General features: G+C 72.6%; 49 protein-coding genes and 1 riboswitch (2 of these 50 running past the window's edge). Of the genes, 36 read left to right on the top strand and 13 right to left on the bottom strand.

Annotation, left to right across the window (positions count from 1 at the left end; translation table 11 throughout):
* The 5 genes from arc to prcA all read left to right on the top strand — a co-directional run.
* A protein-coding gene (arc, locus tag ABZ822_RS11985; protein ID WP_360850897.1) for a proteasome ATPase crosses the window boundary here: on the top strand, window positions 1–1,057 show its 3' portion. The gene continues 710 nt to the left of window position 1, outside the view; 1,057 of the gene's 1,767 nt are visible here — the last part of the coding sequence; its start codon lies beyond the left edge, outside the window; it ends in the stop codon at window positions 1,055–1,057.
* Between the two features lie 217 nt (window positions 1,058–1,274).
* Window positions 1,275–2,786: a depupylase/deamidase Dop gene (gene dop, locus ABZ822_RS11990; protein ID WP_360850900.1), complete on the top strand. Its 1,512-nt coding sequence runs from the start codon at window positions 1,275–1,277 to the stop codon at window positions 2,784–2,786.
* A 145-nt stretch (window positions 2,787–2,931) separates the two neighbouring features.
* Window positions 2,932–3,150, top strand: a complete 219-nt coding sequence (locus ABZ822_RS11995) for a ubiquitin-like protein Pup (RefSeq protein ID WP_251411117.1) — start codon at window positions 2,932–2,934, stop codon at window positions 3,148–3,150.
* 110 nt (window positions 3,151–3,260) lie between these two features.
* On the top strand, window positions 3,261–4,106 hold the full coding sequence (gene prcB, locus ABZ822_RS12000; RefSeq protein ID WP_360850905.1) for a proteasome subunit beta: 846 nt from the start codon (window positions 3,261–3,263) through the stop codon (window positions 4,104–4,106).
* 55 nt (window positions 4,107–4,161) lie between these two features.
* Entirely contained in the window at window positions 4,162–4,950 is a 789-nt protein-coding gene (gene prcA, locus ABZ822_RS12005; RefSeq protein WP_360850908.1) for a proteasome subunit alpha, read from the top strand.
* A 159-nt stretch (window positions 4,951–5,109) separates the two neighbouring features.
* Here prcA and ABZ822_RS12010 read toward each other — a convergent pair whose 3' ends face one another.
* Window positions 5,110–6,228 (bottom strand): LacI family DNA-binding transcriptional regulator, encoded by a 1,119-nt coding sequence (locus ABZ822_RS12010; protein ID WP_360850911.1) that lies wholly within the window; start codon window positions 6,226–6,228, stop codon window positions 5,110–5,112.
* Window positions 6,229–6,392: 164 nt separating this feature from the next.
* Between ABZ822_RS12010 and ABZ822_RS12015 the strand changes: the two genes are divergently transcribed.
* The 12 genes from ABZ822_RS12015 (at window position 6,393) to ABZ822_RS12070 (ending at window position 18,746) form a co-directional block, all read left to right on the top strand.
* A complete protein-coding gene (locus ABZ822_RS12015) occupies window positions 6,393–7,652 on the top strand; it encodes an MFS transporter (RefSeq protein WP_360850914.1) in 1,260 nt (419 codons plus the stop codon).
* Window positions 7,653–7,661: 9 nt separating this feature from the next.
* Window positions 7,662–9,023, top strand: coding sequence for a Pup--protein ligase (gene pafA, locus ABZ822_RS12020; protein WP_360850917.1), 1,362 nt, complete (start codon window positions 7,662–7,664; stop codon window positions 9,021–9,023).
* Window positions 9,024–9,183: 160 nt separating this feature from the next.
* Window positions 9,184–10,161, top strand: a complete 978-nt coding sequence (locus tag ABZ822_RS12025; protein ID WP_360850920.1) for an FKBP-type peptidyl-prolyl cis-trans isomerase — start codon at window positions 9,184–9,186, stop codon at window positions 10,159–10,161.
* A 66-nt stretch (window positions 10,162–10,227) separates the two neighbouring features.
* Window positions 10,228–10,599: an FKBP-type peptidyl-prolyl cis-trans isomerase gene (locus ABZ822_RS12030; RefSeq protein WP_360850923.1), complete on the top strand. Its 372-nt coding sequence runs from the start codon at window positions 10,228–10,230 to the stop codon at window positions 10,597–10,599.
* A gap of 157 nt (window positions 10,600–10,756) precedes the next feature.
* A complete protein-coding gene (locus ABZ822_RS12035) occupies window positions 10,757–11,737 on the top strand; it encodes a WYL domain-containing protein (protein WP_360850926.1) in 981 nt (326 codons plus the stop codon).
* Window positions 11,738–11,753: 16 nt separating this feature from the next.
* On the top strand, window positions 11,754–12,704 hold the full coding sequence (locus ABZ822_RS12040) for a WYL domain-containing protein (protein WP_360850929.1): 951 nt from the start codon (window positions 11,754–11,756) through the stop codon (window positions 12,702–12,704).
* 19 nt (window positions 12,705–12,723) lie between these two features.
* On the top strand, window positions 12,724–12,951 hold the full coding sequence (locus ABZ822_RS12045; RefSeq protein ID WP_360850932.1) for a hypothetical protein: 228 nt from the start codon (window positions 12,724–12,726) through the stop codon (window positions 12,949–12,951).
* Between the two features lie 151 nt (window positions 12,952–13,102).
* Window positions 13,103–13,324 carry a hypothetical protein gene (locus ABZ822_RS12050; protein WP_360850934.1) on the top strand — a complete coding sequence of 74 codons (222 nt, stop codon included), beginning with the start codon at window positions 13,103–13,105 and terminating at the stop codon, window positions 13,322–13,324.
* A 219-nt stretch (window positions 13,325–13,543) separates the two neighbouring features.
* Window positions 13,544–13,834 carry a Sec-independent protein translocase subunit TatA gene (gene tatA / locus ABZ822_RS12055; protein ID WP_360850937.1) on the top strand — a complete coding sequence of 97 codons (291 nt, stop codon included), beginning with the start codon at window positions 13,544–13,546 and terminating at the stop codon, window positions 13,832–13,834.
* Between the two features lie 53 nt (window positions 13,835–13,887).
* Window positions 13,888–14,844, top strand: coding sequence for a twin-arginine translocase subunit TatC (gene tatC / locus ABZ822_RS12060; protein WP_360850940.1), 957 nt, complete (start codon window positions 13,888–13,890; stop codon window positions 14,842–14,844).
* Window positions 14,845–14,948: 104 nt separating this feature from the next.
* Window positions 14,949–15,845 carry a diacylglycerol kinase gene (locus tag ABZ822_RS12065; RefSeq protein WP_360850943.1) on the top strand — a complete coding sequence of 299 codons (897 nt, stop codon included), beginning with the start codon at window positions 14,949–14,951 and terminating at the stop codon, window positions 15,843–15,845.
* Window positions 15,846–15,890: 45 nt separating this feature from the next.
* Window positions 15,891–18,746: a DEAD/DEAH box helicase gene (locus tag ABZ822_RS12070; protein ID WP_360850946.1), complete on the top strand. Its 2,856-nt coding sequence runs from the start codon at window positions 15,891–15,893 to the stop codon at window positions 18,744–18,746.
* Window positions 18,747–19,017: 271 nt separating this feature from the next.
* On the opposite strand, the gene ABZ822_RS12075 is transcribed toward ABZ822_RS12070, so the two are convergent.
* The 3 genes from ABZ822_RS12075 to metE form a co-directional block, all read right to left on the bottom strand.
* On the bottom strand, window positions 19,018–19,872 hold the full coding sequence (locus tag ABZ822_RS12075) for a siderophore-interacting protein (RefSeq protein WP_360850949.1): 855 nt from the start codon (window positions 19,870–19,872) through the stop codon (window positions 19,018–19,020).
* A gap of 81 nt (window positions 19,873–19,953) precedes the next feature.
* Entirely contained in the window at window positions 19,954–20,859 is a 906-nt protein-coding gene (locus tag ABZ822_RS12080; RefSeq protein ID WP_360851442.1) for a 5'-3' exonuclease, read from the bottom strand.
* Window positions 20,860–21,379: 520 nt separating this feature from the next.
* Window positions 21,380–23,683 (bottom strand): 5-methyltetrahydropteroyltriglutamate--homocysteine S-methyltransferase, encoded by a 2,304-nt coding sequence (gene metE / locus ABZ822_RS12085; protein ID WP_360850952.1) that lies wholly within the window; start codon window positions 23,681–23,683, stop codon window positions 21,380–21,382.
* A gap of 151 nt (window positions 23,684–23,834) precedes the next feature.
* A riboswitch (cobalamin riboswitch) is annotated at window positions 23,835–23,994 on the bottom strand.
* A gap of 143 nt (window positions 23,995–24,137) precedes the next feature.
* On the opposite strand from metE, the gene ABZ822_RS12090 reads away from it, so the two are divergent.
* Window positions 24,138–24,857, top strand: coding sequence for a helical backbone metal receptor (locus tag ABZ822_RS12090; protein ID WP_360850955.1), 720 nt, complete (start codon window positions 24,138–24,140; stop codon window positions 24,855–24,857).
* Here ABZ822_RS12090 and ABZ822_RS12095 read toward each other — a convergent pair.
* Window positions 24,784–25,962 (bottom strand): TDT family transporter, encoded by a 1,179-nt coding sequence (locus ABZ822_RS12095; protein ID WP_360850958.1) that lies wholly within the window; start codon window positions 25,960–25,962, stop codon window positions 24,784–24,786. The two genes, ABZ822_RS12090 and ABZ822_RS12095, sit on opposite strands and share 74 nt — an antisense overlap.
* A 232-nt stretch (window positions 25,963–26,194) precedes the next feature.
* Between ABZ822_RS12095 and ABZ822_RS12100 the strand changes: the two genes are divergently transcribed.
* The gene (locus ABZ822_RS12100; RefSeq protein ID WP_360851445.1) at window positions 26,195–27,130 is read left to right on the top strand and encodes a LysR family transcriptional regulator; all 936 of its coding nucleotides are present in this window, start codon (window positions 26,195–26,197) and stop codon (window positions 27,128–27,130) included.
* Window positions 27,131–27,286: 156 nt separating this feature from the next.
* On the opposite strand, the gene ABZ822_RS12105 is transcribed toward ABZ822_RS12100, so the two are convergent.
* The 3 genes from ABZ822_RS12105 to ABZ822_RS12115 all read right to left on the bottom strand — a co-directional run bounded on the left by ABZ822_RS12105 (window position 27,287) and on the right by ABZ822_RS12115 (window position 30,611).
* Window positions 27,287–27,994, bottom strand: a complete 708-nt coding sequence (locus ABZ822_RS12105; RefSeq protein ID WP_360850961.1) for a gamma-glutamyl-gamma-aminobutyrate hydrolase family protein — start codon at window positions 27,992–27,994, stop codon at window positions 27,287–27,289.
* Between the two features lie 60 nt (window positions 27,995–28,054).
* Window positions 28,055–29,530 carry an ethanolamine permease gene (gene eat, locus ABZ822_RS12110; RefSeq protein ID WP_360850964.1) on the bottom strand — a complete coding sequence of 492 codons (1,476 nt, stop codon included), beginning with the start codon at window positions 29,528–29,530 and terminating at the stop codon, window positions 28,055–28,057.
* Between the two features lie 337 nt (window positions 29,531–29,867).
* On the bottom strand, window positions 29,868–30,611 hold the full coding sequence (locus tag ABZ822_RS12115; RefSeq protein WP_360850966.1) for an FCD domain-containing protein: 744 nt from the start codon (window positions 30,609–30,611) through the stop codon (window positions 29,868–29,870).
* A 74-nt stretch (window positions 30,612–30,685) separates the two neighbouring features.
* On the opposite strand from ABZ822_RS12115, the gene ABZ822_RS12120 reads away from it, so the two are divergent.
* The 4 genes from ABZ822_RS12120 (at window position 30,686) to ABZ822_RS12135 (ending at window position 35,588) form a co-directional block, all read left to right on the top strand.
* Window positions 30,686–32,053 carry a glutamine synthetase family protein gene (locus ABZ822_RS12120; protein WP_360850969.1) on the top strand — a complete coding sequence of 456 codons (1,368 nt, stop codon included), beginning with the start codon at window positions 30,686–30,688 and terminating at the stop codon, window positions 32,051–32,053.
* 186 nt (window positions 32,054–32,239) lie between these two features.
* Window positions 32,240–33,610: an aldehyde dehydrogenase family protein gene (locus ABZ822_RS12125; protein WP_360850972.1), complete on the top strand. Its 1,371-nt coding sequence runs from the start codon at window positions 32,240–32,242 to the stop codon at window positions 33,608–33,610.
* Window positions 33,607–34,398: a 3-oxoacyl-ACP reductase gene (locus ABZ822_RS12130; RefSeq protein ID WP_360850975.1), complete on the top strand. Its 792-nt coding sequence runs from the start codon at window positions 33,607–33,609 to the stop codon at window positions 34,396–34,398. The genes ABZ822_RS12125 and ABZ822_RS12130 overlap by 4 nt, the downstream gene beginning before the upstream one ends.
* Before the next feature lie 167 nt (window positions 34,399–34,565).
* A complete protein-coding gene (locus ABZ822_RS12135; RefSeq protein ID WP_360850978.1) occupies window positions 34,566–35,588 on the top strand; it encodes a DUF2510 domain-containing protein in 1,023 nt (340 codons plus the stop codon).
* Window positions 35,589–35,807: 219 nt separating this feature from the next.
* On the opposite strand, the gene ABZ822_RS12140 is transcribed toward ABZ822_RS12135, so the two are convergent.
* A complete protein-coding gene (locus ABZ822_RS12140; RefSeq protein WP_360850980.1) occupies window positions 35,808–37,028 on the bottom strand; it encodes an alanine racemase in 1,221 nt (406 codons plus the stop codon).
* Window positions 37,029–38,004: 976 nt separating this feature from the next.
* Here ABZ822_RS12140 and ABZ822_RS12145 point away from each other — a divergent pair.
* From ABZ822_RS12145 to ABZ822_RS12160, 4 genes are all read left to right on the top strand, one after another.
* Window positions 38,005–39,150: a hypothetical protein gene (locus ABZ822_RS12145; protein WP_360850983.1), complete on the top strand. Its 1,146-nt coding sequence runs from the start codon at window positions 38,005–38,007 to the stop codon at window positions 39,148–39,150.
* A gap of 197 nt (window positions 39,151–39,347) precedes the next feature.
* Entirely contained in the window at window positions 39,348–40,481 is a 1,134-nt protein-coding gene (gene mycP, locus ABZ822_RS12150) for a type VII secretion-associated serine protease mycosin (RefSeq protein WP_360851448.1), read from the top strand.
* 172 nt (window positions 40,482–40,653) lie between these two features.
* Window positions 40,654–41,412 carry an SseB family protein gene (locus ABZ822_RS12155; RefSeq protein ID WP_360850986.1) on the top strand — a complete coding sequence of 253 codons (759 nt, stop codon included), beginning with the start codon at window positions 40,654–40,656 and terminating at the stop codon, window positions 41,410–41,412.
* A gap of 96 nt (window positions 41,413–41,508) precedes the next feature.
* Entirely contained in the window at window positions 41,509–42,324 is an 816-nt protein-coding gene (locus ABZ822_RS12160; protein WP_360851451.1) for an MIP family channel protein, read from the top strand.
* A 99-nt stretch (window positions 42,325–42,423) separates the two neighbouring features.
* Here the strand turns inward: ABZ822_RS12160 and ABZ822_RS12165 are convergent, their stop codons facing one another.
* Window positions 42,424–42,741, bottom strand: a complete 318-nt coding sequence (locus ABZ822_RS12165) for a DUF1844 domain-containing protein (protein ID WP_360851454.1) — start codon at window positions 42,739–42,741, stop codon at window positions 42,424–42,426.
* A gap of 447 nt (window positions 42,742–43,188) precedes the next feature.
* Between ABZ822_RS12165 and infC the strand changes: the two genes are divergently transcribed.
* The 8 genes from infC (at window position 43,189) to ABZ822_RS12205 (ending at window position 51,560) form a co-directional block, all read left to right on the top strand.
* Window positions 43,189–43,827, top strand: coding sequence for a translation initiation factor IF-3 (gene infC, locus ABZ822_RS12170; protein ID WP_360851457.1), 639 nt, complete (start codon window positions 43,189–43,191; stop codon window positions 43,825–43,827).
* A 124-nt stretch (window positions 43,828–43,951) separates the two neighbouring features.
* The gene (gene rpmI / locus ABZ822_RS12175) at window positions 43,952–44,146 is read left to right on the top strand and encodes a 50S ribosomal protein L35 (RefSeq protein WP_360850989.1); all 195 of its coding nucleotides are present in this window, start codon (window positions 43,952–43,954) and stop codon (window positions 44,144–44,146) included.
* Between the two features lie 98 nt (window positions 44,147–44,244).
* On the top strand, window positions 44,245–44,628 hold the full coding sequence (gene rplT, locus ABZ822_RS12180; RefSeq protein ID WP_055470307.1) for a 50S ribosomal protein L20: 384 nt from the start codon (window positions 44,245–44,247) through the stop codon (window positions 44,626–44,628).
* 157 nt (window positions 44,629–44,785) lie between these two features.
* On the top strand, window positions 44,786–45,640 hold the full coding sequence (locus ABZ822_RS12185) for an RNA methyltransferase (protein WP_360850992.1): 855 nt from the start codon (window positions 44,786–44,788) through the stop codon (window positions 45,638–45,640).
* Window positions 45,641–45,680: 40 nt separating this feature from the next.
* Complete coding sequence (locus ABZ822_RS12190) at window positions 45,681–46,829, top strand: ATP-binding protein (protein ID WP_360850995.1); 1,149 nt, start codon at window positions 45,681–45,683, stop codon at window positions 46,827–46,829.
* Between the two features lie 124 nt (window positions 46,830–46,953).
* Complete coding sequence (gene pheS / locus ABZ822_RS12195) at window positions 46,954–48,075, top strand: phenylalanine--tRNA ligase subunit alpha (RefSeq protein WP_360850998.1); 1,122 nt, start codon at window positions 46,954–46,956, stop codon at window positions 48,073–48,075.
* Complete coding sequence (pheT, locus tag ABZ822_RS12200; RefSeq protein WP_360851001.1) at window positions 48,075–50,633, top strand: phenylalanine--tRNA ligase subunit beta; 2,559 nt, start codon at window positions 48,075–48,077, stop codon at window positions 50,631–50,633. Before pheS ends, pheT begins: the two co-directional genes overlap by 1 nt.
* Window positions 50,634–50,885: 252 nt before the next feature.
* Window positions 50,886–51,560: a hypothetical protein gene (locus ABZ822_RS12205; RefSeq protein ID WP_360851004.1), complete on the top strand. Its 675-nt coding sequence runs from the start codon at window positions 50,886–50,888 to the stop codon at window positions 51,558–51,560.
* Window positions 51,561–51,871: 311 nt separating this feature from the next.
* Here ABZ822_RS12205 and ABZ822_RS12210 read toward each other — a convergent pair whose 3' ends face one another.
* Both ABZ822_RS12210 and ABZ822_RS12215 read right to left on the bottom strand, forming a co-directional pair.
* Window positions 51,872–54,943 (bottom strand): AAA family ATPase, encoded by a 3,072-nt coding sequence (locus ABZ822_RS12210; protein WP_360851007.1) that lies wholly within the window; start codon window positions 54,941–54,943, stop codon window positions 51,872–51,874.
* A 333-nt stretch (window positions 54,944–55,276) separates the two neighbouring features.
* Window positions 55,277–56,137 (bottom strand): 3-hydroxybutyryl-CoA dehydrogenase, encoded by an 861-nt coding sequence (locus ABZ822_RS12215; RefSeq protein ID WP_360851010.1) that lies wholly within the window; start codon window positions 56,135–56,137, stop codon window positions 55,277–55,279.
* Window positions 56,138–56,266: 129 nt separating this feature from the next.
* Between ABZ822_RS12215 and ABZ822_RS12220 the strand changes: the two genes are divergently transcribed.
* A complete protein-coding gene (locus ABZ822_RS12220) occupies window positions 56,267–57,517 on the top strand; it encodes a family 10 glycosylhydrolase (RefSeq protein WP_360851013.1) in 1,251 nt (416 codons plus the stop codon).
* Window positions 57,518–57,641: 124 nt separating this feature from the next.
* Here the strand turns inward: ABZ822_RS12220 and ABZ822_RS12225 are convergent, their stop codons facing one another.
* Window positions 57,642–57,671 carry the 3' end of a DUF1918 domain-containing protein gene (locus ABZ822_RS12225; protein ID WP_360851016.1) on the bottom strand. It continues 177 nt past the right edge of the window, so only the last 30 of its 207 coding nucleotides appear in the window; its start codon lies beyond the right edge, outside the window — the gene reads right to left on this strand; its stop codon occupies window positions 57,642–57,644.

Consider the following 57,671-nt stretch of genomic DNA (forward strand, 5'->3'; position numbering starts at 1 on the left):
GGGGAACCAGATCGAACTGATCCGGGACGCGGTCGAGCTGCCGTACCTCTACCCGGACCTCTTCAAGGAGCACGAACTGCGCCCGCCCAAGGGCGTGCTGCTCTACGGTCCGCCCGGCTGCGGCAAGACGCTGATCGCGAAGGCCGTCGCCAACTCCCTTGCCAAGAAGGTCGCCGAGGTGACCGGGCAGCCCGCCGGCAAGAGCTACTTCCTGAACATCAAGGGCCCCGAGCTCCTCAACAAGTACGTGGGCGAGACCGAGCGCCACATCCGCCTGGTCTTCCAGCGTGCTCGTGAGAAGGCGAGCGAGGGCACCCCCGTGATCGTCTTCTTCGACGAGATGGAGTCGCTCTTCCGCACCCGTGGCTCCGGCGTCAGCTCGGACGTGGAGAACACCATCGTTCCCCAGCTCCTCGCCGAGATCGACGGTGTCGAAGGCCTGGAGAACGTGATCGTCATCGGTGCCTCGAACCGCGAGGACATGATCGACCCGGCGATCCTGCGCCCCGGCCGTCTCGACGTGAAGATCAAGATCGAGCGTCCGGACGCCGAGGCGGCCAAGGACATCTTCGCGAAGTACCTGGTCCCGAAGCTGCCGCTGCATGCCGACGACCTGTCGGAGCACAACGGCTCCAAGGAAGCCGCGGTCGACGGCATGATCCAGTCGGTCGTCGAGCAGATGTACGCGGAATCCGAGGAGAACCGCTTCCTGGAGGTCACGTACGCGAATGGCGACAAGGAAGTCCTGTATTTCAAGGACTTCAATTCCGGCGCCATGATCCAGAACATTGTGGACCGCGCGAAGAAGATGGCCATCAAGGCATTCCTGGACCACAACCAAAAGGGTCTGCGGGTCTCCCATCTGCTCGCCGCTTGCGTGGACGAGTTCAAGGAGAACGAGGACCTGCCGAACACCACCAACCCGGACGACTGGGCCCGGATCTCCGGAAAGAAGGGCGAGCGGATCGTCTTCATCCGCACCCTTGTCACCGGAAAGCAGGGCGCGGACACCGGTCGGTCCATCGACACGGTGGCGAACACCGGCCAGTACCTGTAAATGGCAGTCCGGCTGTGGACGTCCCAGGCTGGGGGCGTCCGCAGCCGGGTGCGTTTTCGGTGAGAATGATCTCCCAGCCACCGCATTGCCGTTCTAGGCTCTTCGGTACCGCCGAGTCTCGGCGCATGCGGGGTCGGGCGCACCGCACACGCATCGAGAAGAGCGGTACTTGAGCGCTCACCCCATCCGGGGGGCGGCGCCGGGCAAGGAGGGCCGCATGACCGTACGGCGAGTAATGGGTATCGAGACGGAGTACGGGATCTCCGTCCCCGGTCACCCGAACGCCAATGCCATGCTCACCTCGTCCCAGGTCGTCAACGCTTATGCGGCGGCGATGCACCGGGCGCGCCGCGCCCGCTGGGATTTCGAGGAGGAGAATCCGCTGCGGGACGCCCGCGGCTTCGACCTCGCCCGCGAGTCCGCGGACGCCAGCCAGCTCACCGACGAGGACATCGGTCTGGCGAATGTGATTCTCACGAATGGCGCCCGGCTGTACGTCGACCACGCCCATCCGGAGTACAGCGCCCCCGAGGTGACCAATCCGCGCGACGCCGTGCTCTGGGACAAGGCGGGCGAGCGCATCATGGCCGAGGCCGCCGACCGGGCCGGCCAGCTCCCCGGTGCCCAGCCGATCCACCTCTACAAGAACAACACCGACAACAAGGGCGCCTCCTACGGCACGCACGAGAACTACCTGATGAAGCGGGAGACGCCGTTCTCCGACATCGTGCGGCACCTGACCCCGTTCTTCGTCTCCCGCCAGGTCGTCACGGGCGCCGGCCGGGTCGGTATCGGCCAGGACGGCCACGACCACGGCTTCCAGCTCAGTCAGCGCGCCGACTACTTCGAGGTGGAGGTGGGCCTGGAGACGACGCTCAAGCGGCCCATCATCAACACCCGGGACGAGCCGCACGCGGACGCCGAGAAGTACCGCAGGCTGCACGTGATCATCGGGGACGCCAACCTCTCCGAGATCTCGACGTACCTCAAGCTCGGGACCACATCCCTGGTCCTCTCCATGATCGAGGACGGCTTCATCGCCGTCGACCTGGCCGTCGACCAGCCCGTCCGCACGCTGCACCAGGTCTCGCACGACCCGTCGCTCGGCTCCCTGATCACGCTCCGCAGCGGCCGGACACTCACCGCGGTACAACTCCAGATGGAGTACTACGAGCTGGCCCGCAAGTACATCGAGGACCGGTACGGGGCCGACGCCGACGAGCAGACCGTGGACGTGCTCACCCGGTGGGAGGACGTGCTCAACCGCCTGGAGCGGGATCCCATGAGCCTGGCGAAGGAGCTGGACTGGGTCGCCAAGCGGGAGCTGCTCGAGGGCTACCGGCGGCGTGACGGCCTGGACTGGGACGCGGCCCGGCTGCACCTGGTCGACCTGCAGTACGCGGACGTGCGCGCCGACAAGGGCCTGTACAACCGTCTGGTGGCCCGCGGCAGGATGAAGCGGCTCCTGGACGAGGACACGGTCGAGAAGGCCCGTACGAACCCGCCGGAGGACACCCGCGCCTACTTCCGCGGCCGGTGCCTGGAGCAGTACGCGGACGATGTCGCGGCCGCCTCCTGGGACTCGGTCATCTTCGACCTGCCGGGCCGCGACTCCCTGCAGCGGGTTCCCACGCTGGAACCGCTGCGCGGCACCCGCAACCACGTCAAGGAGCTCCTCGACCGCTGCCGCACCGCAGAAGAGCTGGTACGCGTGCTGTCCGGTGGCTGATCCGCGGCTGAAACGGCACCGATGCGGGAATCATCGGGGTGACTCCCGGACGTTGTAGCAACTACAGGGCGGGTGTCGGACCCCGGTTGTAGGGTCTGATCTTGACCGAACGATCTGTGTCGGCGAACCGAGCGGGGTGAGGGATATGGCGACCAAGGACACCGGCGGAGGCCAGCAGAAGGCGACGCGCTCCACGGAGGAGGTCGAGGAGACCGCACAGGACGCACAGGCCTCCGAGGACCTCAAGGAGCGGCAGGAGAAGCTGTCGGACGACGTGGACTCCGTCCTCGACGAGATCGACGACGTCCTCGAGGAGAACGCAGAGGACTTCGTTCGGTCTTTCGTACAGAAGGGCGGTCAGTAGGACCGTTGGCATCCGTCCCGCGTCCTCTCGGAGGGGGCGCGGGACGGATGACATTCACGGCCCTGGGTAAGGTCCCGTTCAGGATTCCAAGATCTCGTGGAAGGAACCGCGTGGAAGCCAACACTCGTAGTACAGGGCGTCTGCCGAATGCCTTCCTGACGCCCGGCTCTTCTTCGTTCATGGACTTCCTTGCCGACCACGCCCCGGAAATCCTCCCGGGGAACCGGCCCCTGCCGCCGGTTCAGGGCGCGATCGAGGCGCCGCACGGCACGACGATCGTCGCCACGACGTTCCCGGGCGGCGTGGTCCTGGCCGGTGACCGGCGGGCCACGATGGGCAACATCATCGCGCAGCGCGACATCGAGAAGGTCTTCCCCGCCGACGAGTACTCGGCGGTGGGCATCGCCGGAACGGCCGGACTCGCGGTCGAGATGGTGAAGCTCTTCCAGCTGGAACTCGAGCACTTCGAGAAGGTCGAGGGCGCCCAGCTCTCGCTGGAGGGCAAGGCGAACCGGCTGTCGACCATGATCCGGGGCAACCTGGGCATGGCACTGCAGGGCCTCGCCATCGTGCCGCTCTTCGCCGGCTGGGACGTCGACCGCGAGAAGGGCCGGATCTTCTCGTACGACGTGACCGGCGGGCGCAGCGAGGAGCACGGATTCGCCGCGACCGGCTCCGGCTCGGTCTTCGCCCGCGGATCGTTGAAGAAGCTCTACCGCGAGGACCTGACGGAGGAGCAGGCCACCACCCTGGTCGTCCAGGCGCTGTACGACGCGGCCGACGACGACTCGGCGACCGGCGGTCCCGACATGGCCCGCCGTATCTACCCGCTCGTCACGGTCATCACCGACGAGGGCTACCGCAGGCTCACGGAGGCCGAGGCCTCCGAGATCGCCCGCGCCATCCACGAGCGCCGCCTCGAGGAGCCGGACGGCCCTCGGGCCGCGCTGCTCTGAGGCGACGGCGGACCGCGGAATGACCTTGTCACTGACAGAAAGGGACGGATAGCCGGTGTCGACGCCGTTCTATGTCTCACCCCAGCAGGCCATGGCCGACCGCGCCGAGTACGCCCGCAAGGGCATCGCGCGCGGACGGAGCCTCGTCGTACTGCAGTTCACCGACGGCATCGTGTTCGTCGGTGAGAACCCGTCCCGCGCGCTGCACAAGTTCAGCGAGATCTACGACCGCATCGCCTTCGCGGCGGCCGGCAAGTACAACGAGTACGAGAACCTGCGCATCGGCGGTGTCCGCTACGCCGACCTGCGGGGCTACACCTATGACCGCGAGGACGTCACCGCCCGCGGTCTGGCGAACGTCTACGCGCAGACGCTGGGCACCATCTTCTCCAGCGCCGGCGAGAAGCCGTACGAGGTCGAGCTGGTCGTGGCCGAGGTGGGCGAGTCCCCCGAGGGCGACCAGATCTACCGCCTTCCGCACGACGGGTCGATCGTCGACGAGCACGGCTCCGTCGCGGTCGGCGGCAACGCGGAACAGATCAGCAGCTTCCTCGGGCAGCGTCATCGCGAGGGCATGACGCTCTCCGAGGCGATCAAGCTCGCCGTCCAGGCCCTCTCCCGCGACAGCAACGGCGGGGAGCGGCAGTTGACGGCGGATCAGCTCGAGGTCGCGGTCCTGGACCGTACGCGGCCGCAGAAGCGGAAGTTCCGCCGCGTCGTGGGGAGCCGGCTCGCGCGGCTCCTGGAGGACTCGGAGCGCAGCGGCAGCGAGGAGTCCACGCCGACGGATGCCGTCGAGGACGTCGAGCTCGACGGCGACACGGGTACGGACACGGAGCAGTAGCCCCGCCCGCACCCCCTTGGTCCGTGGTCCCGTGCCCCGGCCGGCAGCAGCCGGCCGGGGCACGGGGCGTTCCGCGACGTCCAGGGCCCCGTACGGCGAGGCCGCCGGTGAGCGCTCGGCGTGGCGCGGTCCCGTCGCTCGGTGCGGTGCGGGCCTGACTCAGGACGGGGGCGGCGCCGCCGAGCGGCGGCGCATCAACTCCACCGGTACGGCGGCACTCCCGGCCTCGCGCCCCTCCAGCACCGCCAGCAGCGCGGCCATGCCCCGCTCGCCCACTTCCTCGGCGGGCAGCCGCACCGTGGTGAGTTCCGGTTCCACCGCCGTCGCCAGCGCGAGGTCGTCGAAGCCCGTGACGGAGACGTCCTCCGGCACGCGCAGACCCAGCCGCCGTACCGCCTTGCAGGCCCCGGCCGCCAGGATGTCGTCGTCGCACACCAGGGCCGTGGGCCGCGGGCCGGGCCGGGTGAGGGCGCGCTCGGCCGCCAGCCGGCCCGCGTCCACGTCCAGTTCGGCGGGTTCGCGGCGCACGACCGCGTCCGGGGCGGCCCGCAATGCCTCGTCCAGCGCGGCATGCCGTACCCGGAAGGTCCAGGAGTCCACGGCCGAGGCGATGTGGACGAAGCGGCGGTGGCCGAGGCCCAGCAGGTGCTCCGTCATGAGCCGCATGCCGCTCGCGATGTCGAGGTTGACGGTGGCCGCGGCCGCGGTGTCGGCCGGGTCGCTGTCCAGCATCACCAGGGGCAGCCCCCCCCCGCCGCGCATGGCGGCGAGCGCGTCGGCGGCCATCGAGGAGGCGATCACGCCGTCCAGCGCGGCGCTGGCGGAGTCGAAGGGGTCCCGTGCCGGGCCGACGCCTTCGGGGGAGGGGTAGAGCACCACGCCGAAGCCGTGGTCGGCGGCCACGCGGGCGGCGCCGGTGTAGACGCGGGCGAAGAACTCGTTCGTCAGGGCCGGGACGACCAGCAGCGCCGTCCTGGTCCTGCCGAGCCGCAGACTGCGGGCGGCGAGGTTGGGGCGGTAGCCGAGCCGGCCGGCGGCCGCGCGCACGGCATCGGCCGTCCGCTCCGAGACCCGGCCGCGCCATTTCTCCCCGAGCACCAGGGACACCGTGGCCTGCGAGACGCCGGCGGCGCGGGCCACGTCCCGGCTCGTCGCGCGGGCGCCCGCGACCGCCTCCTCGCCGCGTCCAGATGCCGCGCCGCCGTGGGGGCTCTGGTCGCGGGCAGCACCGGGCGAGAGCCGCGTCGCCCGTCCGGGTGACGGTTCGTCCTGCTTCACGTCGCGCCTCCGCCGCATCTCGTGATCCGCCGTCTCCGCCGTCTCCGCCGGATCGTCTCGGTTTTCCGGTGGACCCGGGGACAGCGCCATGGTACGTATAACGGGTCGACGTTATACGTAAAACCCGGCGCCGTACGGTGGCAGCCGGAGGAAGGGGCGGGCGCATGGCTTCCGGCTACGCGGAGCTGCTTCGGGCGCGGCATGCGGCGAGACTGCTCGCCGGAACCCTGGTCGGGCGGCTGCCGAACGCCACCGGCCACATCGCCATCGTGCTCTTCACCCGCGCGGAGGGCGGCAGTTACAGCCTCGCCGGAGTGCTGGCCGCCGTGTACGGCCTCGCCACCGCCGCCGGCCAGCCGCTGCTCGGGCGGGCCGTCGATCTCCGCGGACAGCCCCGGGTCATGCTCCCCGCCGCCGTGCTCTCCGCACTCGGTATGGCGCTCTTCGCGGTCGTGGGCCTCGACCCGCTCCCGGTGGCGTACGCTGGTGTGCTCGTCGCCGGCCTTTTCACCCCGCCACTCGAAGGCGGCCTGCGGGCCCTGTGGCCGAGCGTGCTGAAGCGGGATGACCGCATCCACACCGCGTACGCGCTCGACGCCGTGGCGCAGGAAGTGATGTTCACCGTCGGGCCGCTGCTGGTGACGCTGCTCGTCGCCGCCTGGTCCGAGGCCGCCGCCCTGCTGGTGATCAATGCCGTGGGCGTGCTCGGCGCGCTCTCCGTGGTCGTCTCGCCGCCCTCACGGGCCTGGCGCTCGGCGCCCCGAGAGGCCCACTGGCTCGGCGCGCTCCGCTCACCCGGTCTGCTCGCACTCCTCGGCGCGTTCCTCTTCGTCGGCATGGCGCTCGGCTCGATCACCGTCGCCGCCCTCGCGTATGCCGACGATCACGGCGGGGACACCGTCTACGGCGTGCTCCTCGCCGGCCTCGGCCTCGGCGCGCTGATCGGCGGGGTGGCGTACGGCGCACGGCAGTGGCCCGGCGCCCCCGAGCGGCGACTGCGCATCCTCGTCGGCCTGCTCGCGCTCGGCTATCTGCCGCTCACGCTGACCCCGGGCACCATCCCGATGACCGCGCTGAGCGTGCTCTCCGGACTGTTCCTTGCACCCTCCCTCGCCTGCGCGTTCGTCGTCGTCGACCGGCACGCGCCGAGCGGCACGGTCACGGAGGCGTTCTCCTGGCTGGTCACGACGTTCACCGTGGGCGCCTCCCTCGGAACGGCCGTTGCCGGGCCCGCCGTCGAGCTCGTCGGTACGGGCGCGGGCTTCGGCGTCGCGGGTGCCGGCGGGCTCGCCGCGATGCTGGTGCTTGTCGCCACCCGCCGGGTCCTGGCGGTTCCCGCACCCGCGACCGGTGCCGGGGCGGCGGCGGAAAATGATCGAAACGCTGCTCGGGAACCCGGTTTGGGAGCAGGCCATCAGGCGTAATGTTCAGTCATGGACCGCCGCATCTTCGGGCTGGAGAACGAGTACGGCGTCACGTGCACGTTCAGGGGACAGCGCCGACTGTCACCTGACGAAGTGGCGCGCTACCTCTTCCGCCGAGTCGTCTCCTGGGGCCGCAGCAGCAACGTCTTCCTGCGCAACGGCGCCCGCCTCTACCTCGACGTGGGCTCGCACCCGGAATACGCAACCCCCGAGTGCGACAACGTGGTCGAACTGGTCACCCACGACAAGGCGGGCGAGCGCATCCTCGAAGGTCTGCTCGTCGACGCCGAACGCCGCCTGCACGAGGAGGGGATCGCGGGCGACGTCTATCTCTTCAAGAACAACACCGACTCGGCGGGCAACTCCTACGGCTGCCACGAGAACTACCTCGTGGCCCGGCACGGCGAGTTCTCCCGGCTCGCGGACATTCTCATTCCGTTCCTGGTCACCCGCCAGCTCCTGTGCGGCGCGGGCAAGGTGCTGCAGACGCCGCGCGGCGCCGTCTACTGCGTCAGCCAGCGGGCGGAGCACATCTGGGAGGGCGTCAGCTCCGCCACGACCCGTTCCCGTCCCATCATCAACACCCGCGACGAGCCGCACGCCGACGCCGAGCGCTACCGCAGGCTCCACGTCATCGTGGGCGACTCCAACATGTCCGAGACGACCATGCTGCTCAAGGTCGGCGCCACCGACCTCGTCCTGCGCATGATCGAGGCGGGCACCGTGATGCGCGACCTCACCCTGGAGAACCCGATCCGGGCCATCCGCGAGGTCAGCCACGACATCACGGGCCAGCGCAAGGTGCGCCTGGCCAGCGGCCGCGAGGCCTCGGCGCTCGAGGTGCAGCAGGAGTACTACGAGAAGGCCGTCGACTTCTGCGAGCGGCGCGGCATCGTCAGCGGCATGGTCGAGCGGGTCCTGGAGCTCTGGGGCCGCACGCTGGAGGCCATCCGCACCCAGGACCTGGACCGGATCGACACCGAGATCGACTGGGTCATGAAGTACAAGCTGCTCGAGCGGTACCGGGCCAAGAACAACATCACGATGTCCCACCCGCGAGTGGCGCAGATAGACCTCGCGTACCACGACATCCACCGCCGCCGCGGCCTGTACTACCTCCTGGAGCGGAAGGGCCAAGCGGCAAGGGTCTGCAACGACTTGAAGATCTTCGAGGGCAAGTCGGTGCCGCCGCAGACCACGCGTGCGCGGCTGCGCGGGGACTTCATCCGCCGCGCCCAGGAGCAGCGCCGCGACTTCACGGTCGACTGGGTCCATCTGAAGCTCAATGATCAGGCGCAGCGCACCGTGCTGTGCAAGGACCCGTTCCGCTCCGTCGACGACCGAGTGGAGAAGCTGATCGCCGGAATGTGATCCATCAGGTGTGATTGGCTGTGACGCAGCACACACCAGCGTCTGTGCGCCGGAGTCCGCGGGGTTCCGGCGCACAGCCGTGTCAGACGCCCGTGCACTCCCGGCCACAGGTCGTACAGTGGCGGGAATGCCCGCTGACCCCCCTAGCCGAGTTGGACTGATGAAGCACACCAGGAACATCCGCCGCCTCGTCGCGGCGCTGGCCGTACCCTCCCTTCTGTTCACCGCCGCCGCGTGCGGGTCCGACGACGGTTCGTCGGACGCCGGAGTCGTCTCGGTGGAGGGCAAGGCCGGGGAGAAGCCCAAGATCTCCGTGCCCAAGGACGCCAAGGCCTCCGACAAGCTCGTGAGCAAGACGGTCTCCGAGGGATCCGGCGCCGAGGTGAAGAAGGGCGACCTGGTCCGTCTGGACTTCGCCGGCGAGACCATGAAGGGCGGCAAGACCCTCGGCAGCACCTGGGTCAAGCAGCCCGGCGCGGACCCGAAGGCCCCGCGCACGCAGGTCGTCCAGGAGCTCGGCCAGCAGAGCCAGTCGCTTCCCGGCCCGGTGCTCGACGCGCTCGTCGGCAAGAAGGTCGGCAGCCGCGTCGTCGTCGAGGGCACCGCGAAGGCCCTGATCGGCAAGCAGCTCAACCCGCAGTCGGGCATCAAGCCGACCGACGGGCTGGTCTGGGCCGTCGACATCGCCGCCGCGAAGAAGCCGGACAAGAAGGCCGAGGCCAAGGGCGAGCAGGCCGCGCCGAAGGCGGGGCTGCCCACGGTGAAGGCACAGTCGCAGAAGGCTGCCACGATCACGATCCCGAAGGTCGCCAAGCCCAAGGACCTGCAGCAGCAGGTGCTGATCAAGGGCAAGGGCCCGAAGGTGAAGGCCGGTGACGGCCTGATCGTGCAGTACACCGGCGTAAAGTGGGAGGACGGCAAGAAGTTCGACGCCTCCTGGGACCACGGCGGCGCCACCGCGTTCCAGATCGGCACCGGCTCGGTCGTCCAGGGCTGGGACAAGGCGCTGGTCGGCAAGAACGTCGGTGACCGCGTGCTCATGGTCATCCCGCCGAAGCTCGCGTACGGCGCCACGCCGCAGAGCCCGCTCGCCAAGAACACCCTGGTCTTCGCGGTCGACATCGTCGGCACCGTGTGAACCGAGTGATCGACGTCTGCAAGACTGGCACCGTTTCCGACCAGATCCGTGTCTAGGAGCATCGCAGTGAGCATCGAGAAGCCCGAGATCGACTTCCCGGGCGGAGAGCCCCCCGCCGAACTCGAGATCAAGGACCTCTGGGAGGGCGAGGGGCCGGTGGCCAAGGCCGGCGACAACGTCTCCGTCCACTACGTCGGCGTTGCCTTCAGCTCCGGTGAAGAGTTCGACGCGAGCTGGAACCGTGGCACCCCGCTCCGCTTCCAGCTCGGTGTCGGCCAGGTCATCCCCGGCTGGGACACGGGCGTGCAGGGTATGAAGGTCGGCGGTCGCCGCCAGCTCGTCATCCCGCCGCACCTGGCCTACGGCGACCGCGGTGCCGGCGGCCGTATCAAGCCGGGCGAGACGCTGATCTTCGTCTGCGACCTCGTCTCGGTCTGAGCCCACCCGGGGCGGCCGCCGTGCCACCCCGGACCGACGCGACACGCGTCAACTGCGCGAGTGCCCATGCCCCCTGTGGCGTGGGCATTCCGCTTTTGCCGCCCGTCCCGCGACCGGTACGGTCATCGGTGCGGGACCACAACGAGAAAGGGCGTCGATGGCCATTGCCAAGGCCGAGCGGCTGATGAATCTGGCCCTGTGCCTGCTCGGGACCAGACGCCCGCTCAGCAAGCGTGAGCTGCGCGCCTCGATCGAGGCCTACGTCGAGGCCTTCGGACCGGGGAACGGCGGCGCGGCCGCGAGCGACGACGCCTTCAACCGCATGTTCGAGCGCGACAAGGACGACCTGCGGGAGCTGGGCCTCGTCATCGAGACCGTCGAAGGCGTCGACGGCGACACCGGCTATCTCGCCCGCCGCGACAGCAACCGCCTCCCGCCCGTCGCCCTCGACGCCGAGGAGGCCGCCGCGCTCGGCCTCGCCGCCAAGGTCTGGCAGCAGGCCAGGCTCGCGGGAGCGGCCAGCGGAGCCCTGCAGAAGCTGCGCGCCGCCGGAATGCCGCTGGCCGACGACCCGTACGAGACCCACAGCGCCCTCGAGCCCCGCATCCCCGTGCACGAGAGCGCCTTCGAACCGCTCATGGTCGCCTGCCGCGACCGCCGCCCCGTCACCTTCGACTACCGCAAGGCCAGCGCCGCCCGCCCCGAGGCCCGGCACGTGGAGCCCTGGACGCTGGAGTGCTGGCGCGGGCACTGGTATCTCGCGGGCTGGGACCGCGACCGGCAGGCCGAGCGCGTCTTCCGGCTCTCCCGGATCACCGGACGCGTACGCTCCCGGGCCGCCGCCTTCACCGCCCCGGTGCCCGACCACGTCACTGTCCGCGAGACCGTCGAGTCCTGGGCGGGCGAGACCGCGACCCGCACCGCCCGCATCCGGCTGCGCGCCGGATCCGGCTATCCGCTGCGCGCGCGGGCGCTGGGCACCCGGTCCGCCGGACACGGCTGGGACGAGCTGGAGATCCCGTACGGGCACGGACTCGACGCCTGGCTCGTGGAGTTCGGCGCCGATGTGGTCGTGCTCGAACCGGCGGAACTGCGGGCCGATGTCGTGGAGCGGCTGCGCGCCGTGGCCAAGGGCTGAGAGGATCGGGCCACTCATGGCGACGAACGCGATCGACCAGACCCGCCGGATGCTGTCCCTGGTGACGTACCTGCGCGAGCGCCCCGGCGCGCGCGTGAGCGACGTCGCCCGCGCCTTCGGCATCACCGAGGACGAGCTGATCTCCGATCTCGACGTCCTGCCCATGTGCGGTACGAGCTTCCGCGGCGGCGATCTGCTCGACATCGACACCGACGGCGACCGCATCTGGTGGCACAACCCCGACGACGTGGCCGCGCCGCTCCGGCTCGCCGCCGACGAGGCGACCGCCCTGCTCGTGGCCGCCCGAGCCGTCGCGACCCTGCCCGGACTCCGCGAGGGCGACCGGCAGGCGCTGCTGCGGGCCACCGCCAAGCTGGAGGCGGCGGCCGGCGAGGCCGCGGGCGCCAGCTCCCGGCTCTCGGTCACCTTCGAATCCGAGGGCGGGGTCTTCGCGGACGTCGACCGGGCCATCTCCGAGCGACGGAGGCTGTGGCTGCGCTACTACTCGCCGGCCCGCGACGAGCTGACCGAGCGGGAGGTGGACCCGATCCGGCTCTTCGCCGTGGGCCACACCTATATGGAGGCCTGGTGCCGCCTGTCCGAGGCGCGCCGGACCTTCCGTCTCGACCGCGTCGCCGAGATCAGGCTGCTGGACGCGCCCGCCGATCCTCCGCCCGTCGAGCTGCGCGATCTCTCCGAGGGGCTGGTGCAGCCCTCCGACGAGGACCCCGAGGTCGTCGTCGAGACCGGCCCCGCGGGCCGCTGGGTCGCCGAGTACTACCCGCACGACAGCGCCGAGGAACTGCCCGACGGCGGACTGCGGGTCACCCTGCGCACCCCTGACCCGACCTCCCTGCGCCGCCTGGCGCTGCGGCTCGGCCAGGACGGGCACATCGCCTCACCGCGAGATCTTGCGGAGAGTGCACGGCAGGTTGCCTGCGACGCCCTCGCGGCGTACGGCGAGTGAAGGGACTCAACGCGACGCCATGCCGCCCACCGCAGTGATCTTCAAGGCCGCCTGCCCGGACTGCCGCGGCAGCTTCGAGCTGGCCTCCGACGCGCTCCGGCTGGTCATCGGCGCCAGCAGCCGTACGACGTTCTACTCCTTCACGTGCCCGGACTGCGGGGCCTCGGTGCGGAAGCCGGCGGGCGAGCGGATCGTGGAGCTGCTCACGGGCGGCGGCGTGCGTACGCTGCGTCTGCACCACCCCTGACCGCTCCCGGCGCGGAGGGGCCCCACGCCTCACGACCGACGCACGCGCCACAACACACCCCGGGGCGTGACCGGGAGGCCGGCCCGCCGTGCGCGTACGTGCCCGCCCGTGCGCGTACGTGACCGGGCCGCGCGGCCACTAGGCTCCCCCCATGCTCTGGCCCATGCTCGCCATCGCCCTTGGCTTCTGCGGAATCGCCGTGCTCGGAGTCCTCGCGATCCGGGTCTTCGTCGAAGTGCGGAGACTCGCCCGGCAGGTGGCGGAGAGTTCCGAGCGCATCACCCGCGCGGCAGAGGATCTCGAGCGGTCGGCGGTCCCGCTGGCGTCCACGGCCCGGGATTCGGCCGCCGCCCGGGTCGCACACGAGTCCTGACGAGACCTGATGCGGTCTCCAGCCGAGCGGACCTGGACGGTACGCTGCGGAGGAGCGGTCCGAAGAGCGAGGCGAGGGGCCGCAATCGACCGTATGCACGGGCATTGCCGATCGTTTACCCCTGCGGGTTACGATCGCTGCCAGCGCGGGCAGTCGGACACAAATCCGGCCGGTCGGGCAGGCCCACCCCAAATCGCCTCGGTGAGAAGGTAAACGCTTATGTTCGGAAGGCTCGGACCGACCGAGATCATTCTCATCCTCGTGGTCATCATCCTGCTCTTCGGTGCGAAGAAGCTTCCCGACATGGCTCGCTCCCTGGGCAAGTCCGCCCGCATCCTCAAGAGCGAGGCCAAGGCGATGAAGTCGGAGGGCGGCCAGTCGTCCTCAGCGCCCGCGGACCCGCCCGCCGACCAGGCGCAGAACCCGCACCGTACGATCCAGGCCGCTCCGGGCGACGTGACCAGTTCGCGTCCGGTGAACGAGCCGTCCGACCGTACGACCAAGCGCTGACCGGAGCCGATCTGGGCGGGCCCGCGGTCCGCTGCACGAGATGAGGACGTGGGTTGCTCAAGTCCGCCCGCAAACAGGAGAGGGACCCCGAGGGGCGGATGCCCCTTGTGGAGCATCTGCGTGAGCTGCGCAACCGGCTGGTGAGGGCCCTGCTGGCCGTCACGGTGGCCGCGGTCGTGGCCGCCTTCTTCTACGAGAGCATCATCGACTTCATCACCAAGCCGGTGCTGGAGGCGGTCGGTTGTGATCTGAGCTTCACCAAGCTCGCGAAGGCGGACGAGGGCACGACCTGTGCCCGCATCGTGATGATGGACCTGCTCGGTCCCTTCACGCTGGCGCTGAAGGTCTCGCTGATGGCCGGTGTGATCTTCGCGTCCCCGGTCTGGCTGTACCAGCTCTGGGCCTTCCTCGCGCCCGGCCTGCACCGCAGCGAGAAGAAGTACGCGCTGAGCTTCGTCGGCGCCGGTTTCCCGCTGTTCGTCATCGGCGGCTACTTCGCCTACCGGGTGCTGCCGACCACCGCGAAAGTCCTCATCGAGTTCACTCCGGTCGGTGTCGACAACCTGCTGCCGCTGGACAAGCTGCTCGACCTCGTGACGCGCATGGTCCTGGTCTTCGGCCTCTCCTTCGAGCTGCCGCTGCTCCTGGTGCTGCTGAACTTCGGCGGGGTCGTCACCGGCAAGCGCATGCTCGGCTGGTGGCGCGGCATGGTCATGGGCATCACCGTCTTCTCCGCCGTCATCACGCCCAGCACCGACCCGCTGACGATGATCGCGCTCGCCGCCCCCATCGTCGTCCTCTACTTCGGGGCGGTCGGGGTCTCCCTGCTCCACGATCTGCGCGCGGCCCGGGTCGCGGCGGCCGGACCGTCCGACGACGAGGCCTCGGAGCTGGACCTCACCCCCGAAGGCGTCGGGGAGATCGAGCCGGTGACGGCCGCGGCCGCGCTGCCCGAGCAGGCGACGGGCCGGGAGGTCGACCGCCGTGGGGACCTGGACGACGTGACCTGAGGGGCGTCCCCGGCGCCGTCCGGTGAGGATGCGAGGTGAAAGCCGTGCGAGGAAGCGCGTCCAGGGTCTTCTTCGAAAGCTGACTCGCCAGTAGGGTCCCGTTCGTGACCAGCGAGATCACTCTCTTCGTCAATCCCGCCGCCGGCCGTGGCCGCGCGGGACAGGCGGCCCTGCCGGCCGCGGAGGCCCTGCAGGCCGCCGGATTCACCGTGCGGACCGTGGTGGGCTCCGACGCACAGGACGGCCTCGAACAGGCCCGCAAGGCGGTCGGCGAGGGGACCCGGGCCCTCATAGCCGTCGGTGGCGACGGCATGGTCTCCCTGGCGCTCCAGGCCGTCGGGGGGACGGACGTGCCGCTCGGCGTCGTCGCCGCCGGCACCGGCAACGACTTCGCCCGCGCCGCCGGTCTTCCCGTACGGGACCCCGCGGCGGGCGCCCGGATCGCCGCTGAGGCGCTGACGGCGGGCCGGACCCGGGCGATAGACCTGGGGCAGGCTGGCGACCGGTGGTTCGGGACCGTCCTCGCCTCCGGGTTCGACTCCCGTGTCAACGACCGCGGCAACCGTATGAAGTGGCCCGCGGGACGCTTCAAGTACGACGTGGCGATGGTCGCCGAACTGGCCGCCTTCCGCCCCATCCCGTACCGCCTGCGGCTCGACGGCGGTGCCGTGCAGGAGGTCGAGGCGACGCTCGTCGCGGTCGGCAACGGGAGCTCGTACGGCGGTGGCATGCGCATCTGCGCCGACGCCGCGATGGACGACGGGCTCTTCGACGTCACGGTGGTCGGCGAGTGCAGCCGGACCGAGCTGCTGAAGGTCTTCCCCAAGGTCTACAAGGGCACCCACCTCGGCCATCCGGCCGTGACCGTGCACCGGGTCTCCGAGATCACCCTGGAGGCCCCCGGCATCACCGGATACGCGGACGGCGAGCCGCTCGGCCCGCTCCCCCTGACCGCGCGTGTCGTCCCAGGAGCCGTACGCATCCTCTCGCCGTCGCCGTAATGATCGAGACCACTGTCCGAGGTGGCCGGTAGTCTCGTAGGCACGATGACCGAGGACCTCTCACCTGCCGAGCGCTACGCCAAGGCCCGGGTTCGCGCCGCCGAGCAGGCCACGGCGCTCGCCCCGTTCCGCGAGATGTACGACTTCGATCTCGATCCGTTCCAGATCGAGGCGTGCCAGGCCCTGGAGGCCGGGAAGGGTGTGCTGGTCGCCGCCCCCACCGGCTCAGGCAAGACGATCGTCGGCGAGTTCGCCGTCCATCTGGCGCTCACCCAGAACCGTAAGTGCTTCTACACCACGCCCATCAAGGCCCTGTCGAACCAGAAGTACAACGACCTCGTCAGGCGCTACGGGCCGGAGAAGGTCGGCCTGCTGACGGGGGACAACAGCGTCAACTCCGACGCCCCGGTGATCGTGATGACCACCGAGGTCCTGCGGAACATGCTGTACGCCGGATCCCAGGCCCTGATCGGCCTCGGACATGTGGTCATGGACGAGGTCCACTACCTCTCCGACCGTTTCCGCGGCGCCGTCTGGGAGGAGGTCATCATCCACCTCCCGGAGTCGGTGACCCTGGTCTCCCTGTCCGCCACGGTCTCCAACGCCGAGGAGTTCGGCGACTGGCTGGACACCGTCCGCGGCGACACCGAGGTGATCGTCTCCGAGCACCGGCCCGTGCCGCTCTGGCAGCACGTGCTCGCCGGCCGCCGGATGTACGACCTCTTCGAGGAGAAGGACTCCTCCAGGCCCGCGCGCGGACAGAGCGTCAACGCGGCCCCGTCGGGCGGCGGCAGACGCGAGGTCAACCCCGATCTCGTACGGCTCGCGCGGATGGAGAACAGCCGCCCGACGGGCGGCCGGGACCGGCGCCGCGGGCGGAACCTGCGGGAGGCGGACCGCGAGCGCGAGCGCCGCCAGCGCAGCAGGATCTGGACGCCCAGCCGGGTCGAGGTCATCGACCGGCTCGACGCCGAGGGACTGCTGCCCGCGATCACCTTCATCTTCAGCCGGGCGGGGTGCGAGGCGGCCGTCCAGCAGTGCCTGCACGCGGGTCTGCGGCTGAACGGGCCTGAGGAGCGGTCGAAGGTCCGGGCGCTGGTCGAGGAGCGCACCGCCGCCATCCCGGACGAAGACCTGCATGTGCTGGGCTACTTCGAGTGGCTGGAGGGCCTGGAGCGCGGCATCGCCGCCCACCACGCAGGGATGCTGCCGACGTTCAAGGAGATCGTCGAGGAGCTGTTCGTCCGCGGGCTGGTGAAGGCCGTCTTCGCCACCGAGACGCTCGCCCTGGGCATCAACATGCCTGCCAGGTCCGTGGTGTTGGAGAAGCTCGTGAAGTGGAACGGCGAGCAGCACGCCGACATCACGCCGGGCGAGTTCACCCAGCTCACCGGGCGGGCCGGGCGTCGCGGCATCGACGTCGAGGGGCACGCGGTGGTGCTGTGGCAGCGCGCCATGGACCCGATCGCGCTCGGCGGCCTCGCGGGCACCCGCACCTATCCGCTGCGCTCCTCGTTCAAGCCCTCCTACAACATGGCGGTCAACCTGGTCTCGCAGTTCGGGCGTCACCGCTCGCGCGAGCTGCTGGAGACGTCCTTCGCGCAGTTCCAGGCGGACCGCTCGGTGGTCGGCATCTCCCGCCAGGTGCAGAAGAACGAGGAGGGACTGGAGGGCTACCGCTCGTCCATGACCTGCCACCTGGGCGACTTCGCGGAGTACGCCCGGCTGCGCCGCAGGCTCAAGGACCGCGAGACCGAGCTGGCCAAGCAGGGCGCGGTGCAGCGTCGCGCGGCCGCCGCCGTCGCGCTGGAGAAGCTGAAGCCGGGCGACGTGATCCACGTGCCCACGGGCAAGTACGCGGGGCTGGCGCTGGTGCTGGACCCGGGGCTGCCCGCGGGCCGCGCCAACGGCCACCGCGGTTTCGAGCACCACGACGGCCCGCGGCCGCTCGTCCTCACCGCCGAGCGGCAGGTCAAGCGGCTGGCGGCGATGGACTTCCCCATCCCCGTCGAGGCGCTGGAGCGGATGAGGGTCCCGAAGTCCTTCAACCCGCGCAGCCCGCAGTCCCGCCGCGACCTGGCCTCCGCGCTGCGCACCAAGGCCGGGCACATCGTCCCCGAGCGGCACCGCAAGCAGCGGTCCGCCGCGGCCGACGACCGGGAGATCGCCGAGCTGCGCGCCGAGATACGGGCCCACCCCTGCCACGGGTGCGACGACCGTGAGGACCACGCCCGCTGGGGCGAGCGCTACGAGCGGCTGCGGCGCGACACGCGGCAGCTCGAGCGGCGCATCGAGGGCCGCACGAACACCATCGCCCGTACCTTCGACCGGGTCTACGCCCTCCTCTCCGACCTCGGGTATCTCCACGGCGACGAGGTCACCGACGACGGACGCCGGCTGGCGCGGCTCTACGGCGAGCTGGACCTGCTCGCCTCGGAGTGCCTGCGCGAGGGGGTCTGGGAGGAGCTGAAGCCGGCCGAGCTGGCGGCGTGCGCGTCGGCGCTGGTCTACGAGGCCAGGGCCGCGGACGACGCGCTGCCGCCGAAGCTGCCGACCGGCAACGCGAAGCAGGCGCTGGGCGAGATGGTCCGCATCTGGGGGCGGCTGGACGCCAAGGAGGAGGAGCACCGCATCAGCGAGTCCGAGGGAGTGGGCCAGCGCGAGCCCGATCTCGGCTTCGCCTGGGCGGCGTACCGCTGGGCCTCGGGGCACGGCCTGGACGCGGTGCTCACCGAGACCGACATGCCGGCGGGCGACTTCGTGCGCTGGTGCAAGCAGGTCATCGACGTGCTCGGGCAGATCGCCGAAGCCGCCCCGGACGGCAGCCCGGTGCGCCGGAATGCGCGACGGGCGGTCGACGGATTGCTGCGCGGCGTGGTCGCCTACTCCTCGGTGGGCTGAGACGCGACACGGCCCCCTGATGTCCGCTTCGATGACGGGATGTCAGGGGGCCGTCGGCGTGGGGGAGTAGGCGCGCGTGCGCCGGTTCCGCCCGAACAGCGCGGTGAGGTAAGGGGGTTGGGGGCGCCGGCGTTCGGACGTCCGGCCCTGCGTGCGGCCGGAGGCCGGTTGTCCCGGGTGGCGGCCCGCCGCGCTCGGTGCGCGAGGTGCGTGCGCCGGGTTCCTGCCGAAGCGCGCTCAGGACATGAACGGGGCCACCGCAGCCCCGTGTTCAGGGCGCGGAGGCCGACGCGGGCTCCTGCTCCGCCTCCACCTGCGCGTTCCACTCCTTCTTCGACGCCTGCCAGCCGTCCTCGTTGTGCCCGAGGCGCCAGTAGCCCGAGATCGACAGGCGCTCGCGCGGCACCTCGCGCTCGACCCGCAGCAGACGGCGCAGCTCCTTCACGAACCCGGCCTCTCCGTGGACGAACGCCTGCAGGTCGCCCCGGGGGAAGTCCAGCGCCCGTACGGCCGCCACGAGCAGTTCGCCGACCGGGGCCGCGCCGCGGTGCAGCCAGGTGACCTCCACGCCCTCCGGAACGCGCAGTTCCTGCTGTTCCTCCGGGCCGGCCACCTCCACGAACGCGTGCACCGGAACGCCGTGCGGGATGCGCTCCAGCGCCGCGGCGATGGCGGGCAGGGCGCTCTCGTCGCCGGCCAGGAGGTGCCAGTCGGCGTCCGGGTCCGGGGCGTAGGCGCCGCCGGGGCCGAGGAAGAGGATCTCCTCGCCCGGCTGGACGTTCGCGGCCCAGGGCCCGGCCAGGCCCTCGTCCCCGTGGATCACGAAGTCCACGGTCAGCTCGCAGGTCTGCGGGTCCCAGCTCCGGACGGTGTACGTACGCGTCACGGGCCACTGGTGGCGCGGCATGTCGCGGCGCACGGCCTGGATGTCGAACGGCTCGGGGTAGGTCACGCCCTCCACCGGGAAGAGCAGCTTGATGTAGTGGTCGGTGCAGTCGCCCGCGGCCAAGCCCGCGAGGCTGTCGCCGCCCAGGACCACCCGCATCATGTGGGGGGTGAGCCGCTGCTTGCGCAGGACCTGGGCCCGGTTGATCTCGGGCTTCTTGCGGGCCGGTCGGTCTGCCACGGCGGGTCCCCCTGGGTCACGGGCGTTGGTTAGGTAGACCTAACCTAACAGGCCTGGCCCGGAGGCGCGCGGTCCGGAAGCTCAGCCCTCCAGTGTCGTGAGCAGTCGCTGGAGGGATCCGCCGAGCCCCCACCGCGCCGCCAGCGCCTCGACCGCCGCCGGGTCGCGCGGCGAGCGCGGCAGGGCGGGGTCGTGGTCCGGCACGGGGACGTCCGAGGCGACGCGGACGACCTTGGGCGCGACCGCGACGTAGTCCCGCGCCTCTTCCAGGCGCTTGCGCTGCGAGGGGCTGATCTTCGCCATCGGGTTGCCGAGCGCGTCCATGATCCCCGCGAGGTCGCCGAACTCCGCCAGGAGCTTGGCCGCGGTCTTCTCGCCGATGCCCGGGACGCCGGGCAGCCCGTCGCTCGGGTCGCCGCGCAGCAGGGCCAGATCCGCGTACCCGGATCCGTCGACGCCGTACTTCGTCCGCAGCCACGCCTCGTCGACGATCTGGAGCGTGCCGACGCCCTTGACCGGATAGAGCACGCGCACGCCGCGTGCGTCGTCGACGAGCTGGAAGAGGTCGCGGTCGCCGGTGACGATGTCGACGGGGCCCGCCGCGAGGCCGGTCAGGGTGCCGATCACGTCGTCCGCCTCGTAGTCGGGCACGCCGATGCGGGCGATGCCCACCGCGTCGAGCACGTCCTCGATCACCGGCACCTGGGGCGAGAGCGTGTCGGGGACCTCCTCGACGTCGGAGCCCTCCGGGATCTCCTCGGCGACGCGGTGCGCCTTGTAGGTCGGGATCAGCTCGACCCGCCAGTGTGGGCGCCAGTCGGCGTCCATGCAGGCGACCAGGTCGTCGGGGCGGTGGTCCTGGACGAGCCGGGCGATGAAGTCCAGCAGTCCGCGCACCGCGTTCACCGGCGTGCCGTCCGGGGCGCGGACGGAGTCGGGGACACCGAAGTAGGCGCGGAAGTACAGGGAGGCGCTGTCGAGGAGCATCAGGCGTCGGGTCACATCCCGCATGATGCCGTACCGCACCGACACACCACCCCGGCGGCGCCACGCCACCCCGCGGAGGCACCGCGGCATACCACCCCGCGGAGGCGCGGCGGCCTGAGGGTGACGTTCCGCTTGTGAAGCGGGTCACCTTTCGTTTGTGTTTCACCTGCTCGGGCAGGCGCGTCCGCGGGCGCCCACCGTGACGCTCACCGAGAACCACCCGGAGTTCGCGGGCCGGCCGAGGGGCGTCGAGCCCCCTCGGAGAAGGCCCGCCGCCGTACGGACGCTCACCCGGACGGGATGGCCAGGACGGCCCCCGTCCCGGGCCGGGCGCGAGACCGGCAGCACCGGTGCCGCTGCTCACCTCTTCCCAGCGGTCCGGAGGTTGCCGATGTGGTCCCTTCCGCCCGCCCCCGCGGGGGCGGGCGGAAGGGACCGGCGCATCAACTCCCGTACGGCACCGGCCTCCTGTGCCCGGAGCAGCCGGGCCTACTCGGCGGACCTGGTACGCGTCAGGGGGTCACGCCCTCAGGGAGGGGCGGACGCGCCGGGCCGCGGCCGTCATGTTCTCCAGAGCCGCGCCCGCCTCCTCGGGTGAGCGGGTCTTGAGCCCGCAGTCAGGATTGACCCACAGCCGCTCCGGCGGCACCGCTTCCAGCGCCTGCCGCAGCAGATCCGCGATCTCGTCCACGGACGGGACGCGGGGGGAGTGGATGTCGTAGACCCCCGGGCCCACCTCGCGCGGATAGCCCGCTTCGCTCAGCTCCCGGGCGATGCCCATGCGTGACCGTGCCGCCTCCAGGCTGATGACATCGGCGTCCAGTGCGTCGATGGCCGAGAGGATCTCGCCGAACTCCGCGTAGCACATGTGCGTGTGCACCTGGGTGTCCGCGCGTACGCCGCCCGTGGCCAGCCGGAACGCCTCCGTCGCCCACTCCAGGTACGCGGGGCGAGCGGCCCGGCGCAGCGGCAGCGTCTCGCGCAGCGCGGGTTCGTCGACCTGCACCACCGCGGTGCCCGCCGCCTCCAGGTCGGCGATCTCGTCGCGCAGGGCGAGGGCCACCTGGCGGGCGGTCTCGGCCCGTGGCTGGTCGTCGCGGACGAAGGACCAGGCGAGCATGGTGACGGGGCCCGTGAGCATGCCCTTGACCGGACGCTCCGTCAGAGACTGGGCGTAGCGCGTCCAGGCGAGCGTCATCGGCGCCTTCCGCGACACGTCGCCGGCGAGGATCGGCGGCCGGACGTAACGCGTGCCGTAGGACTGGACCCAGCCGTGACGGGTGGCGAGGAAGCCGTCGAGCTGTTCGGCGAAGTACTGGACCATGTCGTTGCGTTCGGGCTCGCCGTGCACCAGCACGTCCAGCCCTGCCTTCTCCTGGAACGCGACGACGTCCCGGATCTCCCGCTCGATCCGCTCCCGGTATCCGTCCTCGCCGAGGCGTCCGGTGCGCAACGCGGCGCGGGCCGCGCGCAGTTCGGGGGTCTGCGGGAAGGATCCGATGGTGGTCGTGGGCAGCAGCGGCAGGCCCAGCCGGGCGCGCTGGGCGGCGGCCCGCTCCTCGTACGGCTGGGGGCGCCGCGTGTCGGCTCCGGTGACCGCGGCGCAGCGCTCCCGTACGGCCGCGTCGCGGGTGAGAGCGGAGCCGGCGCGGGAGGCGAGCGCGGCGCGGGACGCGGCGAGCTGGGGCGCGACCGCGTCGCGGCCCTCGGTCAACGCCCGTGCGAGGACGGCCACTTCGGTCGTCTTCTGGCGGGCGAAGGACAGCCAGCGGGCGACCTGCGGGTCCAGATCGCGCTCGGCGGCCGCGTCGAGGGGCACGTGCAGCAGCGAGCACGAGGGCGCCGGGTCGACGCGGCCCGCCAGGCCGAGCAGCGTCGCGAGCGTGGAGAGCGCGCGCTCGAGGTCGGCCGCCCAGATGTTGCGGCCGTCGACGACACCCGCGATCAGGCGGCGATCCGGCAGACCCCCTATGGCGGCGAGCGCGTCGAGGTTGGCCGCAGCGGGACCGGTGAAGTCCAGGGCGAGCCCTTCGACGGGGGAGTCCGCGAGCACGGGCAGGGCCTCGCCGAGCGCGTCGAAGTACGAGGCGACGAGCAGCTTCGGCCGTACCGTCGCGGCGCAGAGATCACGGTAGGCGCGGGCGGTCGCGCCGAGCACGGCGGCCGGCCGGTCCTGCACGAGCACCGGTTCGTCGAGCTGCACCCACTCGGCCCCGGCCTCGCGCAGATCCGCCAGCAGGGACGCGTACACCGGCAGCAGCCGGTCCAGCAGCGTCAGCGGATCGAAGCCGGGGGAGGCGCCCGGTGCGGGCTTGGAGAGCAGCAGAAAGCTGATGGGCCCCAGCAGTACCGGCCGGGCGGCGTGTCCCGCGTCACGCGCCTCGGTGAACTCGGCCGTCTGCTTGCGGGAGTCGGGCGAGAAGACGGTGTCCTGGCTCAACTCCGGTACGAGGTAGTGGTAGTTCGTGTCGAACCACTTGGTCATCTCCAGCGGCTGCACGTCCGCCGTGCCCCGGGCCATGGCGAAGTAGGTGTCGAGCTCGCCCAGCCCGGCCGCGCGGTGACGGGCCGGTACGGCGCCGACCGCCCACGCGGCGTCCAGCACATGGTCGTAGAGCGAGAAGTCGCCGGTGGGGATCTCGCCGATGCCCGCCGCGGCCGTCTCGCGCCGTGCGTCGGTCCGCAACTGGGCTGCCGTGCCCAGCAGTTCGGCTTCGGTGGCGCGCCCGGCCCAGTAGCCCTCGACGGCCTTCTTCAGCTCCCGGCCGGGCCCCTGCCGGGGGTAGCCGTGCAGGGTGGCCCGCACGGTCGGTGTGTCGGTCACGGAACTCTCCTTCGCGAGTTCGGAAGCGACCTCGGGAAGGCGGAAGCGCACGATGAGCGGGAACGCGTGTCCGTACCGCGTCCCGCACCGCCGCCGACCCGCCCTCGAGGTCCCGGTTGGCCGCACCCGTGGCGGGGTGCGGGCAGCGGGCAGGTCTTCGGACTCGCGGGCACGCCCGGCACGTGCTGCTCTGCCAGGCACCTACTGGCCGTCGCTTCCCGGACGCTGTCGCGTGTGTCCAGTGCGTATGACGGCGGTCGTTCCCGCACACCGCTGCGGGGCAGTCCCGGATTCCCACCGGGTTCCCTCTTGCGACGCTCCCGTCCGGCTGACGGGGGCGAACCGGCTGCGGTGCCAGCGTAGCGCGTGGACGGGGCCGTCCCCGGGGCGGGCGCGCGCCGATCGTGCGCGTCCCCCGGGCCGGGCGCGCGCCGGCCGTGCGTAGGGTGATCGCATGCGCGTCGTATCGCTGGTGCCTTCGCTGACCGAGGCCGTGGCCGCCACGGCGCCCGGGCTGCTCGTCGGTGCCACCGCCTGGTGCACCCACCCCGCAGGGCTGGACGCCGTACGGATCGGGGGCACCAAGAACCCCGACGTGCCCGCGATCACCGCCCTCGCGCCCGACCTCGTGATCGCCAACGAGGAGGAGAACCGCGAGCCGGACCTGACGGCGCTGCGCGCGGCGGGGATCGAGGTCCTGGTGACCGAAGTCCGCACGCTGGAGCAGGCGTTCTCCGAGCTGGAACGTGTGCTGGTGCACGCCTGCGGGCTGGACCGGCCGCGCTGGCTCGACGAGGCCGGGACCGCCTGGTGGGACCTGCCCGCGCCGCCCGAGGCGAGCCGTGCGGTGGTGCCGATCTGGCGGCGGCCGTGGATGGTGCTGGGCCGGGACACCTTCGCGGGCGATGTGCTCTCCCGTCTCGGCGTCGAGAACCTCTACGCCGGTCATGCCGACCGCTATCCGAGGGTCCCCGTGGACGATCTGTGCGCGGCGGCCCCGGATCTGGTCGTGCTGCCCGACGAGCCCTACGTCTTCACGGCCGACGACGGCCCCGAGGCGTTCCCCGGGCTGCCTTCCGCGCTCGTCAGCGGCCGCCATCTCACCTGGTACGGGCCGTCGTTGGCGGAAGCGCCGGCCGTGCTCGGCGCGGCGCTGCGAGCAGCTCGCCCCTGAGTACGTCCCGCACCGTACGGAACCCGGCCACGCCCCAGGACGCCACCAGGAGCACGAACAGCGCCACCGCCAGCCAGTCGTAGGCGGTGAGCCCGGTGTGCCGGGCCAGGACCTCGGAGCCGGTGACGCAGGTCCCGACCGGGAAGGTGAACGCCCACCAGGTCATGGAGAAGGGCATCCCGCGGCGCGTCGCCCGTACGGTCAGGGCAGCGGCGAGCGCGAGCCAGAGGAGCGCGAACCCCAGCACCGGGACCCCGTAGAGCACCCCGAAGGCGCTCAGCGCGTGGGCGTACGGGCCCGCGATCGCCCCGGGTGCGGCGTCCGCGAGCCGGCCCGTGGCCGTCACGGACTGGCCCAGCGGGCCGAGGACGAGGAACAGCGCCGGGGTCAGGGCGAGGGGCAGCGGCCCGTGGTGGACGAGCCGCGCGAACACCAGCGGCAGGATCAGCAGCGTGGCGAGCAGGCTCACCCCGAACAGCGAGAAGCAGCCCAGCAGCAGGGCCTCCCGTGCCTGCCCCGCCGGCAGATGCGGTACGAGCAGCGGGCCCAGCGCCGCGGGCACCATGGGTGCGACAACGGGCAGCAGCCACACGGGAGTTGCCGAGGCAGGACCGGTCTCGTGCCGGGTGACCATCAGGTACGGGACCGCGACCGCCACCACCAGGCCGGTCACGGCCCCCGCGGCGAAGAGGACGGCGGCCGCGGCGACGGCCGCCGTCCCGCCGATGACGTCCCGTCCGGCGGCGAGCGTCGCGGCGCCCACCGCGGGAAACGCCATGGCGGGGCAGCCGTAGAAGGGCGCCACCGCGGGGTCGAGGAGCCGGTCCCGGACACGACCGGGGCTGCGTATCCACTGGGCGGCGCTCACCGACAGCAGCCCGAGCAGCGTCAGCGCTGCCACGGCCCACACGGCGGCGGCAGCGGTCCGCAGCCCCGGCACGCCGGACAGGCCGAGCGGCAGCCCGGCCGCGGTGGTGGCGACGATCGCGGTGCCCATCACCGTGGCGTACCAGTTGGGGCCCAGCTCGCGCAGGGAGGGGCGCGCGGGGAGTGCCGGGGCGGACGCGGGCGGCGGGCTGGGGCGCGACGGTGCGAGGGTGGCCATGAGTCCACCCTCGGGCCCTGTCAGGACGCCCACCAGGGACCGCGGATCTATGAGGGCATAAACTCGGCTTATGGCCAGGCGGAGCGACGAGCCCGGTGCGAGGGGCAGCGGCACCCCGCGGGGCGGGCGGGCACCGGGGCAGCGGTCCCGGCCCGCCGGCACCGCGAGGACGGACGCGGGCGCGGCCGGGCCGGATGCTCGTACGGCCCCGGCCCCGGCCCCCGCCACGGGTATGGCTGCGGCGGGCGGCGATGCCGTCCGCGTCTCGCTCGCGCACCGCGTGCCCGAACTGGGCGCGCTGGAACTGCTGCTGGCCGTCGCGCGCCTCGGCAGCCTCGGCCGTGCCGCCAAAGAACTCGGCATCACCCAGCCCGCCGCGAGCAGCCGGATCCGTTCCATGGAACGGCAGTTGGGCGTGGCGCTGGTGGACCGTACGCCGCGCGGCTCGCGCCTCACGGACGCCGGGGTGCTCGTCACCGACTGGGCGCGCCGGATCGTCGACGCGGCCGAGGCCTTCGACGCGGGGGCACAGGCGCTGCGGGCCCGCCGCGACTCACGCCTCAGGGTGGCCGCGAGCATGACCATCGCCGAATACCTGCTGCCCGGCTGGCTGATCGCCCTGCGGGCGCAGCGCCCCGGCACCGCCGTCTCCCTGCTCGCGGGGAACTCCGCGGCGGTCGCGCAGCGGCTGCTCGGCGACGAGGCCGACCTGGGCTTCGTCGAGGGCATCGACGTGCCCGGCGGTCTGGACGGCGCGGTCATCGGGCACGACCGGCTCGTCGTCGTGACGGCCCCGGGACACCCCTGGGCGCGGCGGCGGAAGCCGGTCCCGGCGGACGAACTGGCCGCGACCCCGCTGATCCTGCGGGAGCGCGGTTCGGGCACGCGCCAGGTCCTCGACGCCGCCCTCGCCGCGTACGGAGGTCTCGCCGAGCCGCTGCTGGAGCTGTCCTCGACGACGGCGGTGAAGTCCGCGGTGCTCAGCGGCGCCGGGCCGTCCGTGGTCAGCGAACTGGCCGTCGGGGAGGAGCTGGCCGCGCGCCGGCTGGTCCATGTCCCGGTCGAGGGCGTCCTGTTGCGCAGGGATCTGCGGGCGGTCTGGCCGGCGGGCCGCCGCCCGGCGGGCCCGGCCCGCGACCTGCTCTCCCTGACGCGCCGCGCGGGCTGACCCCGAAGCGCCGCAGCTCGTACGGCTGCGTCACGAGGGGAGCCGGGTCGTGAAGAGCCGGACCCGGCCGGGGACTTGGGGGGAACGACAAGTGGCCCTCCGGGCGCGAGCCGGAGGGCCACCACCGCGTCCCGGGACGTACCCGGGGCGCGCGTCTCAGGCGGGCCGGGCCGCCTCCACCAGCGCCTCCATCAGCCGCAGATCCTCGCCCGCCTCGGGATGCCACTGCACCGCCAAGACGAATCCGCCGCCCTCGGCGGGTTCGACGGCCTCCGTCGTCCCGTCCTCCGCGTGCGCGGTGGCGATCAGGCCGCGCCCGAACCGTTCGATGGCCTGGTGGTGGAAGGTCGGCACGGACATCGACTCGGGCAGGATCGCGCCGAGCCGCGTCCCGGGCACCGGCTTGATCTCGTGGTGCCCGAAGACCCCGGGCCGCTCGGCGTGCCCGTCGTGCCCGACGGTCTCCGGCAGGTGCTGGGTGAGGGTCCCGCCCAGCGCGACGTTGAGGAGCTGCATACCGCGGCAGATGCCCAGCAGCGGCGTCCCCGACGCGAGGGCGGCCTCGATCAGCGCGAGCTCCCAGACGTCCCGCTCCGGATACGCCGGGCCCGTCCGCGGATGGCGCTCGGCGCCGTACCGTACGGGCTCGACGTCCGGGCCGCCCGAGATCACCAGCCCGTCGGTCGCCGCGACAGCCGCCGCGGCCTGTGCCGGGTCGTCCGGCGGCAGCAGCACCGCCAGGCCGCCCGCGCGCTGGACGAGCCGGTGGTACCCGCTGGGCAGCACCGCGGCCGGCAGGTCCCAGACCCCCCAGCGCACGGACGGCTCCAGGTAGGTGCTGATGCCGATGACGGGCTTGCCCACGGGTTCCTCCGGATCACCTGCGGTGCGCGTGCGCGACGCGCACCACGCGTCGTACGGACGTCACTTGCGTTCGAGTTCGGCCTCGGCGGCCGCCAGTGCCGCGAACTCCTCCTCGGGAGCGGCGGCGACCAGACGGTGCCGACTGTAGAAGGCGAAGTAGGCGCCCGCGACCACGTAGACGATCAGCGCGATCAGTGCCGCCCACTTGTCCACCAGGAACGTCGCCACCAGCGCGGAGCAGGCCAGGGCGAGCGCCACCGAGGAGGTCGCGATGCCGCCCGGCGTGCGGTACGGGCGGGGCAGTTCTGGCTCGCGGCGGCGCAGCACGATGTGCGACAGGCTCATCAGCGCGTACGAGATGGTCGCGCCGAAGACCGCCACGTTGAGCATCCGCGCGCCGTCACCGGTCGCGGCCGCCAGCGAGAAGCCGATCGCCCCCGGCACGAGCAGGCCCAGGTAGGGGGCCTTGCGGCGGCTGGTGAGCGAGAGGAAGCGGGGGAGGTAGCCGGCGCGGGAGAGCGCGAAGAGCTGACGCGAACCGGCGTAGATCAGGGAGAAGAACGAGGCGACGAGACCGGCCAGACCCGCGTAGTTGACGAACCGGCTGAGCGGGGTGGGTTCGCCGTCGCCCTGCAGGGCCTCGACCAGCGGGTTGCCCGCGTCCTGGATGGCGGCGGAGCCGCGCGCGCCCGTCGCGGCGAGGAAGGTGATCAGGGCGAGCAGCAGCAGGATGCCCATGGAGATCGCCATGGCCTTGGGCAGCGAGCGAGCCGGGTCGCGGGTCTCCTCGGCCGCCAGCGGCACGCCCTCGACGCCCAGGAAGAACCACATCCCGAACGGGAACGCGGCCCAGATGCCGAGGACCCCGAACGGCAGCCACGAGTTGGAGCCGAAGGCGTTGTGGTCGACCGGGATGTCGTTGAGCCCGCTCGCGTCGAACTCGGTGAAGGCCCCCAGCGCGAAGATCAGCAGGGCGGCGACCGCGATGCCGGTGACGATGAAGCTGAACCGCAGCGCCTCGCCGACGCCCCACAGGTGGATGCCGATGAAGATCACGAAGCAGGCGAGGTAGACCGGCCAGCCGGACTCCAGGCCGAAGAGGTTCAGCGACTCGACGTAGTCCCCGATGAAGATCGAGATCGCGGCGGGTGCGAGGACGTACTCGATGAGGATCGCGGTACCGGTCAGGAAGCCGCCCCAGGTGCCCAGCGCGCGCCGCGCGAAGCCGTAACCGCCGCCCGCGGTGGGCAGGATCGCGGCCAATTCGGCGAGCGCGAAGACCATGCAGGTGTACATCAGGCCCATGAGGACCGCCGCTATGGCGAGCCCGCCGAACCCGGCCTCCGCGAGGCCGAAGTTCCAGCCGGAGAAGTCGCCGGAGACGACGTAGGCGACACCGAGGCCCGTCAGCAGCAGCCAGCCGGCGCTGCCACGGCGCAGGGCGCGCTTCTGCAGGTACGCGTCCTCGGGGGAGGCTCCTGCGTCGCCGGGGGGTGGCACCGGCTTTGCGGTCGTGGACTCGGTTCCGTCAGCCATGGGTCGCTCCTGCCTGGAGGTGCCTGGGGTGCGCGGAGGCGCGCCCTAATGGACTGGCGCCATACCTTTGCGGAGGGATCGGCCCAGCGCAAGACCCGTGCGTAAATCCGCGGTAAACCCTGCCCGCCGCCGAGCGCCGCTGTGCGGGCGGGCCGCCGCGGCCCGCGACGGAGGCGGGCGAACGGTCGTAAGGCCGGGCTTCTCCTGCCCCGTACGGCCGGGTTCAGGCCGGAAGCCGCCTGCGTCAGGCCGGGAAGCCGCCCGGGCCAGGGAGCCGCCCGGTCCGCCGGGGCCAGGGGGCCGCCCGGTCCCCCTGGGGCAGGGGGCCGCCGGCTGGTCAGGCGAGGAAGCCGCGCAGCAGCGCCGCCGTGCCCGCGCAGTGCTCCCGCATCGCCTCGCGCGCCGCCGGGGCGTCGCGGCCCAGTACCGCCGAGACCACGACGGCGTGCTGCGCCTGCGAGTGCTCCAGGTTGCGGACCAGCAGCGGTATGCAGTTCAGCAGGTCGTTGAGGGTCGCGCGGACCGCGGCGTACTGGGCGCCGAGCGTGGGGGAGCCGGACAGCTCGGCCAGGGTCAGGTGCAGCATCGTGTCCACGCGCCGGTAGTCCTCCAGCGGCGCCTCCTGCGTGGCGTGCAGCGCCTCCCGCAGCCGGTCGGCCTGCTCGTCCGTCAGGCCGTGGGCCGCGCACAGCCCGGCCGCTCCGACCTCCAGGACCTCGCGGAACCGCAGGGTGTCCTCGACGTCGACCTTCTCGATGCGCCGCCGCAGCTCGTCGCCCGGATCACGGATCTCGCCGCCGGGCCGCTGGAGGACGAACGTGCCGCCGTACCGGCCGCGCCGGCTCTCCACCAGGCCCTCGTCCTGGAGCACCTTCAGCGCCTCGCGCAGCGTCATCCGGCTCACGCCCATACGGTCGGCCAGCACGCGCTCCGCCGGGAGCCGTTCGCCGTACGGGACCAGGCCGAGACGCAGCACCTGGAGTATCTGCTCCAGGGCTTCTTCGAAGCCGTTGCCCGCGCGGACGGGCCGAAGGATCGGCGCCAGCCGGTCGCCGGAACCCGCCCCCAGCATGTCGCTCATCGAAGCCCTTCCCAATCAATGGTCTGCAGGGCTACCTTAAGGGCCCTCCGGCTGCACCGACAGGAGGCATTCCCGTGGCAGACCGCACACCCCCGCTCTCCGTCGACGACTTGCGCAGACTCGTCGACGCCGGGGAGATCGACACCGTCGTCCTCGGCTTCACCGACATGCAGGGCAGGCTCCAGGGCAAGCGGTTCGCCGCTCGCTTCTTCCTGGACGACGTCCTCGACCACGGCACCGAAGGCTGCAACTACCTGCTCGCCGTGGACGCCGACATGAACACCGTCGACGGCTACGCGATGTCCTCCTGGGAGCGCGGCTACGGCGACTTCGCCATGCACGGCGACACCGCGACCCTGCGCCGTACCCCCTGGAACGCCGGCACCGCGCTGCTGACCGCCGACCTGGCGTGGCACAACGGCTCGCCCGTCGCCGCCTCCCCGCGGCAGGTGCTGCGCCGCCAGCTCGACCGGCTCGCCGAGCACGGCTGGACCGCGTACGCCGGTACCGAGCTGGAGTTCATGGTCTTCAAGGACACCTACGAGGACGCCTGGTCGCGCGGCTACCGCGACATGAACCCGGCCAACCTCTACAACGTCGACTACTCCCTCGTCGGCACCGGCCGCGTCGAGCCGCTGCTGCGCCGCATCCGCAACGAGATGGGTGCCGCGGGCATGATCGTGGAGTCCGCCAAGGGGGAGTGCAACCTCGGCCAGCACGAGATCGCCTTCCGCTACGACGACGCCCTCACCACCTGCGACCAGCACTCGGTCTACAAGACCGGGGCCAAGGAGATCGCCGCGCAGGAGGGCATGGCGCTCACCTTCATGGCGAAGTACGACGAGCGCGAGGGCAACTCCTGCCATATCCACCTCTCCCTGCGCGACGAGTTCGGCGAGCCCGTGCTCGCGGACGAGCAGGGCGAGTACGGCATGTCGAAGGTCATGCGGCACTTCCTGGCCGGACAGATCGCCGCCATGCGCGACTTCACCCTCTTCTACGCGCCCAACATCAACTCGTACAAGCGGTTCCGGCCGGGTTCCTTCGCGCCGACCGCCGTCGCCTGGGGACCGGACAACCGCACCTGCGCGCTCCGCGTCATCGGACACGGCCAGTCGCACCGCTTCGAGAACCGCCTGCCCGGCGGCGACGTGAACCCCTATCTCGCGGTGGCCGCCATGGTCGCGGCCGGACTCCACGGCATAGAGCAGGAGCTGGAGCTGCCCGAGGTGTGTACGGGCAACGCCTACAACGGCGACGCCGAGCACGTCCCCATGACGCTGCGCGACGCCTCCGAGCTGTGGGCCGCGAGCCCCATCGCCCGCGCCGCCTTCGGCGACGAGGTGGTCGAGCACTACCTGAACATGGCCCGCATCGAGCAGGAGGCGTACGACAGCGCCGTCACGGACTGGGAGCGCTACCGCTCCTTCGAGCGCATGTGAGGCGCCGTGCGCGGCCGTTCCCCGCGGAGCGTACGGGCGGACGCGCACGGAGCGGACGGGCACGGCAGCGACCCCCAGGAGGGGGCGGACGCCGGACCCGGCGGCGCGGAGAGGACGACAGGCCCGCTCGGCGAGCGGCCGGCGACAGCTCGCGGCACGCCGCGCGGGCGAACCACAGGAGAGACCTTGCACGAGCTTCACGTACTGAACCCGGCGACCGAGGAGATCGTCGCCACCGTTCCGGCGGCGACCCCGCAGGACGTCGACGCCGCGGTGGCCCGCGCGGCCGCCGCCCAGCGCGGCTGGTCCGCGCTGGCGCCCGCCGACCGTGCCCGCCTGCTGCGCCGCTTCGCGGCCGTCGTCGACGACCACGTCGAGGAGCTGGCCGGGCTGGAGGTCCGCGAGGCGGGCCACCCGATCGGCAACGCCCGCTGGGAGGCGGGCAACGCCCGCGACCTCCTGGAGTACGCGGCCGGCGGCATCGAGCGGCTCAACGGCAGCCAGATCCCGGTGGCCGGCGGCCTGAACGTGACCTTCCACGAGCCGCTCGGCGTCGTCGCGGTCATCGCGCCCTGGAACTTCCCGATGCCGATCGCCGCCTGGGGGACCGCACCGGCGCTCGCCGCGGGCAACGCGGTGATCCTCAAGCCCGCGGAGACCACCCCGCTCACCGCGCTGCGGCTGGCCGAACTCTCCCTGGAGGCAGGGCTTCCTGAGGGCCTGTTCCAGGTCCTCCCCGGCGAGGGCCCCGTCGCCGGCAACGCCCTCGTCGAGCACCCGGGCGTCGCCAAGGTCGTCTTCACCGGTTCCACCGCCGTCGGCAAGCAGATCATGGCCAAGTGCGCGGCGAGCGTGAAGCGCGTGACCCTCGAACTCGGCGGCAAGAGCCCCAACATCGTCTTCGCCGACGCCGACGTCGAGCAGGCCGCGGCCGCCACCCCCGGCTCCTTCCTCGACAACACCGGCCAGGACTGCTGTGCCCGCACCCGCATCCTGGTGCAGCGCAGCGTGTACGACCGCTTCCTGGAACTGCTCGAACCCGCGGTGAAGGCGTTCACCGTCGGTGACCCGGCCGACCCCGCCACGCAGATGGGCCCGCTGATCTCGGCCGCCCAGCTGGAGCGCGTACGGTCCTACGTCCGCGAGGACGCGCCCGCCGCCATCCGCGGCGACGCCCCGGCGGGCAAGGGCTTCTGGTACCCGGCGACCGTCCTGGCCCCGGCCGCGGACGGCGAACCGGCCGCCGTCGAGGAGATCTTCGGGCCCGTCGCGGTCGTCCTGCCCTTCGAGGACGAGGCCGACGCCGTACGGCTCGCCAACGCCACCCCGTACGGCCTGTCCGGATCGCTGTGGACCCGCGACGTCGGGCGGGCGATCCGCGTCTCCCGCGCCGTCGCCGCCGGGAACCTGTCCGTCAACTCGCACAGCAGCGTGCGCTATTCGACCCCCTTCGGCGGATTCGGCCAGTCCGGGCTCGGCCGCGAGCTGGGTCCTGGCGCGCTCACCGCCTTCACCGAGACCAAGAACGTGTTCATCAGCACCGAGGAGAGCAAGTGACGACCGAGCAGACTCCGTCCCCGTGCCGGCGCCTCACCGGCCGCACCGCCGTCATCACCGGAGCGGGCAGCGGCATCGGCCTGGCCACCGCCCGCCGCTTCGCCTCCGAGGGCGCCAACGTCGTGTGCGCGGACATCGACGAGACCGCGGGCAAGGCCGCGGCCGCTGAGGTCGGCGGCCTGTTCTGCCAGGTCGACGTCACCGACTCCGAGCAGGTCGAGGCGCTGTACCGGACCGCCTACGACGCCTACGGCTCGATCGACATCGCGTTCAACAACGCCGGGATCTCCCCGCCCGACGACGACTCGATCCTGGAGACCGGGATCGAGGCGTGGAAGCGCGTGCAGGAGGTCAACCTGACGTCGGTCTACCTGTGCTGCAAGCACGTCATCCCGTACATGCAGCGCCAGGGCAAGGGTTCCATCGTCAACACCGCCTCCTTCGTGGCGAAGATGGGTGCGGCGACCTCGCAGATCAGCTACACCGCGTCCAAGGGCGGCGTGCTGGCCATGTCGCGCGAACTGGGCGTGCAGTTCGCGCGTGAGGGGATCCGGGTCAACGCGCTGTGCCCCGGGCCGGTCAACACCCCGCTGCTCAAGGAGCTGTTCGCCAAGGACCCCGAGCGCGCCGCGCGCCGCCTGGTGCACGTGCCCGCCGGGCGCTTCGCCGAGCCCGAGGAGATCGCCGCGGCAGTGGCGTTCCTCGCGAGCGACGACTCGTCCTTCATCAACGCCTCCGAATTCCTCGTGGACGGCGGGATCGCAGGCGCTTACGTGACTCCGCTCTAGAAGCCGTCCGGAATCCGTAGACTCCCGTCCGTAATCCGCTGGTTGGCGCCCGGAATGTCCTCCGCTCCAGGCCGCCCGACCAAGGCGACCGGGCCGCCCGCGCGGCCCGGTTGCCTTACCGGCGGGAATCGGTGTACGGAAGCGGAGGCTCCCCCTAAGGTGACGGCGTGAGCATCACGACCCCGCCCGGCTGGTATCCAGACCCCGGGCAAGCAATCCAGGGCCCCGCCCTGGAGCGATTCTGGGACGGTTCCACGTGGACCGATTACACCCGCGAGCCGCAGGGGGCGGTGGCGTCACAAATACCGCCGTCCCATCACGGCTTCGGCCCGCCCCAGCCGTCCGGGCAGTTCTTCACGCCCGGCACCGGCATGCCGGCCTGGACGCCGCTGCCTCCGGAGGGCGGCTCGCGCGGCAAGACGTACATGATCGTGGGTGCCGCGGCGGTCCTGGTGGCCGCCATCATCACCGGCATCGTGACCTTGAACGGCGGCGACGACGGCCCGGACCAGGCAGGTCCGCGGCCCACGCCGACCGCCGGACAGCCCGACGACCAGGGCGGCAACGGGGGTAACGACGGGGGCGACGGCGGCGGGGGAGGTGACAGCGCTCCGGGCACCCCGGATCCCGGCCCGGACACCGATGCCGCGCCCGACGTGGTCAACGGCATCACCGTGCCCGTGCTCGCCGGCTGGCAGTCGGCCCGCAGCGGCTCGGGCGGCGCCGCCGTGACCATCGGCCCGTACCCGTGCCCGGCCGATCCCAAGACGGAGTGCGTGCGCGGCGGCGCGTTCAGCAGACCGGCCACGGGCTACGACGCCAAGACCGCCAAGGGGGTCGCCAAGGAGGACATCCCCAAGAACGCCGAGGACTCCTACGGCAAGGACCCGAAGACCGGCAAGGAGATGTACGGCGGTGTCACCTCGCACCGGCAGATGAAGGCCGGAGAGGTCACCGTCGCCGGGCAGAAGGGCTACATGATCCGCTGGAGAGTCGGGACGAAGAAGGGCGACGACGGATATGTCCAGTCGCTCGTGTTCCCCTCACCCAAGGACAAGGACCGGTTCGTGGTGGTCCGCTTCGGTTTCGACGTGAACGAGAAGGCCCCGCCCCTCACCGACATGGACCGGATCACCGAGGGCATCGAGGTGCTGGAGAACGGCGGCGACGCGAACGACGCCGCGGCCTGAGGCAGTCCGCCCGGCCCGCGGGGGCGAACACGGGACGGCGGCGGCCTCGCCTCCGGGACGCCCACGGCGGGGGACCGGAGCCACGGGGGACATCAGGGGACATCGGGGGCCGGAGCCACGGGGCGGGACCGGAGCACGGGGGAACACCAGCGGATCGCGCCACGGGGGACAGGAGTACGGGGGCGCAGGGTGGTGCGCGGTCATGGGCGGCCCCGCGGGTCAGAGAAAGGTCTGTCCCTCGCCCCGGTACGTCGGCGCCGTCCCGACGACCCGGTCACCCTCCACCAGCTGCAGCTCGTCGAAGCGCTCGCACAACTCCCCGGCCTTCGCGTGCCGGAACCACACCTTGTCGCCGACGAGCAGGTCGTCCGCCGGGTGACCCAGCAGCGGCGTCTGCACCTCGCCCGCGCCTTCCTGCGGGTCGTACCGCAGCCCTTCCGGAAGGTACGGCTGCGGCAGCCGGTCCGCGCCGGGGGCTCCCGAGGCCGGGTAGCCCCCGCCCAGCACCGTGACCACACCGACGCCCGGGCGCCGGACCACCGGCTGGGCGAACAGCGCGGCCGGACGGCCGCTGAACGACGTGTAGTTGTCGAACAGGCGCGGCACGAACAGCCCGGACCCGGCCGCGATCTCCGTCACCGCGTCCTCCGCGGCCGTGTGCTGGACGCTGCCCGTGCCGCCGCCGTTGACGAACTCAAGGTCCGGCACCACGGCCCGTACGGCTCGTACAGCCTCCGCGCGCCGCGCCGCCAGCTCGCGACGGGCCGCCGACTGCATCAGCCGGATCGCCCGTGAGCGCAGCGGCCGGCCGGCGAGGGCGTCACCGACGCCCGCCACATGCCCCTCGTACGCCATGAGGCCGACCACCCGGAACCCGGGGCGGCGCGTGATCGAGCCCGCCAGCTCGGCGAGTTGACCAGGCGTACGCAGCGGGGAGCGGCGCGCGCCGACACGGATCCGGCCGCCCAGCATGCGCAGCGCCGTGTCCAGCTCCAGACAGACCCGGACCTCCTCGTCGCCCCCGCCGTCGCGTCGCGCCGCGTCGATGAGATCGAGCTGCGCCCGGTCGTCGACGACGACGGTGACGGCGGCCGCGAGCTTGGGGTCCCCGGTCAGCTCCGCGAAGCGCGCGCGGTCCGCCGACGGGTACGCGAGCAGGACGTCGTCGAATCCTGAACGGGCCAGCCACAGCGACTCGGCGAGCGTGAACGACATGATCCCGGAGAAGCCGTCCCGCTCCAGCGCCCTCTCCAGCAGCGCCCGGCAGCGCACCGACTTGCTCGCGACCCGGATCGGCTTGCCCTGCGCGCGCCGTACGAGGTCGTCGGCGTTGGCGTCGAACGCCGAGAGGTCGGCGATGGCGAGAGGGGCGTCGAGGTGTGCCGTCGCTCGGTCGTAGCGGGCACGGTCGGCCGAGGGCCGGGCGGCGGGGGCTGACATGAACCCCACCTTGCCAGACCGGTTTTACCGCTGGGTAGAGGCCGTGTCGGGGCAAACCGGCCATGTCCCCGGTCGGGTTGCCGACCCGCCCTCACCTGCCCGTAGAGTGACGCGCACGCTGTGGATCGACCCGATCCGCGAGAGGATTGTCCACATACCAACCGGCCTGCCCCGAAAGGCGATCGGCGGCACGGCGATCATGAGGCGAGGGGGGCGGATGAGCGCCGAAGCGCCGCGTACGGCCTCGCCCCGCTCGTGCGAACCGTCCTCGCGTCAGCCCGGTGCCTCGGCGTCCCAGGACCACCCCGGGGCGGGTGCCGCCGGCGCTCCGGAGGAGCCCGGGTCCGCGGACCCAGGCCCACGGGACACGGCCCCACGGGACACGGCCCCGTCAGGGGCGGGTGCCGCTGAAACGTTCACGGGCGTGACCCCGGGGGGTGCGCCCGGTGCGCCGCGCAGGCCCGCGCAGTCACCGGAGCCGGGCAGCGCGTCCGGCTCCGCGCGTCCTGAGTCCACCGGTACGGCATCCATGGCATCGGCGCAGGGACGTACGGGCACGGCACCGGCATCCGTTCCGCCACCGCCCGCGCACCCGCCGACCGTCCCGCACGCGCAGGCATCGCCACCGCAACCGCCGGTGTCGGCACCGCCGTCATCACCGCCGCTGCCTGCGACACCGACACCGACACCGACACCGACACCGGCTTCCGCGGACCGTGGGAGCGGTCCCGCGAGCGCCCCCGCGACTGCGCCCCCGTCGACGTACGACCGGGCGCGGGGGGCCGACGCGACACCGCGGCCGTCCGGGCCCCCTCAGAGGTTCGCGGCACCTCCGGCCCCCGACGGGCCTCCGCACCAGCGCCGTCACTGGGACCCGCCCCAACCCCCCGCCCCCGGCGGCAGTTCACGCCCGGATGGTTCTGGTTCGCCCGGTACTCCCCGGCGTACCCCCGAACCGCCCGCGACACCGCCGTCCGTGCCTCCCGCCCCCAACGGGCCGCCCCGCACCGCCCCTCCGGGCGACGCCGGAAGCCGGCCCCGGGGCCAGGCGTCCTTCGGGCAGGGCGCGGTCGCCGGCGATGCCGGGCGGCGCGACGGTGACACCGCCTGGTACACCGGATCGGACTTCATGACCCAGGTCGCCCCCGCGTGGGGGGCGCCCCAGGGCGTACCGGGAAGCGCCGCAGGCCCCGGCGCACCCGGCGGATCCACCGGTCATGGCGTCTCCAACGGTCACGGCGTCTCCACCGGTCATGGCGTCTCCACCGGTTACGGCGTCTCCACCGGTCACGGCGGACCGAGCGGTCTCATCGACGGTCCCGCGTGGGGCGCGCCGGGTCCCGCCAACCCGGTCGCCCGGCTGCGGCCACCTGTCCGCGCCGCGGCGATAGCCGCCTGCCTCGTGCTCGGCTTCGGGCTGCTCGGCGGCGCGGCCGCCGGGAGCTGGCTCACCGGCGGCGGCGACGAGGCACCGGCCGCGGGCGAGGCGTTCCACGCGGCGCGGGACCTGTGGCACAGCGTCCCCGTCGACCGGCTCTTCCCGCGCACCGTGCGCGGCGACGCCGCTGGCCCCGGCGGCGCTGACCGTACGTGGACGCGGATCGCGGTGGCCCCGGACGCCACCTGCAAGCGTGCGTTCGACCCGCTACTGGCCAAGACGCTGTCGCCCGTCGGCTGCAAGCGCCTGCTGCGCGCGACCTACGTCGACGCGACCAGCAGCAACGTGACCACCGTCGGACTCGTGATCACCAAGGCGGACGCGTCCGGAATGCGCGCGCTGCGGGACCGGTTCACGGGCGAGAAGCTCGGCGAGCGCAGCGACCTGATGCCCCGTCCGTACGCGGCGAAGGGGACGCCGGCGGCCCGGTTCGGCGAAGGGCAGCGCGCGACCTGGGTGGTGCGGGTGCTGACGGATCTCCCGGCCGTCACCTTCGCCGTCACCGGCTTCGCCGACGGCCGTAAGGTCTCCGATCCGCAGCCCGCTTCGGAGGCGTCGGCCCGCGGCGCGACGTCGGGCCCGGGCCAGGCGGGCCTCGGACATGACGCGGACGGCCTCGCCGACCGTATCGAGCGCGGCTTCCGCAAGAGCGCGACCGCCGTGGCCACGGAGGCAGCCTCATGACGTCCCGCAGATCCCGCAGGTCCCGCACGCCGGACCGGGCCGCCTCCTCCCGCGCCGCCTCCGGCGCACGCCGCTCAGCACCGACGGGCGCCCGGGCGAGCGGACTTCGCACCACCGGTCTCCGCGCCACCGGTCTCCGCGCCACCGGTCTCCGCACCACAGGCCTTCGTGCCGCCGCTCTCGCCACCGCCGCGACGATGTTCGCGCTCGTCCCGTCTGCGCCCGCCCACGCCGACGTCATACGGGCCCAGGAGTGGGCCCTCGACGCGCTCCATGTCGACGACGCCTGGCGTACGACGAAGGGCGACGGCATCACCGTCGCCGTCCTGGACACCGGTGTCGACGACGAGCACCCCGACCTGGAGGGCCAAGTCCTCGCCACCAAGGACCTCGTGGGCTTCGGAGCGGGGCGCGGCGACCGCGCCTGGGCCCGCCACGGGACCGCCATGGCCGGGATCATCGCGGGCCACGGGCACGGCCCCGGCCGCGAGGACGGCGTGATCGGCGTCGCGCCCGAGGCGACGATCCTCCCGGTGCGGGTGATCCTCGAGGACGGCGACCCGGCACGGAAGAAGGCCCGCGGAGCGCGCGCCGGTGCCCTCGCCGAGGGAATCCGCTGGGCGGCCGACCACGGCGCCGACGTGATCAACCTCTCGCTCGGCGACGACAGCAAGTCGGCGCATCCGGAGCCCCAGGAGGACGCGGCCGTCCAGTACGCCCTGAGCAAGGGGTCCGTGGTGGTCGCGTCCGCGGGCAACGGGGGCGAGGACGGCGACCGCGTCTCGTACCCGGCCGCCTACCCCGGCGTCATCGCCGTGACGGCCGTCGACCGCTACGGCTCGCGCGCGGCGTTCTCCACCCGCCGCTGGTACGCCACCGTCTGCGCCCCCGGAGTCGACGTGGTGATCGCCGACCCCGACCGGCGCTACTACGAGGGGTGGGGCACCAGTGCCGCCGCCGCGTTCGTCTCCGGTGCGGTCGCCCTCGTCCGCTCGGCCCACCCGGACCTGAGCCCCGTCCAGATCAAGAAGCTCCTCGCCGACACGGCGCGCAACGCCCCCGAGGGCGGCCGCAGCGACGACCGCGGCGCCGGCCTGGTGGATCCGGCGGCGGCGATCAAGGCCGGGGGAAAGCTGAAGCCGCGGCCGCAGAAGCCGGTCCCGGCGGCGTACGAGGGGCGTTACTTCGGATCAGGCCCCACTCACGCCCGCGAGGAGGAGGGCGGCCTCGACTGGCCCGCGATCCTGGCGGGTACGGCGGGGGCGGTGCTCCTGGTCGCGGCCTTCGGCCTGTGGCAGGCCGCGCGGCGACCCCGCTCGCCCCTGACCTGACCTGCTCCGCAGCGGCTCCCGGAAGGCTCCGGCCGTCAACGCCCGTTCCCGCAGGGCCCGTTGGCCGAAGTGCCCAGGACGCCGCCCACGGGGGAGGCCCGTCGCCCGCTGGAGACAGCCTCCGCCCCCGGCCGGGCGCAGTCGTCCCCGGCCCGCCGGATACCCTCGGTCCGTGGCGCTCAAGAACATCCCCGACTCCGGCTTCCCCGACGACGACGGCTCGGCCGACCCCCGCCTGGCCGAGGCCCTCGCCGCGTACGGAGAGGACCGCGCCGCCGAGCCGCGTGTGCTCTCAGCCCTGGCCGGCGCCCGGCTGCTCGTGCCGGTGGTCGCCCTCCTCGGCGAGGTGGAGACGGTCGAAGCCCCCTCCGGTACGGGAAAGCCGCTGCGCCGCGAGAAGAACAGCGACATGGCCGTACCCACCCTCAAGGGCCCCGGCGGCCGGCGGGCGCTGCCCGCCTTCACCTCCACCGCCTCCCTGGCGCGCTGGGACCCCGAGGCCCGGCCCGTGGCCGTCCCCCTGCACCAGGCGCTGCAGGCCGCCGCCCATGAGAAGGCCGACACCGTCGTCCTCGACCTCGCCGGGCCCGTGCCGTACGAACTGACGGGACCTGCCCTGCTCGCCCTCGCCGAAGGCCGTACGGACACCGACCCGCTGGCCGATCCGGCGGTCGCCGAGGCGGTACGGGCCGTGGTGGCGGAGGAGCCCGCCGTGGTCCGCGCCCATCTCGCGCCCGGCGGTGACGCCGACGGGACCCTCGCCCTGGCCCTCGCCGCCGGGTCACCCGCCCCGGACGTCGCGCGGCGCCTCGCCTCGGCTCTCGCCGCCGACACCGTTCTGAGGGCCCGTCTCGTCCGCGGACTCGACATGGCGCTGCTGCCTCCGGACACCGCGATCCCGGGGGAACCTCTCTTCGTCCGGCAGGCGTGATGTCCTGAATCGCCCCACAATGCAAAGAACCTGAATGATCTTTGCGAGGAGGGCGAGATGGACACGACGACACGCACGGTGGGGCTGCCCGGCGGGATCGATGCGCGCACGGTCGTATCCGAGTTCCTGGGGACCCTGCTGCTCGTGTTCTTCGGTGTCGGCTCCGCCGTCCTCGGTGCCGAGTACATCGGCACCGTCGGCATCGCGCTGGCCTTCGGTTTCGTGCTCCTCGGGCTCGCCTACGCGCTCGGGCCGATCTCCGGCTGCCACCTCAACCCGGCGGTCACCCTGGGCATGCTGATGGCCAAGCGCCTGAGCGTCCGCAAGGCGGTGGAGTACTGGATCGCGCAGCTCCTCGGCGCCATCGTCGGTGCCGCTCTGCTCCTCCTCGTGGCCAAGCAGGTGCCCGGACTCGAGGTCAGCGGCGCCTTCGGCACCAACGGCTACGGCTACCGGTCGGCGCTCGGGATCAACATCTTCGGCGCCTTCGTCGCGGAGATCCTGATGACGTTCCTGCTGGTCTACATCTATCTGGCGGTGACCCGTGACCTGGTGCTCATCGGGTTCGCGGCACTGCCGATCGGCCTGACCCTGGCTCTCGTCCAGCTCATCGGCGTCCCGCTCACGGGCGCGTCCGTGAACCCCGTACGCAGCCTCGGCCCGGCGATCTTCGCGGGTTCGGCGCCCCTGTCCCAGGTGTGGCTCTTCCTGATCGCACCCCTCGTCGGCGGTGTGATCGCCGCGCTCGTCCACGCCGTCACCCACGGCGGCGAGACGCTCGGGCTCACCCGACCGGCCGAAGGTGGGCCGTCGGGTGAGGCGGCGGCCGCGCCCCCGGCCGGGGGCGCGGCTCCGGAGGCGGACGCGGCGGCCGGCGGTGCGGCGCCGGGGAAGCCGAAGCCTCAGGCGTAGCGGGCGGGGCGCGATCCGCCGACGTGGCGCCGCGGCCCTACCGCGGTACGGCCGCGGCGCCACGTCAGCGGGGGACGGAACGCCGCGGACCGAAAGCGGTCAGCCGTAGACAGGGCCGGTGAACTGCTCGCCCGGGCCCTTGCCGGGCTCGTCCGGCACCACGGACGCCTCACGGAAGGCCAGTTGGAGCGACTTCAGCCCGTCCCGCAGCGGAGAGGCGTGGTACGAGCCGACCTCCGTCGCGCTCGCCGTGACCAGACCGGCCAGCGCGGTGATCAGCTTCCGCGCCTCGTCGAGGTCCTTGTCCTGCTCGCCGTCCTCGGCCAGCCCGAGGTTCACCGCGGCGGCGCTCATCAGGTGCACGGCGACCGTGGTGATCACCTCGACGGCGGGGACGTCCGCGATGTCGCGTGTCATCGTGTCGAAGTCGGGGCCCTGCCCCTGGGGGCCGGGGGTGCCGCCCTCCGGCTGGGGTGACGGCTGCTGCGGGGTGGCGTCGCTCATGGCTCTCGGACTTCTTTCGACTCGACGGCAGCCCCCAGCCTATGGCCACGGACGGGTGGGTGGTGGGCCCCCCGGACGCTGGTATGCTTGAGCCTTGACCGGCCGGACACGCCTGTGCCCGGCCCGCAAGTGGAGGCTCCGATCTCCCACCTGGCCGGCCCTCGGGTCGGCGGGTCACCGGTCAAGCGGCGTTCATGGTCCCGCCAGGGACGATGCCTCGTCGCTCGATGCGCCCCGCGGAATAGCGTGGTGGTGCTCCCGGTTGATCGAGGAGCCCCCGCCTGTGTCCGTTCGGGGCGTTTGTGCGTCTTGCGGGCGGGGTCCACAGAAAACAGACGTTACGCGGCTGTCCGCCAGGCAATCGCGTGGTGCAACCGAGGAGGCCCCATCAGCGCCGAGCCCCGCATCAACGACCGGATCCGAGTCCCCGAGGTGCGACTCGTCGGTCCCAGTGGCGAGCAGGTCGGCATCGTGCCGCTTGCCAAGGCACTGGAGCTCGCCCAGGAGTACGACCTCGACCTCGTCGAGGTGGCGGCCAACGCCCGCCCTCCGGTGTGCAAGCTCATGGACTACGGGAAGTTCAAGTACGAGTCGGCCATGAAGGCCCGTGAGGCGCGCAAGAACCAGGCGCACACGGTCATCAAGGAGATGAAGCTCCGGCCGAAGATCGACCCGCACGACTACGACACCAAGAAGGGTCACGTCGTCCGGTTCCTCAAGCAGGGCGACAAGGTCAAGATCACGATCATGTTCCGCGGCCGCGAGCAGAGCCGGCCCGAGCTGGGCTACCGGCTTCTGCAGAGGCTCGCGGAGGACGTCCAGGAGCTCGGCTTCGTGGAGTCCAACCCGAAGCAGGACGGCCGAAACATGATCATGGTCCTCGGTCCGCACAAGAAGAAGACCGAGGCGATGGCAGAAGCCCGCGAGGCCGCCGCCGCCCGCAAGGCAGAACGCGTCGAGGGCAGGACCGCTCCCGAGGACACTCAGGAAACCGCCTAGGCGTGACCTCGGAGCACCCGCTCCGATCCCGGAGCCCCGCTCCGGACACCGAACGAACAACTGACGCTTCCGCGTGCCGGTTTCACCGGACAGGGAGCGCCACCGACGAGGAGAGTTAGGCGCCATGCCGAAGAACAAGACGCACAGCGGTGCCAGGAAGCGCTTCAAGGTCACCGGCTCCGGCAAGGTCCTGCGCGAGCGCGCGGGCAAGCGCCACCTGCTCGAGCACAAGTCGTCCCGCCTGACGCGTCGCCTCACCGGCAACGCCGAGATGGCCCCGGGTGACGCCAAGAAGATCAAGAAGCTTCTCGGCAAGTGAGGTGGACGCCCCGGCGCACGGGGCGGCCTCTCAAGACCGGGACCCATTCGACCCGGGCCGTGTGAGTCTCACCGCGGCCCCGTACAAGGAGTTAACAAGTGGCACGCGTCAAGCGGGCAGTCAACGCCCACAAGAAGCGCCGGGCGATCCTCGAGCAGGCCAGCGGCTACCGTGGCCAGCGGTCCCGCCTGTACCGCAAGGCGAAGGAGCAGGTCACCCACTCCCTCGTCTACAACTACAACGACCGCAAGAAGCGCAAGGGCGACTTCCGTCAGCTCTGGATCCAGCGGATCAACGCCGCTGCCCGTGCCAACGGCATCACCTACAACCGCTTCATCCAGGGTCTGAAGGCCGCCAACATCGAGGTGGACCGCAAGATCCTGGCCGAGCTCGCGGTCAACGACGCCACCGCGTTCGCGGCGCTCGTCGAGGTCGCGCAGAAGGCGCTGCCGAGCGACGTCAACGCGCCGAAGGCCGCCTGACCGACCGGCTGCCCGAGAGCTGATACGGACCCGCAGGACCGCGACGGCCTGCGGGTCCGCGCATGTCCGGAAGCCCGCGCCGCCCGGCCCGCGACCGCGAGCCCCGCGCCCGTACGTCGTTCCGCCCCGTAACCCGAGAGACCACCGAAGGTGATGCATGGCCGCCCCCGAGCCGATCTCCCCGCGATCCCCGAGGGTGGCCGCCGCCAGGCGGCTCGCCCGCCGGAACTTCCGCGGCAAGGAGCGCCGGTTCCTCGCCGAGGGGCCGCAGGCGGTACGGGAGGCCATCGGGCACGGCAGCGGTGACGAGCCCACGCTGACCGAGCTGTTCACCACCGCCGAGGCCGCCGAGCGGTACGCGGACATCGTCTCCGCCGCCCGCGCCCGCGGAGCCCGCGTCCACCTCGCGGAGGACGCGGTGATCGCCGACATCTCGACGACCGTCACCCCGCAGGGGCTCGTCGGCGTCTGCCGCTTCCTCGACCTGCCCTTCGCGGAGATCCTCGACGCCAGGCCCCGGCTCGTCGCCGTCCTGGCCCATGTCCGCGACCCGGGGAACGCCGGGACCGTGCTGCGCTGCGCCGACGCCGCCGGCGCCGACGCCGTCGTCCTCACCGACGCCTCCGTGGACGTCTACAACCCCAAGGCCGTACGAGCCTCCGTCGGCAGCCTCTTCCACCTCCCCGTCGCCGTCGGCGTCCCCGCCCCGGACGTGGTCGACGGCCTGCGAGGCGCGGGCGTACGCGTCGTGGCCGCGGACGGCGCGGGCACGCGCGACCTCGACACGGAGCTCGACGAGGGCGTCCTCGGACGCCCCACCGCCTGGATCTTCGGGAACGAGGCGTGGGGCCTGCCGGAGGAGACCCGGGCGCTGGCGGACGAGGTCGTCCGCGTTCCCATCCACGGACAGGCCGAATCGCTGAACTTGGCGACGGCCGCCGCCGTATGCCTCTACGCCTCGGCTCGTGCGCAGCGTGCTTCCGGAGGGTGCCGCTCCGTAACCCAGAGCTAGTAATGTTGCCGCCCCGGGGGCCGCGAGGGGGTGGGGTGACATGGACACCGGAACGTCCGGGCAGTGCACGCGGGGCGCCGGAGCCCGTGACGGCCACGCCTCCCGGGACCACGGCGCCGCCGCCCCGGACCACGGGTTCGCCGGGCCCGGACTGCACCCGGACGACCTCCCCGACGGACTGGTCGTCGCCGACGAGACCGGCCGCGTCGTCTGCTTCAACGCCGCCGCCGCCCGGATCACCGCCCGCCGCGCCGAGGACATGCTCGGCCTGCCGGTGGAGCGCGCGCTGCCGCTGGAGGATCTGAAGGGCCGCCGCTGGTGGACCCTCACCGACCCGTACGGCGGGCTGGCCATCCGCGCCGGGCAGCCGGAGCGCAATCTGCTCCTGCCCGGCGGCCGCGAGGTCCTGGTCTCCGCCCGGTACGTGCGCAGCCGCCCGACCGGCCCCCTCCAGCGGCTGGTGGTCTCCCTCCGCGGCACCGAGGCCCGCCGCAGGACCGAGCGCAGCCACGCCGAGCTGATCGCCACCGTCGCGCACGAGCTGCGGTCCCCGCTGACCTCCGTCAAGGGCTTCACGGCGACGCTGCTCGCCAAGTGGGAGCGGTTCACCGACGACCAGAAGCGGCTGATGCTGGAGACCGTCGACGCCGACGCGGGCCGCATCACCCGGCTCATCGCCGAACTGCTGGACATCTCCCGTATCGACTCCGGCCGTCTGGAGGTCCGCCGCCAGCGTGTCGACATGGTCGCGGCCGTCCGGCGGCACGTGACCGGGCTGACGGGCGCCGGACACGACCCGGAGCGGTTCCTCGTCGACGTGCCGCATCCGCTGCCCGACCTGTGGGCCGACCCCGACAAGGTCGACCAGGTGCTGGGCAACCTCCTGGAAAACGCCGTGCGCCACGGCGAGGGAAAGGTCACCATTGAGGTGGCACCCACCGCCCAGGACACGGAAGGAACTGCCGTCACCGTGAGAGACGAGGGCCCCGGCATCCCCGAGGAGTCGATGGACCGCGTCTTCACCCGCTTCTGGCGGGGCAGCAAGCGCGGCGGCACCGGCCTGGGCCTCTACATCGTCAAGGGCATCGTCGAGGCCCACGGCGGCACGATCGAGGTCGGCCGGGCACCCGGCGGCGGCGCCCAGTTCCGATTTACGTTGCCCGTGGGCACCCCGGCCTTCTTGGCCTGAGGCGCCCGCGGGCGCCCCGGGCCCCTCGCGCCCCGTAGACTCGACCTTTGGCACCTTCGGCCAGTTCGGCCGCCCTGCCACCGAGCGCGGGCCGCGCCAGCAGCTATCGGAAACACGGGAAGAGATGTCGGCACCCAATAAGTCGTACGACCCTGTCGAGGTCGAGGCACTGAAACCGGAAGAGATCGCTCGCATGCGGGACGAGGCGCTGGCCGCCATCGCCGCCGCCGACGGTCTCGAGGCCCTGCGCGAGGTGAAGGTCGCCCATGCCGGCGACCGCTCGCCGCTCGCCCTCGCCAACCGCGAGATCGGCGCCCTGCCGCCGCACGCCAAGGCGGACGCGGGCAAGCGCGTCGGCGGCGCCCGCGCCGAGGTGGGCAAGGCCCTCAAGGCGCGCCAGGAGGAGCTGGAGGCGGAGCGCGACGAGCGTGTGCTGGTCGAGGAGGCGGTGGACGTCACGCTGCCGTACGACCGCACTCCCGCCGGCGCCCGCCACCCGCTGACCACGCTGATGGAGCGCATCGAGGACGTCTTCGTGGCCATGGGCTACGAGGTCGCCGAGGGCCCCGAGGCCGAGGCCGAGTGGTTCAACTTCGACGCCCTGAACTTTCCGCCGGACCACCCGGCGCGCGCCATGCAGGACACCTTCTTCGTCCAGGGCCCCGACCCGGAGGCGGACTCCGGTGTCGTGCTGCGCACCCACACCTCCCCGGTCCAGATCCGCTCGTTGCTCGACCGCGAGCCGCCCGTCTACGTGGTGTGCCCCGGCCGGGTCTTCCGTACGGACGAGCTGGACGCCACCCACACCCCGGTCTTCCACCAGGTCGAGCTGCTCGCCGTCGACGAGGGCCTGACCATGGCCGACCTCAAGGGCACCCTCGACCACATGGTCCAGGCGCTCTTCGGCGAAGGCACGAAGACCCGGCTGCGGCCGAACTTCTTCCCCTTCACCGAGCCGTCCGCCGAGATGGACATGGAGTGCTACGTCTGCCGCGGCGCGTCGGTGGGCGACCCCGACCGCCCCTGCCGCACGTGCAACAGCGAGGGCTGGATCGAGCTGGGCGGCTGCGGCATGGTCAACCCGCGGGTGCTGACCGCCTGCGGCGTGGACCCGAAGAAGTACAGCGGATTCGCCTTCGGGTTCGGCATCGAACGGATGCTGATGTTCCGCCACAACGTCGATGACATGCGAGACATGGTCGAGGGTGACGTGCGCTTCACCCGGCCTTTCGGGATGGAGATCTGATGCGGGTCCCGCTTTCCTGGCTGCGGGAGTACGTCGACCTGCCGGCCGGTGAGACCGGACGTGACGTACAGGCCAAACTCGTGGACGCCGGGCTCGAGGTCGAGACCGTCGAGCAGCTCGGCGGCGGGCTCAAGGGCCCCCTGGTCGTCGGACAGGTGCTCACCATCGAGGAGTTGGAGGGGTTCAAGAAGCCCATCCGCTTCTGCACGGTCGACGTCGGTCCCGCTGGGGGCACCTCCCAGGCCGGAGGCTCTGGGGGAGGCACGGGCGAGCCGCAGAACATCGTGTGCGGCGCCCGGAACTTCGCCGTCGGCGACAAGGTCGTCGTCGTGCTGCCCGGCGCCGTCCTGGCCGGTGACTTCAAGATCTCCGCGCGCAAGACCTACGGCAGGACCTCCGAGGGCATGATCTGCTCGGCCTCCGAGCTGGGTATCTCCGAGGATCACGACGGGATCATCGTCCTCCCGCCCGAGCACGAGGTCGGCACGGACGCGATCGAGCTGCTGGAACTGGTCGACGAGGTCCTCGACATCGCCGTCACCCCCGACCGCGGCTACTGCCTGTCGATGCGCGGTGTGGCCCGTGAGGTGTCCACCGCCTACCGGCTGCCGCTGCGCGACCCCGCACTGCTCGACGTCCCGGCGCCCAACGAGTACGGCTACCGGGTCAAGATCGAGGACCCGCAGGGCTGCGACCGCTTCACCGCTCGTACGGTCACGGGGCTCGACCCGGAGGCGCGCTCCCCGATCTGGTTGCAGCGCCGGCTGCAGAAGGCCGGGATGCGGCCGATCTCGCTGGCCGTCGACATCACCAACTACGTGATGCTGGAGCTCGGTCAGCCGCTGCACGCCTACGACCGGTCCCGGATCGACGGGCCGATCGGGGTGCGCCGCGCGATCCAGGGCGAGAAGTTCACCACGCTGGACGGGGCCCACCGCGCCCTGGACCGCGAGGACTTGGTGATCACCGACAACTCCGGGCCCATCGGGCTCGCGGGCGTCATGGGCGGTGCGAACACCGAGATCGCCGACACCGCCACCGACCCGGAGACGGGCGAGGCGCAGGGCACGACCGACGTCGTGATCGAGGCCGCGCACTTCGACCCGGTCGCCATCGCCCGTACGTCCCGCCGCCACAAGCTGTCCTCCGAGGCGTCCCGGCGCTTCGAGCGCGGCGTCGACCCGGAGGCGGCGGCCGCGGCCGCGCAGCGGACGGCCGATCTGCTGGTGCTCCTCGCGGGCGGTACCGCCGAGGCGGGCGTCACCCAGGTCGTCACCCCGGCCGAGCCCAGGACCATCACCATCCCCGCGGACCACCCCGACCGCGTCGCGGGCGTCCGCTACGGGCGGGAGACGGTCGTCCGCCGCCTCCAGGAGGTGGGCTGCGACGTCGCCGGGCAGGACGCGCTCCTCGTCACGCCGCCGAGCTGGCGCCCCGACCTCCGCGACCCCAACGATCTCGCGGAGGAGGTCATCCGGCTCGAGGGCTACGAGAACCTGCCGTCGACGCTGCCGCGGCCGCCCGCCGGGCGCGGCCTGACCGAGCGGCAGCGGCTGCACCGCCGGGTCGGGCGTGTGCTGTCCGGGTCGGGTTACGTCGAGGCGCTGAACTACCCGTTCATCAGCGAGGCGGTCTTCGACCAGCTCGGGCTCGACGCCGACGACCCGAGCCGCCGGGTCGTGAAGCTCGTCAACCCGCTGTCGGACGAGGAGCCCGCGCTCCGTACGACGCTGCTGCCGGGGCTGCTCGCCGCGCTGCGGCGCAACCACGGGCGCGGCGCGCACGATCTGGCGCTCTTCGAGACCGGGCTCGTCTTCCGCGCCGGTGAGAAGCCGGGCCGCGCGGCGATCCCCGCCGTCGACCGGCGCCCCGCGGAGGAGCAGATCGCCGAGCTGGACGCGGCGCTGCCCGGTCAGCCGCGGCACGTCGCGGTCGCCCTCGCCGGCGCCCGCGAGCAGGCCGGCTGGTGGGGCAAGGGCCGCCCGTCCGACTGGGCGGACGCCGTCGAGGCGGCCCGTGCGGTCGCCCGCGAGGCCGGGGTGGACCTCGTCGTGCGCAAGGCCCAGTACGGGCCCTGGCACCCCGGACGCTGCGCCGGGCTCCATGTGCGGACCGCCGATGGCGAGACCCAACTCGTCGGCCACGCGGGCGAGTTGCACCCGCGGGTGGTCAAGGCCCTGGGCGTCCCGGAGCGCACCTGCGCGATGGAGCTGGACCTGGACCGCCTGGAGGGCGCGATCGCCGGACCGGTGCAGGCGCCGTACGTCTCCACCTTCCCGGTCGCCACGCAGGACGTCGCGCTCGTGGTGGACGCCGGCGTCGCGGCGTCCGATGTCGAGGCCGCGCTGCACGAGGGCGCGGGTGAACTCCTGGAGTCGCTGCGGCTGTTCGACGTCTTCACCGGTGAGCAGATCGGCGAGGGCAAGAAGTCGCTGGCGTACGCGCTGCGCTTCCGCGCCCCGGACCGTACGCTCACGGTCGACGAGGCCACCGCGGCGCGTGACGCGGCCGTGGCCGCCGCGGCCGAACGGGCGGGTGCCACGCTCCGCGGAGCGTAGACGGCCCGCGCACCGCGCGCGCACGACCACAGGGGCGCCCCCGGACGACCGGAGGCGCCCCTGTGTCATCGCCTCACCACCCCGGGGGGTGTGGATCGGCGTGCGGATGCGGGCAGTTGGGGGGCGTCCGATGCCACGCGCACACCGGGCACACGGGTGAGGGAAGGGTGATCACCGGAGCGCCGCACCCCTTCGAGCTGAGGTGATTGGTAGATGTAGGCCCGTACCGCCCACGCGGAGGAGAGGGCAGCCATGGCCGCAGCGACATCACGCCGTCCGGCGTACCGGACCGGCGACGGCACCGGACCGCAGGGTTCCGCGTCCGCAGTCGTCGACGAAGCCCCGCGGCGCGCTCCACGCTGCGAACTCCTCGCCGTCATCGGCTCGTCGGGCCCGATGCGTACGGCGCTGCTGACGGCGCTCGCGGAGCGGCCCTGGCCGCGGGACGCCGCCGAGGAGGCGGGGGAGGGGCACCGGATCACCGTGGTGCACCGCCGGGGTCCGGAGGCGCCCGACCCGCAGGCCCGTCTCGCGGATCTGCTCGCCGGAGCGGATGAGGACGCTCTCGCCGTCACCGGCCTGGTGGCGGCCGAGGGATCCGCGCACGGCGGGGCAGAGCACGGCCCGTCGCCTCACACGCGGTACGAACACCTGTCCGCGGCCGACCAGTTGGTCGTCGCGCTGGCTCTGGCCGTCGCCGGCCGGCCGGACGCGGTCGTCGTGGATGCCGCCGACGAGGGGCTCGACGCCACCGGCTGCCACCGGGTCTGGTCCCGGCTGCGCCGGGTCGCCGAGGCGGGGACGACGGTCGTCGCCGCGTCCGACTCGGCAGCGGCCGCCGGGCTCCACGCTCACCGCACGGTGCTGCTGCCGGCGGTGCGCGGCATCGGCGCCGGGGGTGGCGCCCGCGTACCTCTGCACGGCTGAGCGGGGCGGCCGTTCTGCGCGGATGCACGGCCGGGCCCCAGGAGCCGTGACGTCGTCGGTGTCCGACCCGTACCTCAACGCGTCCTGGTGGGGCTGTGGTTGGCCCCTGGGCCTCCGGCACCGGGCGTGGGTCTCCGGCACCGGCTGTGGGTCTCCGGCACCGGCCGTGGGCCGGGCGCCACGCAGCCGCGTACGTTCCGGCCCGGCAGTCGGAAGCCCGCGGTTCGGGCCCCCGGGGCGTGGTCAGCCGGCGGTCGGGCCCCGCGGATCGCGGTCGGGCCCGCGGGGCGCGGTCAGCCAGGCGCCCGCTGTCAGGTCCGCGGGTCGCGGCGCGCCGCCATGTCGCCCATCGCGCGCCCGAGCGCGGAGCGACCGGGGATGCGCAACTTGCGGTAGGCGCCCGTCAGATGGGTCTCCACCGTCCGCAGGGACACATGGAGTCGCGCCGCGATCTCCTTGTTGCTCAGCCCCTGTACGGCCAGCGAAGCCACCCGCTCCTCACCGGCCGTCAGCGGCGAGGCGTCCTTCGGCGACCGGTACGAACCGCGTCCTCCGGCCTCGAGCAGTCGCTTCTGCACGCGCTCGGCCAGCAGCGCGGCACCCGAGCGGACGGCCAGGTCCAGGCCGCGCCGCAGAGCGGTCCGTGCTCCCTTCCTGTCCTCCCGGGCGAGCAGCGCACCCCCGTACGCGTGGAGGGTGCGGGCGAGTTCGAGGTCTGCCGGTGTGCCGTCGAGCACTCCGACCGCCTCGGACAGTTGCTCCAGGCCGCGCCGGCCGCCGGTGGCCAGTCCCGCGCCGCGCAGGGCCACACCGAGGGCGCGGGGGATCCCCGCCCGCCGGGCGAGGTCCAGCTCGCGGTCGATCAGGGCCTGCGCATCCCCGGGCGCGCCCATGGTGAGCAGGGCACGGGCGGCGCGTGAACGCCACGGGCCGAACACCGGGTTGACGGTGCCCGCCGCCTCCCAGTGCCGCCCCGCCTGGAGCGCCAGCGACAGCCCGGCCCGGGTGTCGCCCTGCGCCGAGCGCAGGGACGACAGGCTCATCAGGAAGCGCGGCCACTCCCACGAGACCTCGGCGGGGTCCGCGGCGGCATGGGCGCCCGCGATGCGGTCGGCGGCGGTGAGGTCCCCGCGTTCGACGTGCGCGTCGATCATGATGGCGTCCAGGGCTGTCCTGAACGGGAGTTCACCGTCCGACCTGGTCCGTTCGTACGCCGCACGGGCGGCGGCCGCGGCGTGGTCGACATCGCCCCGGCAGAGCGCGATCCCCGCCCGGTAGACGAGGAGCGAGGATCCCATCAGCGCCATGCCCTGCCCCGCGGTCTCCCGCATGAGCCGGTCGCAGAGCGCGTCCGCCTCGTCGAGACGGTCCAGATGGAGCAGGGACTGGGCGACGGTGTAGTGCAGGGGGAACAGGTCGGGGGAGAAGGTGGGCAGGTTCACCGAGGCACGGTCCGTCAACTCCGCCACGTAGGCGGCGGGTTCGGCCGCGCGCAGCGTGTCGAAGGCCCGGATCGCCAGCAGTTGGCGCTCCGCCGGTGTGACGCCCGCGGGCTCGGTCTCCCGGCCGCGGGCCCCCGCGGCCGGGAGATGCCCGCGCCCGCGGCCGTCCGCCGCGTCCCTGTCCGCGCCCGTGTCCGTGTCCGCGCCCGTGTCCCTGCCCGTGTCCGTGTCCGTGTCCGCGCCCGTGTCCGTGTCCCTGGTGAGCGGAACGGCAGGCCGTACCGAGGGGTGCTCGAACGCCAGCCACCAGCTCAACGCCCGTATCCGGAGCCGGGATTCGCGGGGCAGGGACGTCGATTCCGCCAGCGTCCGTAGCTCCTTCGCCAGCCGGCCCGGCGCCGGCGCCTGCCCGTGCCCACCGCGCGCCAGCAGATGCGCGAACGTCAGGACGCCCACCGCCTCGCTCCGGGCCGCGTCGTCGGTCAGGCACTCCAGGGCCGTCGTGCCGTACGACACCGCCAGCGCGGGGTCGTAGTACCCCGCCGCGGTGGCCAGGTCCAGCAGGACCCGCGCCGTTTCCGCGCCCTCGTCCGGCTGGTGCACGGCGTGGCGCAGATACGTCACCGCGGTCTCGGCGGCGCCCCGGCGCAGCGCGTCGTCGGCCGCGCGGCGCAGCACCGGAAGGGCCCACCGCCCCTGTACCGGGCCCGCGGCCAGCAGGTGCGCCGCCACCTCCTCCTCGCGGCCTCCGCTGAGGTGCAGGACACGGGCCGCCCGCGCATGGGCCTCGCCGACCTCCTGCGGTGTCCACTCCGCGAGCACCACATCCCGTACGACGGGATGGACGAAGCGCATGTCCTCGCCGTCGCGCAGCAGCCCCGACGCCTGCAGCCGCGCCGCCGCAGACCTGATCACGGCCTCGCCCGTACCGCAGTACGCCGCGAGCAGCGCCGCCGGCTTGCGGTCGCCCAGCATCGCCAGCCCGCGGGCCAGCTGAGCCGTGTCGCCCGTTCCCTGGCCGAGCCGGTGCCTGATCTCCCGTGCGAGGGCGGGGAGTTGGAAGGTACGGATCCGGTCCCGGTCCTCGCGCGTCGGGCGCACACCGCTGCCCCGCGCGTCGCACAGCAGCGCCCGCAGGAACAGCGGATGGCCGTCGGTCGCCGCGTGGCAGGCCGCGCAGAACGACGGATCCGGATCCGGTACGCCGAAGACCTCGGCGACGAGCTGCTCGACACTGTCGGGGCCGAGCGGGTGCAGGACGAGACTGTGGCACACCGAGGGATGGACGAGCTCGTTGTAGAGGTGGCCGGTGGCGGCCCGGTCGCTGTCGCGCGTGGTCACGGCGACCAGGATCGGCCGGGTCTCGGCCCGGTGGACCAGGCCCACCAGCCAGCGGAGCGACGGTGGGTCGATCCACTGCAGATCGTCGATCGCAAGGAGCAGCGGCCGGGCCCGGGACAGACGGGAGACGAGGGCATCCAGACCGTACAGGGCCTGAGCCGCCTCAGGGCCGGGTCCCGTCCCGCCGGGTGCCCCGGCCCCGGGGGCCAGCAGCTCCAGGGCGGCTTCCTCCGCCTCCTCCAGCAGCGACCGGCTCTCGCCGCCCGCAGGCTGGTCGAAGAGCGGACGGAACAGCCTCCGTACGGTGCCGAAGGCGAAGTCGCGCTCCAGTTCCCGGCAGCGCACGCGCAGCACCCGGAACCCCTGGACGCGGTCGAGCCAGGTGTGCAGCAGCGCCGACCGGCCGCTGCCCGCACGTCCGTCGAGCTGCACCACCCGGGGGCCGGTGGCCGGGACCTCCGCGGCCACGGCATCGAGGCGCGCCAGCTCCTCCGCGCGCCCGACGACCGGCCAGTCCGCGCCGGCGGGACGGGCCCCGCCCGGCGCGGCGTGGCCCGGGTGGGCACGGCCCGAACCGTCCGTGGGATGCCTGCTGCTCATCCGGCGTTACCTCCGTCTTCCGGAGAGCCAGACGACAGCGCGAAGAGCGCGGTTGCCCCGTTTGCCAGACCATTGATGAGTTGTTGCGGAATCGCCGGATCCGGGCGCCCTGGACTGCTTCAGGTACGGCCGTATCGCGGCTGCGGCCGCAGCCGCACCGCCCCCGGAAACCGCCCCCGGAAACCGCCCCCGGAAACCGCCCCCGGAAACCGCCCCCGGAAACCGCCCCCGGAAACCGCCCCTGGAAACCGCCCCCGGAACCCGGAAGCCACCTCGGGGACCGCCCCCGGAACCCGGAGACCGCCCCCGGCAGCCGCAGCCCCCGGGACGCCGTCAGTCGTAGACGTAGAACCCCGAGCCCGTCTTGCGGCCCAGGCGCCCCGCGTCGACCATGCGCTGCAGCAGCGGGGGAGCGGCGTACAGCGGCTCCTTGTACTCCTCGTACATCGAGTCGGCGACCGACGCGACGGTGTCCAGGCCGATGAGGTCGGCGAGCTTGAGCGGGCCCATCGGGTGGGCGCAGCCCAGCTCCATGCCGTTGTCGATGTCCTCACGGCTCGCGATGCCCGACTCGAACATCCGGATCGCGGAGAGCAGATACGGGATCAGCAGGGCGTTGACCACGAAGCCGGAGCGGTCCTGCGCCCGGATCGCGTGCTTGCCGAGCAGGTCCGCGACCAGCTTCTCCGCCCGGGCGATGGTCTCGTCGGACGTCGTCAGCGCCGGGATCAGCTCGACGAGCCGCTGCACCGGGGCCGGGTTGAAGAAGTGGACGCCGATGACCTGGTCCGGCCGGGAGGTGGCCACGGCCAGCTTGACCAGCGGGATGGAAGAGGTGTTGGACGCGAGTATGGCGTCCTGCCGGGTCACGACCTGGTCGAGGATCTGGAAGATCTCGGTCTTGACCTGCTCGTTCTCGACGACGGCCTCGACGACCAGGTCCCGGTCGGCGAACTCCCCCAGGTCCGTGGTGAAGCTCAGCCGGTCCATCGTCGCGTCGCGTTCCTGCTCGGTGATCTTGCCGCGCTTCGCCGCCCTGGCGAGGGAGTTCGTCAGCCGGGTACGGCCGATCTCCAAGGCCTCGCCTGTGGTCTCGGCGACCATGACCTCCAGTCCGGAACGGGCACACACCTCCGCGATACCCGCGCCCATCTGGCCGCAGCCCACCACTCCGACGCGTTCGATGTCGGTCACATCGACCCTTTCGCTGATCTTCTTCGGCTTCAGCCCCAGACGTTACTCCGCACGGGCGGGTGCCGAGGGCCCCGGGGCGGGCATGCTGGGTTCGTAGGGCGGGACTTCCCGGCTCGGAGGGGGCGCGTCATGAGGCATATCTCACGCAGAGGGTTCGCTGCCGGGGCGGCGGGCACGTTGTCCGGGCTGCTGACGGCCGGGGACGCCGTCGCGTACGCGCCCGAGGGGGATGCGGGCGTGATCCGCCGGCCCGGGCGGCAGTTCCGCGGCATGTGGCTCGCGACCGTCGCCAACCGCGACTGGCCCTCGAAGCCCGGGCTGCCCGCGGAACGGCAGCAGGCCGAACTGGTCGGCTTCCTCGACACCGCGGTGCGGCGTCATCTCAACGCCGTGATCTTCCAGGTGCGGCCGACGGCCGACGCGCTCTGGCCCTCCCCGTACGAGCCGTGGAGCCAGTACCTCACCGGACGGCAGGGCGAGGATCCGGGCTGGGACCCGCTCGGCTTCGCGGTGCGCGAGGCCCACCGGCGCGGGCTGGAGCTGCACGCCTGGTTCAACCCGTACCGGATCGCCAACCACGCCGACCCGTCCCTGCTGGTGCCCACGCACCCCGCGCGGCTCCACCCGGAGTGGGTGGTGCCCTACGGCGGCAAGCTCTACTACAACCCCGGGCTCCCCGAGGTCCGGCGCTTCGTCCAGGACGCGATGCTGGACGCCCTGCGGCGCTACCCGATCGATGCCGTGCACTGGGACGACTACTTCTATCCCTATCCGGTCGCCGGTCAGGTCTTCGACGACGACGCGGCCTGGGAGGCGTACGGCGCGGGCTTCCCCGACCGGGCCGCCTGGCGCCGCGACAACACCGACCGCCTCGTCCGCGAGACCGCCCTGCGCATCAAGAAGCTCAAGCCGCGCGCGCGGTTCGGGATAAGCCCCTTCGGGGTGTGGCGCAACCGGACCACCGACCCCGAGGGCTCGGACACCCAGGCCGGGGTGCAGACCTACGACGACCTCCACGCCGACACCCGTGGCTGGGTCCGCAAGCGCTGGATCGACTACATCGTGCCGCAGGTCTACTGGAACATCGGCTTCGCCGCCGCCGACTACGCGAAGCTCGTGCCGTGGTGGTCGGGCGTCGTCGACGGGACCGGTGTGGATCTCTTCGTCGGCGAGGCCCTCTACAAGGCGGGCGATCCGGCGCAGCCCGCGCCCTGGCAGGATCCCGCCGAGCTGTCCCGCCACCTGACGTTCGACCGCAACTGGCCGCAGGTGCGCGGCAACGCGTTCTTCTCGGCGAAGGAAGTGGCCGCCGACCGCAACGGGGCCATGGCCCAGGTGGTCGCCGACCACTATCCGACGCCGGTGCGCCCGCCGCGCTGAGCACGCGGGGCGGGTCGGTCACCGAGGGGTTCGACGGGTGGTGTCCGCCGGACGGATCCGCCTGGCGGACACGGGCCGGAGGACGGGCCCGTCCTGCTGGGCAGGGGCCGGGCCCTGGGCCGCGTCAGCGTCCGGGGCTGGTGTCACCCGGGTG

The organism is Streptomyces sp. NPDC047108, assembly GCF_040643575.1.
Taxonomy (GTDB): Bacteria; Actinomycetota; Actinomycetes; order Streptomycetales; family Streptomycetaceae; genus Streptomyces.

What these genes read in the sequence shown, in the direction of transcription:
- dop (WP_360850900.1), top strand. Translation starts at nt 1,275, where the DNA reads ATGACCGTACGGCGAGTAATGGGTATCGAGACGGAGTACGGGATCTCC.
- ABZ822_RS11995 (WP_251411117.1), top strand. Translation starts at nt 2,932, where the DNA reads ATGGCGACCAAGGACACCGGCGGAGGCCAGCAGAAGGCGACGCGCTCC.
- ABZ822_RS12015 (WP_360850914.1), top strand. Translation starts at nt 6,393, where the DNA reads ATGGCTTCCGGCTACGCGGAGCTGCTTCGGGCGCGGCATGCGGCGAGA.
- pafA (WP_360850917.1), top strand. Translation starts at nt 7,662, where the DNA reads ATGGACCGCCGCATCTTCGGGCTGGAGAACGAGTACGGCGTCACGTGC.
- ABZ822_RS12025 (WP_360850920.1), top strand. Translation starts at nt 9,184, where the DNA reads ATGAAGCACACCAGGAACATCCGCCGCCTCGTCGCGGCGCTGGCCGTA.
- ABZ822_RS12035 (WP_360850926.1), top strand. Translation starts at nt 10,757, where the DNA reads ATGGCCATTGCCAAGGCCGAGCGGCTGATGAATCTGGCCCTGTGCCTG.
- ABZ822_RS12040 (WP_360850929.1), top strand. Translation starts at nt 11,754, where the DNA reads ATGGCGACGAACGCGATCGACCAGACCCGCCGGATGCTGTCCCTGGTG.
- ABZ822_RS12045 (WP_360850932.1), top strand. Translation starts at nt 12,724, where the DNA reads ATGCCGCCCACCGCAGTGATCTTCAAGGCCGCCTGCCCGGACTGCCGC.
- ABZ822_RS12050 (WP_360850934.1), top strand. Translation starts at nt 13,103, where the DNA reads ATGCTCTGGCCCATGCTCGCCATCGCCCTTGGCTTCTGCGGAATCGCC.
- tatA (WP_360850937.1), top strand. Translation starts at nt 13,544, where the DNA reads ATGTTCGGAAGGCTCGGACCGACCGAGATCATTCTCATCCTCGTGGTC.
- ABZ822_RS12070 (WP_360850946.1), top strand. Translation starts at nt 15,891, where the DNA reads ATGACCGAGGACCTCTCACCTGCCGAGCGCTACGCCAAGGCCCGGGTT.
- ABZ822_RS12080 (WP_360851442.1), bottom strand. Translation starts at nt 20,859, where the DNA reads ATGCTCCTCGACAGCGCCTCCCTGTACTTCCGCGCCTACTTCGGTGTC.
- ABZ822_RS12090 (WP_360850955.1), top strand. Translation starts at nt 24,138, where the DNA reads ATGCGCGTCGTATCGCTGGTGCCTTCGCTGACCGAGGCCGTGGCCGCC.
- ABZ822_RS12095 (WP_360850958.1), bottom strand. Translation starts at nt 25,962, where the DNA reads ATGGCCACCCTCGCACCGTCGCGCCCCAGCCCGCCGCCCGCGTCCGCC.
- ABZ822_RS12100 (WP_360851445.1), top strand. Translation starts at nt 26,195, where the DNA reads ATGGCTGCGGCGGGCGGCGATGCCGTCCGCGTCTCGCTCGCGCACCGC.
- eat (WP_360850964.1), bottom strand. Translation starts at nt 29,530, where the DNA reads ATGGCTGACGGAACCGAGTCCACGACCGCAAAGCCGGTGCCACCCCCC.
- ABZ822_RS12115 (WP_360850966.1), bottom strand. Translation starts at nt 30,611, where the DNA reads ATGAGCGACATGCTGGGGGCGGGTTCCGGCGACCGGCTGGCGCCGATC.
- ABZ822_RS12140 (WP_360850980.1), bottom strand. Translation starts at nt 37,028, where the DNA reads ATGTCAGCCCCCGCCGCCCGGCCCTCGGCCGACCGTGCCCGCTACGAC.
- mycP (WP_360851448.1), top strand. Translation starts at nt 39,348, where the DNA reads ATGTTCGCGCTCGTCCCGTCTGCGCCCGCCCACGCCGACGTCATACGG.
- ABZ822_RS12165 (WP_360851454.1), bottom strand. Translation starts at nt 42,741, where the DNA reads ATGACACGCGACATCGCGGACGTCCCCGCCGTCGAGGTGATCACCACG.
- rpmI (WP_360850989.1), top strand. Translation starts at nt 43,952, where the DNA reads ATGCCGAAGAACAAGACGCACAGCGGTGCCAGGAAGCGCTTCAAGGTC.
- ABZ822_RS12185 (WP_360850992.1), top strand. Translation starts at nt 44,786, where the DNA reads ATGGCCGCCCCCGAGCCGATCTCCCCGCGATCCCCGAGGGTGGCCGCC.
- ABZ822_RS12190 (WP_360850995.1), top strand. Translation starts at nt 45,681, where the DNA reads ATGGACACCGGAACGTCCGGGCAGTGCACGCGGGGCGCCGGAGCCCGT.
- pheS (WP_360850998.1), top strand. Translation starts at nt 46,954, where the DNA reads ATGTCGGCACCCAATAAGTCGTACGACCCTGTCGAGGTCGAGGCACTG.
- pheT (WP_360851001.1), top strand. Translation starts at nt 48,075, where the DNA reads ATGCGGGTCCCGCTTTCCTGGCTGCGGGAGTACGTCGACCTGCCGGCC.
- ABZ822_RS12205 (WP_360851004.1), top strand. Translation starts at nt 50,886, where the DNA reads ATGGCCGCAGCGACATCACGCCGTCCGGCGTACCGGACCGGCGACGGC.
- ABZ822_RS12210 (WP_360851007.1), bottom strand. Translation starts at nt 54,943, where the DNA reads ATGAGCAGCAGGCATCCCACGGACGGTTCGGGCCGTGCCCACCCGGGC.
- ABZ822_RS12220 (WP_360851013.1), top strand. Translation starts at nt 56,267, where the DNA reads ATGAGGCATATCTCACGCAGAGGGTTCGCTGCCGGGGCGGCGGGCACG.